Below are 55,272 nucleotides of genomic sequence, written 5' to 3'. Positions count from 1 at the left end.
AGCCATGAGCATTGGGTTAGCGTATTACGACAACTGATCCACCTTGGATTTGTGACACAAAATATTAGCCAGCATTCAGCCTTACAGCTAACAGAAAGCGCCCGGCCGGTGCTACGCAGCGAGTCTACGCTACAACTCGCGGTGCCGCGGGTTATCGTGACAAAACAGCGTCCTGCTACCCATAAATTATTGGGGGGCAATTACGATAAAAAACTGTTCGCTAAATTACGTAAACTACGTAAAGCGATCGCCGATGAGGAAAATATCCCCCCTTATGTGGTCTTTAACGATGCGACCCTCATTGAGCTATCAGAGCTACAACCCATCTCTGCCTCTGAGATGTTGGGGATCAACGGTATCGGGCAACGTAAATTGGAGCGCTTCGGGCGTCCGTTTATGCAGTTGATAAAGCAACACCTAGACGATGAATAATCATCCCTGGCAGTAATGTCATAACAAGGAGTTTCTATGATTTCCCTCTTTCTGACCGTTGCGTTAGTTCAGATCGTCGCGTTAGCGAGCCCCGGGCCTGACTTCTTCTTCATTTCTCAGACTGCCGCGAGTCAATCGCGACGTGATGCGTTTAAGGGCGTTATCGGTATTACGCTTGCCGTTGCCATTTGGGCAGCCGTTGCGTTGCTAGGGCTGAACCTTATCCTGAAACAGATGGCATGGTTACACCAGCTTATTCTGCTGGGCGGGGGGGGCTATCTGATGTGGATGGGAATACAGATGATTCGATCTGCTCGGCAGCCGCACAGTGCGGTCGAAGCGACGAGCTCGTCACTCGGCGGCGGCCGTAAGAAAAATACTTTTTTACGGGGACTACTTACTAATCTCTCCAACCCTAAAGCGATTATCTACTTTGGGAGTATCTTTTCCTTGATCGTTGGTGATGATGTCAGTAGTGCGACACGTACTGCAATCTTTGTCTTGATCGTAGTCGAAACACTGGTCTGGTTCAGCTTAGTCGCGACCTTATTTTCATTGCCTTGGGTGAAAGCGAAATATCAAAAACTTGCAAAATGGATTGATGGAATCGCGGGCACGCTATTCGTCGCATTTGGTCTGCACCTGATCTTCTCTCGCTAACGATGAAAAAGCTGCAGTCGCAATGGACTCACAGGGAGAAAGCGTTCTCTGCGTTCGTCACCGGTCCTTTATTATCGTTTTGGCGTCAGCGACAAGAACGACATTTTTTGGGTAAAGACGGGGTAACTATTCGTTACGTCCGTTTAACATCGCCTTCGCATAAAAAAGCGATAATGATCGTCCCTGGACGTTCAGAAAGCTACGTCAAATACCCTGAGTTAGCGTGGGATCTGTTCAACTGTGGCTACGATATTTTCATCGTCGATCACCGAGGACAAGGGCTATCAGATCGGTTACTTGAGGATTCTCAGTTAGGCCATGTGGTGCAGTTTTCTGATTATGTCGACGACTTAAGCCAATTATGTCAGTTAGAGTTACCTGAGGGGCGCTATCAGCAGAAATTTGCGCTGGCACACTCAATGGGCGGGGCAATAGTGACGCTCCTCTCGCAGCGTCACCCTACACTCTTTACGGCAACCGCCTTAGTCGCCCCAATGTTTGGGATAGTTTTACCGATGCCGGAATGGGTCGTCGAGCGGATACTCAATTGGACGGCGATGCGCCCGCATTTACGGGAAGGTTTCGCATTCGGTACGGGCCGTTGGCATGCTACGCCCTTTGGTATCAATACCTTGACGCACAGCCGCGTTCGCTATCAACGCACTATACGGTTCTACGCCGATCAACCCGAGCTTCAGCTAGGCGGCCCCACGACTCACTGGGTGCGTGAGGCGATGTTTACCGGTCGCTATATCGAGAGCATCGCCTCAGAACTAAAACATCCTGTTTTACTCTTACAGGCGAGCGATGACCAAGTCGTCGATAATCAGGCCCAGAATAGGTTTGCACTCGCGAGAATGCTTTCTGGCTCTCCCTGTTACGGCGATCATCCTCAAGTGATGGAGGGCGCTCGTCATGAGATTTTGTTTGAGAAAGACGAAATCCGTGCTGCAGCGCTACAGATGATCACTGAATATTTTTTAACGTTCCAGTCAAATACACTTTAATTTCCAGGTTTGAAATAGTTTCCAGCCTGTACAGTTGAGAGGTCGTCATGTACCAAATAGTTGCTTCTGATCTCGATGGCACACTGCTTTCGCCAGAGCATTCACTGACCGAGTTTGCTACGCAAACCCTGCAGCGGGTCACAGAAAAAGGGATCTCCTTTGTCTTTGCTACGGGGCGTCACCACGTCGACGTCGGCCAGATCCGTGAAAAACTGGGTATCGATGCCTACATGATTACGTCAAATGGGGCTCGCGTTCATGATATGCAGGGTAATTTGGTCTTTGCCCATAATCTGGATCAGACTATCGCGAAGGAACTGATTGCGTTGAGTTATCAAGATCCCGATATCCTTACGCAAATTTATCGTGACGATGAGTGGTTTATTGCCCGCGAGTGTCAAGATGAAGCTTCGTTCTTCATGGAGTCAGATTTTCGCTATCAGCTCTATCAACCAGCAGATTTCTCCGTCGAAGGCGTGAGTAAAGTCTTCTTTACCTGTAACGATCATCAGCGCCTCGTCGTCCTTGAAGAGGCGCTGGTCGCCCGCTTCGGCGATAGCGTTAACGTCAGCTTTTCGCTGCCCATCTGCTTAGAAGTTATGGCAGGCGGCGTCTCTAAAGGCCACGCATTGGAGAACGTCTCCCGCCGGCTGGGTTATGGATTGCAGGACTGTATCGCCTTTGGCGACGGAATGAACGATAAAGAGATGCTCAGTATGGCGGGAAAGGGATGCATCATGGAGAACGGGCAACAGCGTCTAAAGGATCTATTACCTGAGCTGGCGGTTATCGGTAATAATGGACAAGATGCTGTGCCTCGCTTCCTAAGACAGCTCTATGCCGTTGCCGAGTAAACATGAGTTAAGGCTGCCCTATAAATCAGCAGCCTTTATTACTCAGTGTGAAAGTGGGTGGTTGGCCAGCCATGTAACTGCTTTATCAGGGAAATCGGTAAATAACCCTGCAACATCGGCTTGTTGATAGAGGATTTGATATAACTCGTCGACGTTGGACACGTAACTCGGGAGCTGATCGGCACGAACGGTATAGGGGTGAATAGGTAAATTTGCTCGGTGTGCCGCGGCCACCATTGGTGTTAATTGGATATGGCCGCGAGAAGAACCCTTATCAATTAACATATGGTAATCAGGGCCGATGCCATCGACGGTCTTAGAGAGCTTATCGATGCCTTCAGGCGTCATCATCCATCCGTAATCATAATTACGCCACTCACCGTTCTGCAGTGTCTGCGTCTCTTTGTCCTGCGTATAGGCAATCAATTGTACCCGTTTGAGGTCCATGCCCAACTGCGGCTCCAGCGTTTGTTTTATTCGCTGTAACTCGTCATAGTCAAAACATTGCAGCCAGACATTATCGGTAGTTTTCGTGTAGCCGTATTCTTTGAGCGTGGTGAGTATCGCCTTACTAATGTCTTTACCCTCTTTTCGATGGAACCACGGCGATTTAATTTCGGTATATATCCCGATATTCTTTCCCGTCGAGTGGTTAAGTCCTTGGATAAAGGCTAACTCCTCAGCCAAAGTATGAATGCTAAACGTTGAGTGATTCATCGGGAAACGCCCGGGATAGTTCTGTACCTGTTGCTTACCTTCGAGATGAAATCCCTCGGTAAAGTGTAGCTGTTTGATTTCTGCCAGGGTGAAGTCGATAGCGTAGTAGCGGCCATCTTGACGATGGCGCTGTGGAAACTGCTGTGCAACGTCCGTCACGCGATCCAGATAGTGATCGTGTAGCACAATCAGTTGGTCGTCTCGCGTCATGACAACGTCCTGCTCAAGGAAATCGGCGCCTTGTGCATAAGCCATCGCTTTAGCGGGTAAAGTGTGTTCCGGTAGGTAGCCACTGGCCCCGCGATGGGCGATAACCAGCTTTTCTGCGTCGGCTTGTGCCACTAAGCTACAGGACAGTAGTGCTAGACCGGTAAACAAGTATTTCATTCTGCTCTCCTATCCCTGTTGTTGGAGTTTCGCTTTATGCTTCTTTTCGCTCAATGTCGTCAGCAGCAATAAAAAGACGGCCAACACAGATCCTACAATCATGACTAAGAAGCCACCATCCCAGCCAAAGTAATCGACGGTATAGCCGACGATAGCACTGGCTGCGACAGAGCCACCTAAATAACCAAAGAGTCCGGTAAAGCCAGCGGCGGTACCCGCTGCCTTTTTAGGTGCCAGCTCCAGCGCATGGAGTCCGATCAACATGACGGGTCCGTAAATCAGGAAACCGATGACGGTCATACAGGCCATATCGATACCGGGATGCCCAGCAGGATTTAACCAATACACGATGGTCGCGACGGTAACCAAGCTCATAAAAATAACGCCGGTAATCCCCCGGTTTCCCTTAAAGACTTTATCGGAAACCCATCCGCAGAGTAACGTGCCTGGAATACCGGCATACTCATAGAAGAAATAGGCCCATGACGATTTATCGAGGGTAAAATGTTTAACTTCTTTCAAATAAGTCGGCGACCAGTCGAGGATGCCGTAACGCAGCAAGTAGACAAATACGTTCGCTAAGGCGATATACCAAAGAAGCTTATTAGGCAGAATGTATTGGCTGAAGATCTGCTTAGTGGTGAGTTCGGTCTCACTCTCGGCGCTATAGTTTGGCGGGTAATCATTTTTATAGGCCTCGATGGGCGGAAGGCCACAAGATTGCGGGGTGTCACGCATTAGCGCGAAGGCGATGAGCGCAATGATAATCGCCAAAAATGCAGGCATATAGAAGGCTGCCTTCCAATCTCCGAACCACATCATCCCGAGCAAAAAGAGCAGTGGTGGAATACCCCCTCCTACATTGTGCGCGCAGTTCCATACCGAGACGATTCCGCCACGCTCTTTTTGTGACCACCAGTGAACCATCGTTCTCCCACAAGGCGGCCAACCCATCCCTTGAAACCACCCACATAGAAAGAGTAAGAAGAACATCACCATGATGCTAGAGGTTGCCCAAGGAACGAAGCCCATCATCAACATGACGAGTGCCGCTAAAATAAGTCCTGCGGGTAAAAAATAGCGGGGGTTAGAACGATCCGAGACAGATCCCATAATGAATTTGGAAAATCCATAGGCGATCGAAATGCCTGAGAGGGCAAAGCCAAGATCCCCGCGACTAAAGCCTTGTTCGACCAAGGAAGGGATCGCTAAGGCGAAGTTTTTACGGACTAAGTAGTAAGCGGCATAGCCAAAGAAGATCCCAATGAAGATTTGCCAGCGCATGCGCCGATAAGTGGGATCGATAAGCTTCTCAGCGAGGGGTGGCGCGTGTTGGGCCGGTTTAAATAGAGTGAACATCGTCTTCTCCCTAATCGGATGGACACGAAAGAGACCTTTCGTGTGGGCAAACCGCAAGGGTAGCGATTATTGGGGTAAGGAATGTTGACCGACCCCGCAAATGTTACAAAATATTTAAATTTGTGTGTGCTTAGGCGGTGACTAACGCACCCGATGCATCACGCACGAATGGAAGTTGCCGCGCGTGTTGTTGGGCATGACTAATAAAGGCTTCGATCATCGGCTGACGATTTTCACCTTCGCGAGTTGCCGCATAGAGACGGCTCCATAAGCCGTTATCAAGCGTTCTCGTTACCACTAGCTGTTGTCGTTCAACATTCTCTACTACCCAATGGGGGAGGGCGGAGATCCCCATATTGGCGGAAACCATCTGAATAAGAAGTAAGGTGTTATCGACGGTTTTCAGAGAGGGAACAATGCCTGCCGGCTGTAGAAAATGCCGCCAGATATCCATTCGTTGGCGCTGCACCGGATAGATAAGTAGGGTTTCGTCGTGAAGATCCTCGGGCAGAATAACGGGTTTTGTTGCGAGAGGATGCCCGACCGCTACGACTAACCTGACTTCATAATCGAAGAGGGGCGTATAGTGTAAGTGACTTTTGGGTAAGATGTCCGAGGTTAATACTAGGTCTAACTCGCCTTGCTGTAACGCGGGTTGAGGATCAAACGTCACTCCCGATGCGAATTCAACGGAAACCTGTGGCCATTGTTCACGGAAACTATTTAAGGCTGGGGTCATCCACTGAATACAGCTGTGGCACTCTATCGCAATGCGTAAGGTAGTGCGTTGCGGAGCCTGACAGGCCTGAAGCGCTTGATGGACTTGGGGTAAAACACTATCGGCGAGTTGGAGTAATACCTCGCCTTGACGAGTAAAGCGTAATGGCTGGCTTTTGCGGATAAAAAGCTTGAATCCTAACCGCTGTTCGATATCGCTGAATTGGTGCGATAACGCTGATTGAGTTTGATGCAAATGAGCGGCTGCAGCAGCTAAGGAGCCTGTCTGTTTTAAGGCCTGCAGGGTTTTCAGATGCTTTATCTCGATCATGACTGGGCTATACCTTAGGAAACATTACTCTTCTCATCGTAGCAACTACTGTACTGATTATTATTAGGTGTGTAAACATCTGGATGTCTAAACATCTACGATAAATTATTTCAGTTTGATAAGGAATTTTCCTCAACTTACCGGCTAACCACCGCAGTGAACGCGTCGTTGAGAGCCCTTGTTTTATTCAGGCCCCTGAATCTTGACGTTTAGCCATTGATTACATAGATTTTAGGGAAGGAATCGCTGAGAAAGCGTGAGCGCCAATTTTACCCTTGCGGATGGCTGCACTAATGGACAATCACTGAAATGATTAAGGAAAAACGATAACACTATGGATAACAATCAGTTAATGCTCTGTGAAGCGACCCGGACTCATAATGCAGAGTGGGAAACCTATTTAATGTGGGCGGCGGACAGCTTCCAATTGAGCTTAGGCGGGCTTGCTACTCGCTCCCTGTTAGAAAATAAAAAATTAACTCAGCTCATCCCTACCTCGACATCCGCTGCGGCTCAGCACGATCTCGCTCTGTTAGAATCTTTTGAGGAGTATGAGTATCCTAATGAGATTGGCCCGTGCATCTATGATATCCACGGTGGATGTTTGGCGGAGAACGAGTGGTTCGTACAACGATTAGACAGTGCGCGATAATCCCCTACCTCACCCATCGATTGGGTGCAGGCAGAAGTTCAACGAGGCGTTATTTTTTGATTTGATTGCGGGCGCTGCATCCTACAACGTTACCCTTTTTACAGGCTAAGATCGCGTATTGACGAGCCTTCGCTGGGTCCTTGTCGATACCGCGACCATAGCGGTAAAGATTAGACAGATAGAGGTAAGACGTTGCATCGCCCAACTCGGCGCCTTGCTGATAAAGTTCGCGCGCGCGCGTAAGATCCTGCGGTACGGCGTAACCATTCTCAAACATATGACCGAGTGCGCTGTAAGCGGCCGGTTTTTTTAGCCCGGTTGCTAACTGGTAAAAGCGCAAAGCCTGCGAATAGTAATGACTTCCCCGTAGCTCGTACATCGTTCCCGCCGCAATACACTCTTCCCCCTGTTGCTGTTCACAGGCTTTTATATGTTGGTCCAATTCGGCTTGTTGAGGATAAACCGCAGTGGGGGAGGAGGACGAAAAATAATCCATAAAGTGGTGATAGGTACTACAGCCCGAAAGGGTTAATGCCAATGCTGCCACACTGGCAGGGAGTGAAAATTTCATAGGCCCTCTCATTTATCATTGATCTTGCAGGCGGTCGAGCCCTGCGGTGAATGAGAGGAGTTTACTCCTATACAGCATGAAACGCTTTGCGTAGCTATCTGAAAGCGCTCGATGTGGCTTGAAAATTTTTTATTACGTCAAGTGTCCGCGTATTGTCACTTCACGATCTTCAGGCACCTCATTGTAGGACAACACAAAGAGTTCAGTGGAAAAAGAACGTGCGTAACGTGCCAGTAACGGTCTTAGGGCCGGTGGAACAATAAGTACCGGGGGTAAATTTTCTGCTTTCATTTGTTGGGTAATCAACGGCATATTCGTCTGCAGTTGTGACAGCAAATGGGGATCGAGCGGAATATTATCCAGTTCCTTATTACCGGCTGCTTGTTGCGCTCTTAAGAGTAGATTTTCTAGTTCATCGCTTAACGTAAAGACGGCGAATTGTGGGCGATCTTTATTGATGCCTTGTACGATTTGTCTGCGCAATGCATAGCGGACGTCGGCGGCAAGCAGTAGTGGATCTTTGGTCACCAGGTGGCCCGTCAAGAGTGCGGTCGCGATAGTCACGATATCTTTTAGACTGACTCCGTCGAGGAGTAAGGAGCGGTAAATACGTAATTGCTGCGAATAGTTTAACGCGTGGAGTAAATCCTCGCTTAACTTAGGCGCCTGTGCAGATAAGCGCTTATGCAGCTGGGTAATATCATCGTACTGAAACAGTTCTGGGAGATACAACTTGGCGACTTTGTTTACATGCGTGGCGATAACACTCGCACAATCCACCACTTGATAACCGAAGCGTAAGGCTTGGCTTTTTTGTGACGGCTCGATCCATATTGCGGACATCCCATAGGCTGGATCCGTTCCTAATATTCCATCCAGCTCACCGTAAATTTCGTTACTGGCGAGCGCCATGAGTCTATCAGCATGGACTTCGCCGACGGCGGCTTGAATACCTTGTACGCTGATACTGTATTGCGTGGGTTTTAAACGAAAATTTTCTCTTACCTGTATCTCTGGTAATAAGACGCCGCTATTTTCTGAGAGGATCTGGCGTACGCCACTAATCCGTTGTGAGAGCAATCCACCCTGCGGTTGGTTGATGAGGTTAACTAACTTGTAGCCTAAGTTTAGGCCGAGCGGCTCGGTCTGAGAGAGGTTTTCCCACTCTAAGCGAGGAGCCTGGATGTCGGCCTGTTGCTCAATCTCCATCGGGGCCATCGTGTTTGCCGCGACGACACGTTTCGACTGACGCCAGCCCGCAAAGGCTAGCAATAAGGTGAAACTAAGAAAAGCGATGTGCGGCATACCCGGTACTACCGCCATAGCAAGCATAATGCCTGCGACGGTGTAGAGTACCGTCGGTTGAGCTAGCAGCTGCTCGCGAACCTCGTGACGAATATCCTGTCCATCACTGACTCGCGTCACGATAATGGCTGCGGCGGTAGAGAGTAGTAAAGAGGGCAGTTGTGCCACAAGACCGTCACCAATGGTCAGTAGGACATACTGCTGAAAGGCGTGGCTGGCATCGAGCTGATACTTCACCATTCCGATGGCAATACCGCCTACCATATTGATTACAAGAATTAACATGCCAGCGATAGCATCACCGCGCACAAACTTGGATGCACCATCCATTGAACCATAGAAATCGGCTTCACGAGTCACCTCAGCTCGGCGTTCACGTGCCTGCGCTTGGGTAATTGCCCCTGCATTCAGTTCGGCATCAATGGCCATCTGTTTGCCAGGCATGGCATCAAGGGTAAAACGGGCAGAAACCTCAGAAATACGCTCCGCACCTTTGGTGATAACGACGAAGTTAACAATCATCAAGATGATGAAAACGACTAAGCCAACGACGAAATCCCCCCCGATAACGACTTGGCCGAACGCCTCGATAACCTTACCGGCAGCCCCCTCGCCCTCATGGCCATGGAGCAAGACCACACGGGTGGAGGCGACATTTAAGGATAGGCGAAGCAACGTCGTGATCAGCAGTAGCGTAGGGAAAATACTAAAATCGAGTGGACGCTGAGCATTCACCGAGACGAGAAGTATTAAAATGGCTAATACGATATTAAAGGTAAAGAGGCAGTCGAGGACAATCGGCGCTAGAGGTAAAATGACCATGGATAGGACCGATAGAATGAGAATCGGTAGCCCCACAGGAAATTTCTTAGCGGCACTGAGCCACGGGGTGAGTTGGAATTTATTCACTAAATTGTCCTTCGACGGGTAGCGATAATGATTGATTGATACGTGGTTTTTGTAACGTCTGATCGGCACGCCAGCGCTGAAGCTGCATCACGTAAGTGAGCACATGAGCAATAGCTTGATATAGCTGGTGGGGAATTTGTTGGTTAACCCGTGTTGAGGCATAAACGGCTCTTGCGAGCGGAGGAAACTCAACAACTTCAATCGCATGTTCTTGGCCTAGCTGGCGAATATAGAGCGCGAGGTCGTCAATACCTTTTGCCACGACGTACGGGGCCGAGGCTGCCTGCGGGTCGTATTTGAGTGCCACCGCATAATGTGTTGGGTTTGTGATGATCACATTCGCTTGCGGCACGCTAGTACGCAATTGGCCTTGCGCGATTTGCCGCTGTAATTGCCGTAGGCGCCCTTTTATCTGTGGGTTACCCTCGGTATTTTTAAACTCATCTTTTACTTCTTGCCGGCTCATTCGCATTTTACGCTGAAACTGATAGCGACTTAATGGCCATTCGAGTAAAGCAAAGCCACACATCAGCAGTACAAAATAGCCAAACAGCTTAACCGTCAGTTTCAAACTTACCGCCAGCACTATCGGCCAACTTAATCGTGAAAGAAGCATTATCGCGGAGAGGTTGTGACGAAGTAGTAGCACTAACATCGATAAGATAATAATGCTCTTAACGATCACTTTGCTCAGTTCAACGAGATTATCCACTGCGACAAGACGAGCGAGACCAGAAAGTGGATTGAGTCGCTTCAGATCAGGAAGTAATTTATGGAGACTGAATATCCAGCCGCCGCTCATTAGCGCCACTAGGCTTGCAATGAGCGGAACGCTACAAAAGCTCAGCACGATCAGCAGTATTAGCCGCAATGCGCTCCCAACGATTGAAAGTAGAGTATCGTCAGTATAGGGAGTCGCAAGTTCAAGAGGGAGGCGTCGGAAAAATTCAGCGATCAGATGCCAGTACCACGGGGCCAAAATAACTAGCGTGGCAAAGGCACTGGCTAAAGAGACGGCAGAAGAGAGTTCTTTCGCACGACCGGCGTCACCTTTTTCCCGCGCTTTTTTGAGCTTAGCGGGGGTGGCTTTTTCTGTTTTATCACTGGCCTGAGACATTTGCCCCCCGCAAGAGATCAAATTGATGAATTATCTGGTTGGTGAGGGAGAGGTAGTGTTCGGATAAAGACGGTATGAGCAAGGCTATGCCGACAATCCCAGCAAGGGTCGCTAATGGGAACCCTAATGAGAAGAGATTGAGGGTCGGAGAGACCTTATTTAATAATCCGAAACCCGCCTGAATGAGTAACATAATTACCGTCGAAGGCAGGGCGATGATCACTGCAGCGGAAACAATCCAGCCGAAACTACTGATATACACCTGATACGTCGGCCAGCTAAGCGCAGCGCCAATTGGCCAGTAGATAAAGCCTTTATACAGCACAGTGACCAGAAGCAGGTGTCCATTGGCCGCGAAGAAAATAAGCATCATCGTTAGGTTAAATAGCTGAGAGATCAGAGTATTACTCGTACCATTAACAGGATCGTTTTGAACGGCCATCGATAGTCCCATATTCATGGCAATAATCTGTCCAGCCGTCTGTAATGATGAAAAGGCGAACTGTAGCAGCTGGCCAAAAATGGCTCCCCAACCGATTTGTTCTACGACTAACCAGAGCATGGTACTCGAGAGCAGCGCAGGTAATGGCGGCGGATTGAGCAGGGGGCCGATCAATGCGGTGAGAACGAGCGAAAGAAGTAACCGAATTTTCCGAGAAATCAGCGAACTTTCAGCTAATGGACTGAACTGTAAAAAAGCCAATATCCGTACCCAAGGCAGCAGTAGGGTAAGCAATTGACTATAAAAGCCGGTTAAATCGAGCATGAGTGACTATCCAGTCAGAGAGCCAGCTTGATGAAATAACAGCTCAGTAAAGTCGATCAATTTGATCAATATCCACTTACCTGCCACGATCAAAACCAGTAATGTGACCACTAAGCGTGGGAGAAAACTCAGTGTCTGTTCGTTAATTTGTGTCGCTGCTTGGAAAATACTGACACATAAGCCTACCACTAACCCGGGCAAAATAATTACCGCTGAGATGAGCAATACCAATTGAATAGCGCTTCCCATCTGGTCGCTAATACTGTCCAGCGTAAACATGTCAAAATCCCTGAATACTATGCGTTAACGTACCCGTGATTAACGTCCAGCCATCACACAATACAAATAGCAGGAGTTTGAAAGGAAGAGAGACGACCATCGGCGATAACATCATCATACCCATTGCCATTAAAATACTGGAAACGATCAGGTCGATGACTAAAAACGGAAGATAGATCATAAAGCCGATTTGAAAGGCGGTTTTTAGCTCGCTCAATAGATAGGCGGGAGTGATAACCGTTAGATCTAGGTTCTGTGGGTCGCCACTAACCTTGGCAATACTCATGATTTGTGCGAGAGCCGGCTTGCTGGTTTGGGCCAGCATAAACTTCTTTAGGGGGGAGCTGGCTCGCTGTAAAGCTTCGGTTAAAGAGATTTGTTCAGCCTGGTAGGGCTGAATGGCTTGCTGGTTAATGGTCGTCCAGACCGGGCGCATGACCAATAGCGTGAGGCACAATGCGATACCAGTGAGTACCTTGTTAGGCGGAGTTTGCTGTAAGCCTAAGGCTTGACGTAGTATCGCTAATACGATGATAAAACGCGTAAAACTTGTCATCATCAGTACCATGATCGGTAAGAGTCCCAGCAATGTCATCAACGCCAATATTTCTATATTAACACTATATTGCTGAGTACCGTTGGCACCCTGTGTCGTAAACAGCGGTAACCCCGCATCTGCGGCGAATGCCGGAAATGAAAAGAGTAATGTTAACGCGAGTAATCCACACAGTCCCCGAGTACCGAGATTCATGGTGCTAGGTCACTCAACGATTGTCCGGTGAATTCTATAATTCGTAATCCATACTTATCATTGACGACGACAACTTCGGCTTTACCGAAGAGGACACCGTTGACTTTTAAATCGAGTGGCTCGCCCGCCATCTTATTTAATTCAATCACAGAGCTATTATCGATTGCTAAAAGCTCTGCTAATGAGACATTCACTGACGCAACTTCGAGGGTTAACGTCAAAGGGATACGATTGAATAGCTGTCTTTTTCGTTCTTCGACTTTTCGTTGCGTGTGATCGCTGCTCCCTACGGTATCAGCGGAGGGAGCAGTCAGATCGTCCAAGGTGATGTCGTCCAGAGAAAAAGCGGACGGAGTATTATTATCATCGTAGTTCATGCTTTACCTGGTGTAATGGTCAATAAATTCTGACAAGACAAGCTGTCCTTGATGCTCAGAAACTTTGGCTTGAAATAGGACTTCATCACCAAGGATAACGGGGACTGATTCGGTCAGGAAAATAGGTAATACATCGTCGACCTTCAATGCCAGCAGCCGCTCGAGTGTAATAGGAAGACTCGCGAGTTGAGCATTTAGCGTAAAAGGAACTCGTCGTAATTGCCATTCAAGCTGTCCATCCGAGACAGAAAACTGGGCTGGCGAGTCGCTCTCTGGCCTTAATTGGGCAAGGATTTGATCAATTAGCTGATGATCGAAACGTAGCGTTATCACGCCTTGTGAGTAGCCGCGTAACTGAAAAGAGAGTGACCAAGCCCAGTGACTATGTTGCTGGTTATGCTGGGGCTGTAGAGTTACCGGTAATCCCAAGACTTCGGGTGTTAGAAATATTTGGCTGAGTTCGTCACCTAATCGTTCTTGTAATCGTAACTCAGTCTGGGTGATCTCATTGGCGTTTGAGATATCGAGGCTATCGGCTACCCCATAAAAATCGTGTAATAATTTTAATAGTAAAGGGCGGTCAATTTCGAAGGCTATTTTACCGGCGGAACAAGAATATATCTGATGGCACTTTTTATTTTCTTCTATAGAAAAAATAATATTAGCTAGCGAAGTATTTATTCTAAATTTAGTTAGGAAATATCGGCTCACACTGACATCAAAATTATCGTAGTTCTTATTAATATGTTCCGCGAGCTTATGCCAAGGCTTGCCCAGCTGATTGACGGCGAGGGGCAATACGTTGTCGTCAGCCTGAATATTCAGCTTTTTCAATGTTTGTCTGGCAAAAACCATCATCAGCTCAGCGTTTTTATGCGTATTAGATAAATAATACTTAGCATTTAGTAAAGAATTGTTAAGAATATTATGAGATATAGGTTGCGGCTTGCAAGGGTTTTGTTTAAATTTGTATCGGAAGATTCTGGAAATAGATCTATAAGTGAGCAGGTTTAGCGTAATTTATCAGCACAAACAGGCGTATCGACCTGAAGCTGTGACAATCGTTACCGGCAACGCTTTTATTTCGCATAATAAAATAATTCTTACTCAGATCTGCCCATAAAACGAACAAATAAAATCACTATTGCTAATTTGAATGATTAATAAAAATTAGCAAAAAAACTTACTTTACACTTGGGAAATATCAATGAGTACTTATTCTTCTGGGATAAATACTGCTGATGCCGATCTTATTTCGTGCGCTGCGAAGAGCAACGAAACCTTACGTCTAGCGGAAAAAATCGCCAAAGTTAGTGTTCCCGTCCTAATCTATGGTGAGTCCGGTACTGGCAAAGAGTGTGTTGCTCGGTATATACATCGGCAACAATTTGGCACCCTGACGGCAGCACCTTATATCGGTGTCAACTGTGCCGCGATCCCTGATAGTCTATTGGAAGCGACGCTATTCGGCTATGAAAAGGGCGCCTTCACGGGAGCAGTTCAGGCTATGCCAGGTAAATTCGAGCAAGCGAATGGCGGGACGCTACTCCTCGATGAGATAGGCGATATGCCATTATCTCTACAAGTTAAACTGCTAAGAGTGTTACAAGAGCAAGAAGTGGAAAGGTTAGGCAGCACTCGGCGTATCAAGCTCAACGTTAGAGTGATTGCGGCAACCCATCAAGATATCCCGCTGGCTGTCAAAGAGGGGCGATTTCGACAAGACCTCTATTACCGATTAGCCGTATTACCCATTACTATTGCCCCTCTGCGTGAGCGGCCTGAGGATATTCTGCCGCTGGTCAATCATTTCATGCAGAAATATCGCGCCTTTGCTACCACCCCACTCTCTATCCCTGCGTATGTGAACCATGCACTCGTGAGTTACGAGTGGCCGGGTAATGTTCGAGAACTTGAGAATAAGGTACAGCGCGGGATGATTCTTTGCCAGGGTGACACCCTGACAATTGAAGATCTTGGTTTACCTGCAACCCACATATCCTTCAACACACTGCCTAGACTACCCGATGCGACCTCGGGTATCCGGCAGATGGGGAAACAGGTCGAGCAGCAGTATGTCTTAGACGTACTTAAACAATTTAACGGTAACAAAACGCTGACGGCTGAGAAGCTGGGTATCACCCCGCGAGCTTTACGCTACCGACTAAGCTCAATGCGCCAAGCCGGTTTATATCGTTAATTGGGCAGAGGATGTAATAAATGATTATCGATCCCAAAATGTCACCCTTTTCGCCCGCCATCCCGACGGAGACGCTCAGCGCATCATTGCCGATCATTGCTCCACCGTCTAATGATGGGGTGGGGAGCTTCCAGTCCGTATTCTCGCAGGCAGTCGAAAAGGTCAATCAACTTCAGCTAGAAGCCAGTTCGCAACAGCAGGCGATCAATTCTGGTCAGAGTGATGATTTAGCTGGGGCAATGGTCGCCAGCCAACAGGCTAATATTAGCTTTAGCGCGTTACTGCAAGTTCGAAATAAGTTGAACAGTGCACTCGACGATATTTTAAATACCCCTCTTTAGCGCGGAAACTTGATGTTTGATTCTCTTAAATCGTGGCTGATACAACGTAATTTAACGGTCGAGTTACTGAAAAAACCCTGGGTATTGACGCTCGCTGGTGGACTATTAACGTTACTTATCGTCGCCACCTTGTGGCGTGGGCAGGTCGACTATGTTCCGCTATATGGTGCTCATCAGCATGTCTCTACTGAGGCGGTGACCAGCGCCTTAGCGAGCGAGAAAATTGCTTTTCGGATTAACCCAGATAACGGTCAAGTCTTGGTTGCCGATAATTTACTCCCGCGCGCACGTATGGCACTCGCGGCAAAAAATATTCAGCCGATCGTCGCACCGGGCTTTGAGCTACTTGATAAGGACGAGGTATTAGGCGCAAGCCAGTATATTCAAAACATCCGTTATCAACGCGGCTTAGAGGGCGAGCTCGCCCGCAGCATCATGTCGCTACAAGGGGTAGAGGACGCTCGCGTTCATTTGGGGATTCAAGCCGATAGCGGTTTCGTCCTCTCGAATCAACCGGCAAGTAGCGCGTCGGTTATCATCACGCTGACCCCAGGCATGCGCTTAACTCCGCAGCAAGTCAGAGCGGTGACGCAGCTCGTGGCGGGAAGCGTCCCGGGATTAATCGCGGCAAATGTGCATATTGTTGACCAGACGGGGGCATTACTTGATGCCGCTGCAGACGATACGCCCGCGATGGATGCCGATCTTTTACGTAACCTGAGTCAACCGATCACCCAAAACTTGGTGCAAATTCTCGATTCGGCAGTGGGGCAAAAGAACTATCGCGTTACCGTAATGCCCGATATTGATTTTAGGCATACCGAAGAGACGCAAGAAAGCTATCAAGGCGATCCCAAGGTCTTAGAAGAGCAACTCAGTAACGATACAAGTGGTCAGACTGAGGCATCAGGCGTCCCTGGTACATTAAGTAATCGCCCTACGACGGCGACGGCGAGTACGACTGAAGGGCAAAATTCGCAACGTAATGTTAGCCAAACTCAGCGTAAATACGCCTATGACCATCAAATCAAACACATCAATTACCCTGCACAGCAGCTCGCAAGGCTACAAATTGCCGTGGCGTTGAATACCGGAACAGATATCGTCGCGAAAATGTCTGATAGCCAGCTCACCCAGCTCAAAAGTTTATTAGAAAATGCAGCGGGGATAGATAGCCAGCGCGGCGACAAGCTAACGCTCGATAAACTCGCTTTTGTTGCCCCGCCTTCTGTATCGCTACCTACGCTGTCTTGGTGGCAACAGCCCGATATTCAATTTTGGGCGACCTGGGGAGGCGTCGGTGTATTACTCGTCTTACTGATCCTCGTCGTACTCCGTCCCGGAATCAAGGCGCTTATCGGTAAACGGGTCACTACAGCCTCCGAGGAACAGACGCTCGCCACAGAACAACGTTCGACGTCAGTAGGCGAGAAGCATCAGTTTGAAACTGAATCTGACTTGCCGCCACGAACATCGGGGATTGAAGATAAAGTAAGCTACTTACAACAATTGGCCGCCAATGAGACCGACCGAGTGGCTGATGTAATCAAACAGTGGATAAACAGTAATGACCGACCCCGCGACAATGTCTGACGTTTCACTCCTTACACGGCAACGTAATCGTGTCGAGCAAGCAGCCATTCTTCTGCTGAGCATTGGAGAAGATGCCGCCTCACAGGTTATGCAGAAGCTTTCTCGCGAAGAAGTGATCGTATTGAGTGAGACGATGGCTCGCTTACAAGGGGTAAAAATCTCGCAAGCCCACCAAGCGCTCAACCACTTCTTCGACGATTATCGACAACAAAGCGGGATCCATGGTGGTTCTCGCGCCTATTTACAAAATATTCTACAGAAGTCGCTGGGACAGGAAATTGCCACCAGTGTGATGAACCATATTTACGGTGATGCGATTCGTTACCGGATGGCCCGGTTACAATGGGTCGATACGACTCAACTCTCGGCACTTATTAGTCAAGAGCATGTCCAGCTACAAGCGATATTCCTAGCGTTTCTTCCACCCGATGTGGCGGCAGAGGTCCTCGCTATGCAGCCTATAGACATACAAGATAAGGTCCTGTTTAGGATTGCTCGCCTTGATGATATTAATCGCGATGTTATCGCAGAATTGGATCGTCTTATCGACAGAGGCATCTCCACCATTTCAGAGCATGGCTCGCGTATAACAGGCGCAAAACATGCGGCAAATATTATTAATCGGCTACCTGCACAGCAAGACCAATTACTGGCGCAAATGAAACAACACGATGCAGAGATATTCAAAGCACTTGAAGACCAGATGTATGAATTCTTCATCCTGAGTCGGCAGAGCGAAGAAACATTGCAACGCTTGTTTGATGAAGTCTCCTTAGAAGAGTGGGCCGTTGCGCTAAAAGGCGCTGAACCCGTCTTGCGGGAGGCACTCTTTGGAATTATGCCTAAGCGGCAGGTCGGCCAGCTAGAGCAGGCCTCTACCCGTTTAGGGCCTGTTCCGATCAGTCGGATCGAGCAAGTTAGGCGTGATATTATGACCACGCTACGTCAATTGGCGGAAGAGGGGGAAATTACCCTCCAAATGTACGCTGAACGTACGGTTGAGTAACACATGAAATGAAGAGTGACGAACTAAAACCCTATCGATTTCCACCGTTAACGTCAGCCGATTATCTGGCCGAAGAATACGTTGACCCCCCACTACCTGTCGATAACGATTCGTTACTTGACGAGGCAAAACAGGCTGGATTTCAACAAGGGCTGATAGAGGGCCGAGCGAAAGGCATCGAGCAAGGTTTTGCGGAAGGTCGGCAGCAAGGTTACGACGAAGGGCACGCGACTGGCTTAACGACCAGTAAAGCGCTGTTTGAAGAAGCAAGCTTACCCATTGATACACTCATGCAGACGCTCAACGATTTCTATGCCCGCGCTGAACATCAACAGCGCGAGGCGACATTAGCGCTAGTCACTCGTATCGCAGGGCTGGTTATTCAGCAAGAAATCGCCACACGTCCAGAGCTATTATTGAGCTGGATCGACGATAAATTAGCGCAAGAGCAGCTGCAAGGATCTGCCTTCTCGGTGCGTGTCTGCGAAGCCGACTTTCAAGCAATAGAGACGTTAGCCCCCGAAAAAGTGGCCGAATGGCGATTACTTGCACAAGCCCATCTGACTCGTGGCGAGTGTATTATTGATACGGAACAGCAGCACTTCGACCTTGGGTGCCAACAACGCCTCGATACGTGCCTCTCGACGCTAGCACAGAGTCTGAATACTTCGGATCCCGTGGCATGAAAGGGCTTGAGCAAGCACTTTCCACGCTGGGGACGGTCCCTCTTAGCCAAGATTTCGGTAAATTATGTCGTGTCACCGGGTTATTGCTCGAAGTCAGCGGCTGTCCATTAGCGATTGGTCAACGCTGCGAAGTGGCGACCGCGGATAAAAAAAGTATCCTCGCGGAAGTGGTGGGGTTTAATCGTGAATTAACTTATCTAATGCCTCTCCACAGCCTCGATGGACTGAGAAGTGGCGCCCGTGTCCTTCCCTCTAGCCAACTGTCGAGGTTAACGATCGGCGAGGAATGGCTGGGGAGAGTGTTCAATGGTTTAGGTGAGCCGGTGGATGGGAAAGGGCCGGCGATGGGGAACGTCTCGCTTCCCCTGCGTCTTCCCCGCATATCCGCCCTCGATCGGCGGCCTATTTCTCTGCCCTTGGATGTAGGGGTTCGTGCGATTAACGGTCTACTCACCCTAGGACGTGGTCAGCGGGTAGGCTTGATGGCTGGCAGTGGGGTAGGGAAAAGCGTCCTACTCGGGATGATGGCGCGGGCGACCGATGCACAGATAGTGGTTGTCGGTTTGATTGGCGAGCGCGGAAGAGAAGTTAATGAGTTCTTATTGCATACTCTTGGGGAAGAGGGGTTAAAAAAGGCGATTGTTATCGCCGCACCTGCGGACGAAAGCCCTTTAATGCGCTTAAAAGCCACTGAGCTCTGCCATACGATTGCCGCTTTTTTTCGCGATCAGGGGTTTCATGTTTTATTGATGATCGATTCTCTCACGCGGTATGCGATGGCACAGCGCGAAATCGCACTCTCTCTCGGTGAAGCTCCCGCAACCAAAGGCTATCCAGCGTCGGTATTTTCGTTGATCCCACGCTTAGTGGAAACGGCGGGTAACAGTGCCAGTGCGGGTAGCCTCACTGCCATCTATACAGTATTGGCGGAGGGGGATGATCAGCAGGACCCTATTGTCGATGCGGCGCGCGCCGTATTAGATGGTCATATTGTTCTCTCGCGCACACTCGCGGAGAGGGGCCATTTCCCGGCGATTGATATCGGTCAATCGGTGAGCCGCTGTATGAATTTAGTGACGACGGTAGAACACCGCCAGGCCGCGCGACGCTTGAAGCAACATTACGCGCGCTACCAAGAGATTAAACCGATGATAGCGCTAGGCGGCTATATACCTGGCGCAGATCGCGAAGTCGATCGTGCGGTTGAGCAAGCGCCACAGATTTTGCAATATTTACAGCAGGACGATCGACAATTAAGTCTTTATACGCAAAGTCTCGATGAACTCTTGTCGATGCCGCAGGGCGAATAATGAGTCGTTATCTCACTGAACAACTTAAATCTCTCGAACGCCTAAGGCAGCAACGCCGCCAGCAGTCGCAATACAAAGTGATCGAGCAACAGCAGCGAGTCGAACAGATGCGGAGCAAACTCGATACGCTGCAATACTTCATCGATTCGCCAACCCCCACACTGCTGGGTGGACTCGCGCTAAAAAATCATGAGAATTATACGCAAGATCTGCGTCGCTTGTATCAATGGCAACAGCAGCAGCTTCAGGCTGCTGAACAAGAATTACTGCAACGTAAAGCGCAGCTTAGCCTTAGCCATCTTCAAGAAAAACAGTTAGAACAGCACAGTGACAGGATGAGGAAAGCCGAAGAAGAGAGTCGGCAGAAGTCTGCGCAGAAGCAGAGTGATGAATTGGCTATGCTACGTTTTGGGCGTAAAAACTAGCGCCGCGCTTAAGGCTGGTAAAGCCAAGCTGCGGTATCTGGCTCGGGGAGGCAGTCGACCAAAAGCCCGTGCTGCATATCGAGGAGTTGCTGATTGTAGCGATTAGCTTGTTGGCAACGCTGTAGTTGTGTCGGCAATTCACGCCAAACCTTTAATAAATGTTCCTGCGCGGCGGGGGCTAGCCCAATCAGGAGCTGAGTCATACCCGAGTGATCCGGTGTAAGATCCAACTGTTGTAAGCCACGAAGACGCTGCTGAGCGTGCTGATGTATTTGCCGATAGTGTTGCATTAATGCGTCGGTATGACTTTCTAGTTGCGGTTGGGCAAACCTCAAAATAGCCTGGCGCTGGGCAGACAACAGCGTCTCAATCGTCTCAAAACGCTGATAGTCGTCAAGTAAATCGGCCAGTAACTGCCGGACTAGCTCAAGACGTTTCATTCCGACCTCTGATAAAAGCTAAGGATTGAGTGAGCTAACGCCTCGCCATCGAGACTAATTTCCCCGCGACTTAGCGCCGCTTTTACCTCTGCGACCTTATTCAGATCAACCTCGGGAAGTTGGCCAAGACTCTGGCGAGCATGGGTAAGGACTTGCTCGGTAGAGGGGGAGACGCTCTTCGTGATGCTCTCTTTTTCACTAGGCTCCCTCGTCGCCGGAGCGGTTAGGGGGGTGCTCACTCTATCGTTAGGGGTAGCAGGGGTTAGTTTTATCATAAAAAAATCTCCGTTTATTACCTACAACGACATGGTGGAGTGAAAAATTAAGGCATAACGCTAATTTTATTCAATCGCGCGGATCATTACCTGTTGCGAGTCGATTACCGTTCCACTTAATACTCGACCACTACGACTGTTTTTGACGCGAATCGTCGCCCCTTTTCCCCCATTCTGTAAAGCTATTCCGCTGGTGGCTAGGGCTAGACCTTGTTGTTCAATCACCAGCGTCACCGGCTGATTCCGCGAGATGAGGCGTGGCGTGCTTAACACTAGCGTTGAGAGTGGCTGGTTCTCAGCAATGGTTCGCTTAACGGTCATCTGTAATACATCATTCGGGTCTACGATAACATTCATCCGCATCGCTGGCGTGAGGAGAATGGGTGCGAGTTTACTATTCTCTGCGGTGACCACGGTTCCAGGGGGGAGGAGTTCGGCGGCAACGACTGCGGTTAAGCGTATCTCAACATCCGCCTGTGCCCTGATTACCCACGTAGGATTCGCCGTACCGCACTGAATGGTCAACGGAAATCGCGTTGGCGACTGAGTCAATGAAGGGGCGATGAATTGTAGCGGCGTACCGCAGGTGGAGGCACGCCCCTTCAGGTTAAAGAGTTTTATGTTCGGGGTAACCTGCAGTAACGACCAGGTTTGCTGTTGGCCCAACAGTTCAATCTGCGTTTTCACCCACTGCGATGCCTGCAATTCTATCGGCGAAGCCGCCACCGCATGTTGCTGAAATCCCGCGACCCCTCCCACTAACAGTGAGAGAAGGACTAGGCGCGTAAAGCGGAAGAATACCTTCCTCTTTGCCGGTTTCATAATTTTAACCCCTTGAAGTACAAGACAAAAATAACTTTTATTTATTGGCATGGAAATTGCTTAAAGCTTCTTAGGGACCGGTTAATGTGGGCATTTTAAATGAGCATCTCTTTCAGCCGTGCGTTAGGCAATAGCGTGCAGGCCATCGACTTACGATTACAACGAGCTGAAATACTAAGCAGTAACTTGGCCAATGTCGACACTCCGCATTATCAAGCCAAAGATATTGATTTCTCGGCTGAAATGCAACGCCAGGGTCAAGCGCTGACCTCTCAACCTGCACACGAGCTGTACCGGGTTCCGCAGCAAATTGGCGCGGATGGGAATACGGTCGAACTGCATAACGAACAAGCCGCATTTGCCAGCAATAGTCAGAGTTTTCAGGTCAGTTTATCTTTTCTTTCCATGCAGTTTGCAAGTATGCAAAAAGCGATTGAGGGGAAGAGTTAATGAGTCGAGGTCATGATGGGATTTAATGCTATTTACCAAATCGCGGGCTCTGCGATGAATGCTCAGATGATTCGCTTAAATACGGTTGCCAGTAATCTCGCGAATGCAGATACACCCGCCACCTCTGCAGATGGCGTCTATCAAGCCCGGGTTCCAGTGTTTAGTACGGTATACCACCAAGCGGCACAGGCTGACACGTCATCCGCAGGTGTTGCCGTGACGGCAATAAACCAGCAGCCCGGTTCCGTCGCGCGTTACGAGCCGAATCATCCCTTAGCGGACGCACAAGGTTATGTTTATTATCCGGCCATCAATACCGTCGATCAGATGGCGGACATGATGTCGGCCAGCCGTAGCTTTGAAACTAACGTCGATGTACTGACTAACGTTAAAAGTATGCAGCAGAGCTTATTACGCCTAGGTGAGGCCACTTAATGAATATTAATAACAGCTCGGCAGCGACCGCCACTCAGACAAATAGCGCTACCGCGACTACCAATAACCAAGTTAGCGATATGTTCTTACAGCTGCTGGTTGCACAAATAAAAAACCAAGATCCGACCAATCCTACGGATGGTAAAGAGTATGTCAGTCAACTCGCTCAATTGAGCCAGGTCCAATCGATGGACAGTATTTCGAGTTTGATGACCAGCACCTCTCGCCAAGTCAGCTCGTTACAGAAACAAAGTATTGGCGCGTTGACGGGACAAAAGGTCATGGTTGCCACGGATCAGCTATCGACAGATGGCTCGACGGCCGTTGCGGGGCGCACGACCTTGGCGCACGCCGCCTCTCAGGTCACGGTTACTCTGAAAGATACTGTAGGTAATAGTTACCCGTTCTCGCTTGGCGCAGCTTCCGCTGGCGATGTGAACTTCACCGTCGATCCCAAAACGTTAGGCCTTCCTGCAGGCACTTATAGCCTGAATGTGACGACAGACAATAATCAAAGTGGCTTGACGACCGAATTAATGGGGAAAGTGCAGGCCGTACGCTTTCCGCTGTCAGGGAGTGACCCGGTGTTAAGCCTACAAGGAATTGGCGATGCCAATTATAGCGCCATCACCCAATTTACCATGGCGTAGCCTTCGACAACGATTTGAGGAAATAAAAAAATGAGTTTTACTATCGCGGTTCGTGGGCTAAATGCAGTGAGCGCCCAACTCAATACTATCTCTAACAACATCGCGAATGCGGATACGGTCGGCTATAAATCGGGGCGTGAGAATTTTTCGGCATTGTACGTCGATGGCGTAGGTAACGGTGTTCTCGACCAAGGTGCCCAGCAAAGCCTCGGCACGAATGGTTCGGTCGTTAATGGGTCGAGTAGCTTAGATTTGGCGATTAGCGGAAAAGGCTTTTTCGTCTTACAAGATACAAATGGTAGTCAAAAATTTAGCCGCGCGGGCTACGTCCAAGTTGATAAAGATGGCTATCTGGTCAACAACAATGGGCTGAAATACGAAGGCTATGCAGCAGGCTCGACAGGCGGCGCAGTGTCTCCGTTACTTATCCCACAAACGCAAAATAATGGCACATTGAGTGGCGTCAATCTCGATGAAAAGGGTAATGTGCAAGCGACCTATACTAACGGTGAAACCGTCCCGTCGGGACAAGTCGTCCTCGCGAGTTTTGCCAATATGGATCAACTGCAATCCGAAGATGGTACCGTCTGGCGCGCCACACAATCTTCAGGCGCTCCACAATTCGGCATTGCACAAACCGGCGTATTCGGAAGCTTGCATAACGGCTCTTTAGAATCTTCGAATGTCGATTTAACCAGTGAACTGGTTAATTTGATGAGCGCACAACGCAACTACCAAGCAAACACTAAAGTTATCAGCACTGATAGCAGTATGTTTACTGCGCTGTTCCAAGCGATCTAATGGATAGATTACTCTACACCGCACTGAGCGGGGCCACTGTTGCGCAGCAACAGCAGCAGATCCACGCCAACAACTTGGCTAACGTTAATACGGAAGGATTTCGCGCCGATCTCGCGTTCGCACAGCAGCAAGCTCTGTCACAACGTCAGAATGAAACGCGCATTCTTAGCGCCGAACAGCCTTCGGGCGTCGACCTCTCGGCTGGCGCTATCCAGTCGACCGGAAGAAATCTGGACGTCGCGATTCAGGGTGAAGGCTATCTTACCTTAGTCACGGGGCAAGGGGAGGCCTATACACGGGATGGCCAGTTGACGGTAGATCAGCAAGGGCAGATGTTTGCACACGGCTATCCGGTAGCGGGCGATAATGGCCCGATCGTTTTACCCCCTTTCTCATCGGTGAGTATTGGTGCCGACGGCATTGTGTCGATTGTGCCGCAAGAGAGTGGTAATACGACGCCGATCGAGGTTGACCGCATTAAGTTGGCCAGCCCTCCCGCCGCCAGTCTCTCCAAGAATGAGCAAGGATTACTGGTGAGTAGTAACCGCACTAATCCGGTCGATGAAACGATCAGCCTCGTCTCTGGGCACCTCGAAGGATCGAATGTTTCAGCCATCAGCGAAATGCTTGCCAGTATGTCCATCAATCGACAGTTCGAAGCACAAATCAAAATGATGAAAACGGCTGATGATTTAGCTTCTAGCGGTAATCAGTTACTTAGAAATAGTTAAGCGAGAGTGAATCATGAATCCAGCGTTATGGATCAGTAAAACCGGACTCAGCGCCCAAGATGCTCGGCTGACCTCTATTTCCAACAATCTTGCAAACGTTAATACCACGGCGTTTAAAAAAGATCGGACGTTATTTGCAGATCTTTTCTATCAGAACCAGCGTGCGGCGGGGAGTCCATTAGATCAGCAGGATAATACGCCCACGGGTACGCAGTATGGAACGGGAGTAAAGATTGTCGGCACGCAGAAAGAGTTTAGTGTCGGGAATATCCAAAACACCGGGCAAAAGCTGGATGTTGCCATTACCGGAGACGGCTTCTTCCAAGTCCAGTTGGCAAATGGGGATACGGGATACACTCGCGCCGGCAACTTTCAGCGTAATCAAGATGGTGTGCTCACCACCGCACAAGGCCTGCCACTACAGCCACAAATTGAAATCCCCGCCAATACGACGGACATTCAGATTGGTAAGGATGGCACGGTGCGCGCAACCGTCGCAGGTCAGACCGAGCCCGAAGAGCTAGGGCAGCTGACGCTGGTTAATTTTATGAATCCAGCCGGACTCTCTGCGCAAGGCGATAACCTTTATCAAGAAACGGCAGCCAGCGGTGAACCTACCGAAGGAACCCCGGGAGAAGATGGGCTAGGGCAGCTTGAGCAAGGGGCGCTGGAAGGATCTAATGTGCAAGTCGTTGAAGAAATGGTCGACATGATAACGGTACAGCGTGCGTATGAAATGAACGCCAAAATGGTTTCCGCCGCCGACGATATGCTGAAATTCGTGACGCAGACGCTATAGGAAAGATGATGCGCTACTCAATGCTACTCGCCGCCGCGATGATGTTTTTACTCTCAGGATGTGAAAGCTCCCCTTATCTAGTGAAGAAAGACGATGAGGCTTACGCTCCTCCTGACGAAATTATCGCGCCTGAAACGGTTAATCATGGCGGCGGGGTATTTACAACTGGCTTTAATTGGTCGCTAACTCAAGACCGGCGTGCCTATCGGGTCGGCGATATCCTTACCGTGAAATTGGATGAAGCGACCCAGGCCAGTAAGCAAGCGAAGACAGGGTTCGATAAAAAGAATGATACGACCTTTGGCATTCCTAACATCTTTGGCCATTCCGTTAATGATCTTTCAGCGTCGGTGGATGGCTCCCGTAATTTCAACGGTAATGGCAGTTCACAACAACAAAACAGCCTGAAAGGCTTTATCTCTGTTGCGGTATACCGGGTATTAGCTAATGGCGTATTGGTGATCCGTGGTGAAAAATGGTTAACCCTCAATCAAGGGGATGAATATATCCGGATCACCGGTCTGGTCCGTGCGGACGATATCGACCGAGATAATTCAGTTAATTCACAACGCATTGCGAATGCGCGGATTTCCTATGCGGGACGCGGAGCACTCAGCGATGCTAACAGCGCTGGATGGCTGACTCGCTTCTTTAATCATCCACTTTTCCCAATGTAAGGGGTATTGCGTGCGTGTTGGATTACTCTTATTAACGGTGTTATCGGGGCTGTTCCCCCTCTCACTTTATGCTGCACGTCTCGGCGATCTTGTCGACGTAGAGGGAATTCGTGGTAACCAGCTGATTGGTTACAGCTTAGTGGTTGGTCTTGACGGCACTGGCGATAAAAACCAGGTGCGTTTTACCAACCAATCGGTGACGAATATGTTACGGCAGTTCGGGGTACAGCTACCGGCGAAAATCGATCCTAAGGTCAAAAACGTTGCGGCCGTCGCGGTGAGCGCCATTCTTCCCCCCGGCTATAGCCGTGGACAGGCTATCGATGTGACGGTTTCATCGATAGGTGATGCGAAGAGCTTACGTGGAGGCACGCTACTGTTGGCGCAACTACGGGGTGCAGATGGTGAAATTTATGCGCTCGCGCAAGGAAGCGTGGTGGTGGGGGGGATGCAAGCCCAGGGCAGTAGTGGCTCCAGCATAACCGTTAATACGCCTACGGCAGGGCTTATCCCTAACGGTGCAACCATAGAGCGTGAAATCGCGACTGATTTCCAGAGTAATAATCTCGTCTATCTGAATTTACATCGGCCTGAGTTTAAGACCGCGAATAATATCGCGGCAGCACTAAACCAAAATTTTGGCTATGGCACGGCGACGGCAGAGAGTGCCACACGTATCGCGGTTAAGGCGCCGTTAAGCTCTGGTAGCCGGGTTGCCTTTATGTCGGAACTGGAGGATGTTGAGGTGATCCCCGGTAAAATGTCGCCACGGGTCGTCTTCAATTCTCGTACCGGTACCGTTGTGATTGGCGAAAACGTAGTGGTCCACGCCGCCGCCGTTTCTCAAGGGAATTTAACGGTTACCATTCGCGAAACAGCCAATATTAGCCAACCGGGACCGTTAAGTAATGGCCGCACCGCGGTTACGCCACAAAGCGAGTTACGTGTGAACCAAGGGAATGGACATAGCGTTGTCATCCCAACCTCTACTACGTTACGTAGCATTGTCAACGCGCTGAATAGTCTCGGGGCAACGCCGGAAGATATTATGTCGATTCTGCAGGCACTGCACGAAGCGGGCGCTTTAGACGCTGAGTTGGTCGTGATATGACATCATCAATAACATCCTCAATGGGTATCACCGATGCCCTGTTACCAGGTGATATTGGGGACCAACGAAAACCCCATTCATTGCAACAAGCGGCGGAACAGTTCGAAAACCAGTTTCTTCGGCAGATGATTAAAGAGATGCGGCAAGCAACGGAAGCCTTGGCGAAAGATTCTCCGTTTGATAGCAAACAACAGACCATGTGGCGAGATTTTTACGACGATCAACTCAGCGCAGACTTGGCCGCCACCCATTCAACCGGATTGGCGGAAATGATCGTTAAACAGCTTTCTCCACCCGCTTCCCCTTCAGAATCAGGGCAAGTAGGTCGTTCTTTACCGATAGAACCGAAAAAAACGGATAAAGACCGATGATGAATCTTTTCAACATAGCGGCCCAAGGCGCACAGGCCGCCCAGAATCAGCTTTCTGTGGCGGCAGGAAATATTGCTAATCAGCAAACCGCCGGTTACTCGCGCCAGCAGATCACCCAAAGTGCGACAATGGCCGCTTCTGTGGGGAATGGCGTTAGAACCAGTGACCCTAGCAGGATCACCGACCAAAGCCTTAATCAGGCGTTGTGGCGAACCGAGAGTTCAGTCGGTTACTATCAATCGCTGAATAGCTGGGGGACATCGTTAGAAAAGGTTATCTCGTCAAGCGCCTCACAACCCTCGACGCTATTGACCTCCTTTTTTAATTCGCTCAGCGCCCTCACGAATCAGCCCGATTCCACTGCGTATCGACAACAACTGATGACAAGTGCGACGAGCTTGGCTAATGGGCTCTCGCAAACCAGTGCCACAGTTGCGGACCAACAAACGAGTATTCGTCAGCAACAGGTGTCAACGACTCAGCAAGTGAATCAATTAACGGCGCAGATAGCCGATCTCAATCAGCAGATCGAGCACTTAGGGGCGGGATCGGAAAGTAATAGTTTACAGGACCAACGCGATCAGCAGGTCAAGACCTTAAGTGGACTCATGGCCGTATCGGTAGAGAAGACAGATACCGGTAGCTACACCCTGACAACGCAAGGCCTAAAACTGGTCGAGGGTAAGCAAGCAGCAGTGATTTCTGTGAGTCAGAATTCACAAACAACAGGCCAGTTACAGGTCGATTTTGAGCAAAAGTCCTCCATGCTCTCAACCGCGATCGGCGGCCAGCTGGGCGCCTTGTCTGATTATCAGCAGCAGGTGCTCACTCCCTTGCAGACACAGGTAACAGGCTTAATGAAATCGGTAAGCAGTCAAGTGAATGAAACGCTTGCAAAAGGCTACGATCTTCAGGGGGAAAGTGGTGCCGCACTATTTAGTTTCACTACCGATAACGCTGGCGTCGCACACTTGTCGACCACCGCCTTGACACCTGCGCAGCTGGGGCTGTCGCTGGATAAAAAGAGCCCAGCCAACGGTGATAATCTGGCGGCATTAACCGGGTTACGGGCTAAGAGTGAGATCAACGACTCAGCCTCGGCGATAACGAGCAATTTGGCACTCGCCAATAGCCAAAGCAGCAACCAACTCTCCGTTGCCAGCGCCGTCAACCAGCAGTGGCAACAGCAGCGCGATAACTTAAGCGCAGTCAATAAAGATGAAGAGGCGGTTAATTTGCAGACCTACCTACAATCTTATCAAGCCAACATGAAAGTGATGTCGGTAGGTAACCAGTTATTCAGCGACTTGCTGACTATTTTCAGCTAGTAGGGGGCTCGTCATGCGCATTAGTAGTCTTAGTCAGCCACAAAGAATGTTGACGACATTAGAAACGGGTAATACCCAAATACAGAAGTACCAAGATCAGCTTGCGACGCAGCAAAAGCAGACACTTCCTTCAGAAGACCCGCTAAATGCCAAGCGTGTAGCACTGCTAACACAGCAACAAGCTACCACGAGTCAATACCAGAAAAATATTACTACGGCGAATGACGCACTGACTCAGCAAGACACCTTACTCAGTAGCATGAGTGACCTGGTTCTATCGCTACAAGACCAACTGCGCAGCATGAATACTGCGACAAAATCGTCGACGGACTTCACGACTCAGCTCTCAACCCTAACCGAAGGTATGGTTAACCTCCTGAATAGCCAAGACGCAGAAGGGCATTATATTTTTGCCGGGACGAATCGGGATAATCCTCCTGTAACCAAAGTCGCGGGAAAATATCAATGGCAGGGGAATCAGGAAGGGGTGAGTGTCCAAGTTGGGCAGCAGCAAAGCATCAGTGGGAGTACAGATGTGAGTACGCTGTTTGCCGCCAATGACGATCCATTACGTTTTATCAACAGCCTTAGCCAGCTCGCTCAGTCGACCAGTAGCGCCTCGCCGGATAGCACGACGCTCTCAACCCTACTACAACAGAGTAGCGAGGTATCTGCTAAGGTGGGGAGTGCGAGAGGCTCTATCGGTAGCCGCCAAAATCAACTGACCCAGCTCACGGATATGTATACCGATCTGACGGCGGCGAACAGCGAAGTACTGAACCAATTACAAAGCCCGGATACCGCAGAAACGACACTTCAGCTACAATCTTGGCTAAAGACCGTCGAGTACAGCAGTAAGGCGTATGGCTTAATGAACCAGTTTTCCATGTTTGATGTGATTTAATCATGTTATCACCCCTCTCTTCAGGCACATTCCATCGTCCGCTTAGCGGTGACAGTACGCCGCACTTGCCCGCGGCGTCGACCTCCAATGAGTTACTTGAGCGTGTTGCGGCTCCCCATCGTGCATTGCGGTTTCCCGATGAGTTATTCATTAGCCGCGATCCGCAGCGCTTTAATACCCAGCTTAATCAACAAATCACCGCGGTGCAGCGTGCTGCCGATTACTTGGTAGAAACGGAGTCCTCGTTAAGGGGCTTAGCGCAGCCGATGAGCCGCGATATGCGACACGCCCAATTACGGCGCACTCGGCAACTGTTAGAACGCCGCATACGGCAATCCGGCGGTACGGTGGATCGAAACTTCCACGCGTGCGTCGATAGGCCTGCTCAGATCGTTTTCCATTGCGCAGCATTAGAAGCCTTACTCTTTACCGATCAGCGAGAAATTATCACCTTTGGCTTAGGCGAGGGAACATTTCGACGCTGGGTCTCCTTAGTGATAACTCCCGATATGCCATTGATGCAGCGAATTTTTGCGTTAAATCGAGCGTTAGGTCAGCTATCAATATGGGCGGTCTACGATCTTCCTCAGCAGCGTCTCGTCTTCACCCTACCTGAGAGCCGTTGGCCGCAACTGGCGAGCTGGGTGGTGCGAGGCGGTGGTGGTTGCTTTGCCGCGGATAGTTTAACGTTGCTACAGCCATTACCTATCGCCTGCTTCGAGCAGCAATTACAGCAGCTATTAGACGGAAATACGCGCGTCGCCGGATTGAGCGCCGATCAGGCGCTACGCTATTTACAGCAGGAACGTCAAAAGCTACAACAACAACGCCAGCAGGTTGACCGTCAACTGACGCAACATAACAGTTCGCTGGAGAGCCAGCAGGCATTACGTTTAGCAAAACAGATACGCCAACAGTTGGCGGCAAGCCACGGTAGTTTTCGCGGATTAAATCAAGCCTTGCAGTGCCAAGCTCATTTACCGCAAGCCGTGGTACAGCAGCTGATGGTAGGGAAATAAAATAATTTTACGCTAGCCCTTTATTTTTACCGGACGACAGTCGTTATTAACTTTTGTTATCACTCATCGTCCACTTTTAAAGGAGCCGCTAGATGGCTATTACACTATTTACTAACTCATCCGCGATGTCTGCCAGTAATGCACTACAAAAAGCGAACTCTACGTTATCGAGCGCGATGGAACATCTCGGTACGGGTAAGCGCATCAATAAAGCATCTGACGATGCGGCTGGCTTACAAGTGGCGACCCGTCTACAAGGTCAAACCAATGGTATGGCCGTCGCGCAGCGTAATATCGCGGATGCCTCAACCATGCTGCAGACCGGTGAAGGGGCGATGGATGAAGTGAGTAATATCATGTACCGCATGAAAGACCTAGCGACCCAAGGTGCAACGGATACCAATACCGCGGATAGCCGTAAGGCGATCGATACCGAGTTAACGAGCCTGAATACTGAGTTATCCAGCATTATGGGCAACACGTCCTATGCAGGAAATAAGCTATTTAGTGATACGACTGGCAAGGACGCTAATGGTGCAACTACTACCACCGCTACCGCGAAAATGGGTACAGCGATGACCTTCCAAACCGGCTCTGAAAGTGGTGAAACCACCAAAGTCGATGTTTCAGCTCAACTGAAAAACGTATTCACCAGTATCAATGCATTATCTTCCGCTAGCGTTCAAGATACCGCTGCTGATACCACGAATAACGTTGATGCTGTATCGGGCACGACCAAAGCTAACACCCTAATTGATACTTTGAACACCGCGTTAGATAACGTTTCTAGCCTACGTTCTTCTTTTGGGGCATCCATCAATGGTCTTAGCCATGCCTCGGCTAACCTGACCAATATGAAAGACAATACCGATCAAGCGCTGGGTAACATCCAAGATGCGGACTTCGCGTCGGAAGCGTCGAAAATGACTCGCAGCCAAATGCTAGCACAAACCAGCACCTCGATGCTTAAGCAGTCGAACAGCATGTCGAGCCTAGTAATGAGCATCTTGGGCTAAGTACTCTAGTAAGAGGGAGTGACCCTCGGCTTTCCTCTTCATCAATAAAGCGGAAGATCCTCTTCCGCTTTGTCGTTTCTTATCAACCATAATGCGGCGCTTGATAAGTTGGCACGATTGTTGCTTATCAGAGGCTTGTGAAGCCGATGCCACGGCATGTTGATGAGTCTTACAAGCGGGTATAACCACCATGACCGATATCAGTTCTCTTGATCCGCAAACCCTCGCGACGCAAATGGCCGGATATGATATTCAAGCGTCGCAAAGTGCAGCCACCAAACAGCAAAGCTCACTGACTACGCAGAGCAATAACCTCAACAAATTAAAAACGTCCCTCACTACCTTTCGTAGCAGTCTAGCTAGCCTAAATAGTTCGACGCAAGGGATGTTGGTCAACTCTGCCACCCTAAGTCAATCGACGGTGGCGACAGCGACGACCACTTCGCAAGCCAGTCGCGGGACCTATTCACTCAGCGTCAGCCAGCTCGCCTCGGCCCAGCAGACGGCTTATACCGGTTTGACTGATGATATGGTCAAACAGGCGACGGGGTCGTTGACCTTAGCTATCCAAGATAAAAGCATCTCGATCGATATGAGCAAGCTCAGCTCATTGGCGGACTTAGCAGGCGCCGTCAACCAAGCGACGGGTAACCCCGGCGTCACTGCCTCGTTAATTAAAACCGACGGTAAAGTCCAGCTGATGTTGAGTAGCGACGAAAGCGGTGTTACCAACGCCTTGGCCTTAACGACCAGCCAGTTGGACAGCCAAACTGCGACGGCACTGAACCAAGGCGTAGAGATTTCTGCGGCGAAGGATGCGAAAGTGAGTATTGGCTCTCTGGCGTTCAGCAGCAGCTCTAATAAGTTAGATTCCTTGATTGAAGGGGTTACCATCAATTTACAAACCGTTACCGCGGCAGATACCCCATTAACCCTGACGGTCGGTACAGATACCAGCGGCACCCAGAAAAACCTTCAGAGCTTCGTTGATGCGTATAACAGTTTACGCTCAGTGCTGGATACGCAAGGGTCGGCCACTGGCGGCAACGATGGGTTAGTCTCCTCGCTGAATACTGAGTTAAACAGCGTGATCCGCACAACGGCGAATGGCTTCGATATGACACGCTTTGGCTTGACCTCCGATAAAGACGGTAAACTGACACTGAACAGCGACACCCTGAAAACGCAATTGGGGAAAAATCCACAATCGATTAATCAATTTTTTAATAGCCAAGGGCTGCTCTCAACGATTGATAAATCGATGAATAATTATCTGAGCAGTAGCCATGGCGTACTGCAAAATCGACAAGAGGTGTTAGATCGCCAACAGAGCGATGTTACCGACCGTCAAAGCAAAATCACCACCCGCTACAACGATGCTTATAACCGCTATCTAACGCAGTTTACGAAATTAAAAAGTGCGATGCAGGATATGAACAATACCTTAAGCAGCTTATTAGGTTAATGAACCCGACTATGTACAGTAATGATAATCTTGATGGTTACGACTACCACTCTGCCGATTTAGAGCGCCAAGTCGCCACCGCTACCCCACATCAGTTAGTACTGATCATGTTTGAGGGATTAATGGACGAATTGGTCCGGGCGAAAAGCCATATTCAGGCGAAACGCTACGAACAAAAGGCTCACAGTGTTAATCGCTGTATCGATATTCTTAATGCCTTAAGTAGCGCGTTAAACATAGAGCAGGGGGGGGAGCTAGCCGCTAACCTAGCGAGTCTTTATGACTACGCGGTACGTTGCCTGTATGAGGCGAGTCATCAACTGTCGGTAGATAAAGTCACTGAAGTCGAACGCTTATTGACCGAAATCGAAGCCGGCTGGCGTGAGATGGCGGTATAGGATGGTCGATGAGCAGCGCTTTGAACAGTTACTTTCTGCGGTGAGCGAGGCAATACGCCTGCAAGACTGGGATAAGCTTATTCTTGCGAACCAGCAGCTAACGTTTGCATTACGTGGGCCCGAGCTATCTGAACACCATCGCCTGCAGATACGGGAGTGTTACCAAGCTGGGCTAGCAGAGTGCCAACAGCACGCCGATAGTCTGTGGCTGAAAATTCAGAAAACCCTGTGTGAGCGCGAGGCAATGGCGGCTTATGCCAGCTTCGGCGATGCAGAGAGTTTTTCGGGGTAGCGGTATGACAACGTTGCCGCTAAGCCTATCGATACCGTCTGTGACTCGAGTCACGCTATCGGGTCAATTCGGCTCAACATCGGCGACCGACGAGCCAGTGGCGACTCCTTTTCAGCTAGAGAACAGCGATGCGGCACCTACAACGTCAAGCCAGCCCTCACCGCCTGAACCGTCGCGATTAACCGCTGCAGATGCGCAACCGTTAATCGATAGCTTTCAAGCCCAGTTTGCTTATCAAGGTGATAGCAAGCCGCTGCCGATTAATCATGTATTGCCTCAATCCGTAGGGGAGGGGCAAGCCGTACCGCTATTTGTTCTGCCGGGAACAATGATGCCTATACAAACTCGAGTCACGGCTACCGGACAACAAGAGCCTGTCGCACAGGGCGCTAGCAAATCGGTAGAGAAAAGACAACGCGAGGATACTGATGGGCAGGCATTGGTTAACCTACTCTCCTTCATCCCACCTTTAGACCCTCCGTTGGTAAGCCTTTACGACTCTGCTTCTGGAGCGAGGGGGCAGGCAGAGACTAACCAAACCACCAGCGTAATAACGCTTGACCCGCCGGCCATGATTGATCCGGGGCTGCAGGAGCAACCCTCGATGCTAGTGACGACACCTTCTTTAGCGAGCGTTGACGCTACGCTAAAAGCTAGCCAGCCGCTAGCGCCTACTCTGTCGCTGAGCCTTGAGCATGACCAGCGCGGCTATGCACAGCCGTTGGTCAGCGCATTGAATGGACATGTTACCTGGCAGCTTACACAACAGCTACAAAGTGCTGAATTACACCTACACCCAGCAGAGCTTGGTGCGCTAACTGTCAACATCCATATTAATAACGGTTCTCTACAGCTTCATATCAGCGCAGATACGCCTGAGACACAGCAGTTATTACACCAAACGGCGAATGACTTAAAAGAGAGTTTAACGCTTAGCCAAGGCGGCCAGGTAGAGGTCGATGTCTCTTCTCAAGGCCATCAGCAGCGCCGTCAAGCTGCGCAGCCTGATAATCCCGAGTTACCTTTGGTAAACCACTTTGCCTTCTCCGATACAGAGGCATCGGCGACCGACCACTCAATCTTAATTACGCTATAAGAGTACGTCATGAAAAAAACTTTAATTATTCTATCGGTAGTCCTCCTCCTCATCATAATCGGGGGAGCAAGCTGGTGGTTACTGACCCCACACGGTGACGCTAAAAAAAGTTCACCAAGTACTAGCGGATGGTTTGCCAGCACGCCTGCGCAGGCCAGTTTTGTCGAAGTGAAAGACTTAGTTATCACCCTACAGGCCGAGGAAAATCGTCCCCGTTATCTGTTATTAGATGTGGTACTGGTAGTGAGAGGGGAAGAACAATCGACACAAGCCGAGGCTTTTGAGCCGGCGGTACGCAGTGCGACGGTCGCTCTACTGAATAACCAACCTTTTGATGACGTACGCACGCGCACGACTCAGACGTTACACGACCAATTATTGAAGCGCTATCAAGAGGCGGCAAGCCAGCTCGGCCTGCAAACCGTCCCTTTTGACGACATTATGATTAGCAAAATGGTTTTTCAATAAGTGGACGCCATGTCAGCCACTGAATATATGCAAGCCGCCCCGCTTAGTGCAGAGCAGGAGGCGACTTATATTCAACAGTACCTTCCCTTAGTAAATCGAATCTTACGCCAGCTAAGTTTTCAGGCTAATACAGTGATTGATAGCCACGACTTACAGCAGATTGCATTGATCGGTTTATTAACGGCGTTACGACGCTATGGGGTACCGGATGCGGAATTTCCAGGCTATGCAAAATACCGTATCCGTGGCGCGATTTTGGATGAATTACGGCAAGCGGATTGGCGACCGCGGGGCGTTCGCCAAAAAACGCATCAGCTGTCGCAACATATTCAGCAGATAACCCAGCAGCTGGGCCGGGAGCCTGAACTCGGTGACTTACAACAGCGATTAGGGATCGATGCACAGACTTACCATGACTACCTACAAAACAGCTATCTGGCGAGTGTCGAGAGTCTTGATGCGGTTATGGAAGGCGAGGGTGAGGCGCAGTTTGGGACTCATCGTGACAACCCAGAGCGCTTTTATGCGAGACAACAGCAACTGACGCAGGCGATAGCTATTCTCGACCCTAGGGAACAGCTGATCCTTACGCTCTATTACCACCATGAGATGAACCTAAAAGAAATCGCTTTGGTCCTCGAGGTGAGCGAGGCCCGTGTTTGTCAGTTAAATAAGCGATTAAACGATAAATTAGTCGATCATATAAAAAAAAGTGAGTCAGTATGTTAAAGATAGGCGGGATCCTGATTGTATTTATCTGTTTAATCTGGGGATACCTTCACTCAGGCGGGCGCTTAGTCGCATTTTGGCAGCCGGGAGAAATTGTTATTATTCTAGGATGTGGCATCGGGACGTTAGTCTTAGCGAATGCGGGGACAGTATTGAAACAGATCCTTGCACAGCTCAAAGAGGTCATGCGTAAAACACGCTACAACGGCGAATATTCCCAGCAACTCTTGATGTTAATGTATGAACTCTTAGACAGTGTCCAGAATGGCGGCCTAAGAAGCCTCGATAATCATATTGAGAATCCTAGCGACAGTGAGTTATTTCAGCGTTATCCATTAGTTGCCAGCGATGCCGAACTCTGTACCTTCATCGCCGATAATTTTCGTATGATGGCGATGGGTAAAATTAACGAGCATGAGCTGGAGGGATTGTTAGAACAAGAGCTTAACTCGGTAGAAGAGAACCTCCTTCAGGCTTCACGTTCCTTACAACGTGTGGGTGAGGCCATGCCAGGGTTTGGCATTTGCGCAGCGGTGCTAGGGATTGTTATTACCATGCAGTCTATTGATGGCACTATTGCCGTGATCGGCGTGAAAGTGGCAGCGGCGTTAATCGGCACATTCCTCGGGGTATTTATCAGTTACTGTCTCATCGACCCCTTAGCGAATGCAATGGAACAATTGGTAAAGAAAAAGATGACTTCGTTCGAGTGCTTGCGCACCATCATGGTTAACCAAGTTGCCGGAAAACCGCCGCTACTTGCCGTTGATGCGGGTCGGAAGATGCTACCCGTCGAGAATAAGCCTTCGTTTACTCAACTTGAAAGTTGGGTCGATGCACGTCAGGAAGCCTCCGCAGGATGAGTGGACGTCAAAAGGGCCATACGACTATTATCAAGCGTAGTTCGCGGCGTGCGCATACCGGGGGACATGGCGGAGCATGGAAGGTCGCTTTTGCTGATTTCATGCTCGCACTTATGTCGCTATTTATGGTGATGTGGATCATGGGCCAGGTCTCAGAGAAAGATCGTAAGGCCATCATGTATACCTTAAATAACCAGTCTATTTTTGACAGTCACTCCTATAGTCTAATTTCTTTTGCTGCTCATGGTCCGTTGCCATCAAGCGCCCCCGAAGTAACGCCGAGCGTCGTCGGAAGCACATCGGGTATCACTCAAACCGATGCCTCGACGGCTCATAACGGTAAAAATCCAACAGGTGAAGCGACCGACGCCGACCAAAAGAAATTACAGAGCGCGTTACAAAACCTGATGGTCGGCAAGCAGGCACAAAGTAATATGCGTATCGAACGATTGGCCCAAGGGATTAGAGTTGTGGTGAATGACGATCAACACCGTATGATGTTCGAACGAGGCAGCAGCAAAATGACGCCTTACTTTCAGCAACTTTTATCGAGTCTTGTTCCAGCCTTAAAGCAGAGCGGTTCGCATCTGATGATTATTGGCCATACGGATGCGACGCCTTACCAACAAAACCCGTTTTATGATAACTGGAGCCTGTCGGTTAATCGTGCGCAAGCCGCGCGACAAGTGCTGCTGCATGCAGGCTTTGAAAGCGATAAGGTTGTACAGATTTCGGGGGTGGCGGATCAGAAACTTCTTGACCAACAGCAGCCGACTAACGCGATTAATCGACGTATTGAATTTATCTTGCTCTCAGCGCAAGGATTATCTGCATGGGAGAAGACCTTTTCAACGCCTGCCACCCACTCAGTACTCGCCTCTGCGGCTAACCAATAACTTGATGTAGAGCGGGGAACAGCGTGCAGAAGAAAGTTGTCGCTCTATGTTTGTTACTGTCACTCTCTGCTCAGGGAGTCAATGCCACAGCGAAGAGTGACACCCCCAGCACTAAGCTTCAACGTGAGCATAATCGCTTACGATTATGGCAGCAGGTACCGCACCGGGAACTCCCAACAAAGAGTACCTCTTTATCCCTCGCGGCTACCGTTAAGAAACACCAGCGACAAGCCTCGCTCGCGTTGCTGAATAGAGGGATTATTCCAGGAAGTCATGAGTTAAGCTGGGCACTTTTGTCGCCTGATGAGTTAGTACGCGAAACCGGCTCGCCCCAATTACTGGCCACGCTTGAGAAAGTCATCGAGACATTGCAGGCCCAGATTGGCCTACCATACCGCTGGGGCGGGCAAACCCCGAATCAAGGCTTTGATTGCAGTGGCTTGGTCTGGTTTGCGTTCCGTCACTATGTTAATTGGCCCCTGCCACGGACGGCGAGTACGCTTTTCAACGATAAACGGATGTCGGTGGTTACCGCTGGGCGGCTGCGTCGTGGCGATCTTATTTTCTTTACTATCCATCGGCAAAATACGCCGGATCACGTTGGCGTCTACCTCGGTAACCAACAATTTATTGAGGCACCACGTACCGGACTCGCCATTCGTATAAGCCAGCTCGATGCTCCCTTCTGGCAGCAGCATTTTGCGGGTGCTCGACGTGTTTTAACCGAGACAACGTTACGCGATTAATGGTGTATGCAGGAGTGGTTGATGACTAATTTTGAGAACGTAATCGATTTTTCTGGCAACAGATGTTGGCCTTCGGCTAGGGTAGCTTAAGATAGGTTCCTATAATTCTCAGTATAAGCGAGGGCAGTATGTCGAAAGCAGAAGTATTTCACCTTGGTTTAACGCAGGCCGATTTACAAGGGGCGACCTTAGCCATTGTCCCGGGTGCACCGGAGCGAGTCCGTAAAATTGCTGAGCTGATGGATAATCCGCAGCCACTGGCTTCACATCGTGAATTCACTTCATGGCGTGCCGAAATCGATGGGCAGACGGTTATTGTCTGTTCCACGGGGATCGGCGGACCTTCTACTTCTATCGCTGTTGAAGAGCTGGCGCAATTGGGGATTCGTACATTTTTGCGTATCGGTACCACCGGTGCTATTCAACCGGAAATACAGGTTGGCGACGTTCTTGTCACCACGGGCGCGGTGCGTTTAGATGGGGCAAGTCGTCATTTCGCGCCGATCGAATTCCCAGCCGTCGCCGATTTTGCTTGTACCACTGCGCTGGTTGAAGCGGCAAAAGCACTAGGGGCATCGACCCATGTTGGGATCACTGCGTCTTCCGATACGTTCTATTCAGGTCAGGAACGTTACGACACCTATTCAGGTCGTGTCGTGAGTGCGTTTCAGGGGAGTCTACAAGAGTGGCAACTGATGGGCGTCCTTAACTATGAAATGGAATCCGCGACATTGTTTACCCAGTGTGCTAGCCAAGGATTACGGGCGGGGATGATCGCCGGGGTAATCGTTAATCGTACCCAGCAAGAGATCCCAGACGAAAGCACGATGCAGAATACAGAAAGTATGGCCGTGCGCATCGTGGTTGAGGCCGCCCGTCGGTTGTTATAAACCGCTCTCGCTTTATTAACTAGAAAACGTATAGTGTTGCTATTAGCCTCTTTAACCTGAAGGTAAAAAGTGATAGCGACACTCTTAGCGTTTAGCCTTGCGGCAATGCTTCTAACCTTAACGCCTGGGCTCGATACCGCGCTCATTTTACGTACTTCAATTGCCGAAGGCCGCAAAAATGGCTTTAACGCAGCCCTGGGTATCAATGCAGGATGTTATTTGTGGGGAACTGTTGTCGCCTTTGGGCTAGGCGCGCTACTCGCCGCTTCACAGGTTGCCTACGACTGTTTAAAATGGATCGGTGCCGCCTATCTACTCTGGTTAGCTATCCAATTGCTACTTGCACGTCCGCAACCCCTTACATTGAACGCATCGACAGCTCATTCCGCCAAGTCCACGAATTGGTTTCTGCGCGGGTGCTTAGGAAATGTTTTAAACCCTAAAATCGGTATATTCTATGTGAGTTTTCTTCCGCAATTTATCCCTGCAGGCCACTCACCTGTAATCTGGACGTTCCTCCTCGTGTCGATCCACGTCTTGATCGGCACGCTATGGTCTTGTGTATTGATTAACCTAGCCGCTAAAGCCTCCGGCTATCTACAGCAACCGAAAATTATTCGCTGGATGAATCGCGTCACAGCAGGAGTATTTGTGTTGTTTGCTGCAAAACTCGCTTTTAGTTCTCGCTAAAGCCTACAGAAATTACGAGGGTTATCTTGGATTTTCAAAGTGTCATAGATGTCGCCTTGGTACTGAGTGGCATAGTACTGGGGTGGATAATTGCCGTTTTACGTTTAGGACGTTCTAATGCCGTAAAAGAGGTGGAATACACGCACCTTCTCGAAAATTTTCAGCACAGCGAGCAGCGCGGCGCTGTCGCACAGCAACAGCTTCAACAGTTACAGTTGCGGCAAAGTGAGTGGCAAGCAAAGGCTGCGGCGGCACAAGAAAAGCTTCAGCAGCTCGACTATTGGCGTCAGCAAACAGAACAGCTTAACCAAGAATTACGTCATCAATTTGAACTTAACCGTACGCAAGAAGCAGAGCTACGTGAAGTTACGACGCGTTGGCAAGAGTCACAACGGGCGATGGAAGAGAAACATCAACTCTTAACCGATAGTGAAAAGCGTCTTACCACTCAATTTGAAAACTTAGCGAGCCGTATTTTTGAGCAGACTCACCGCCGTGTAGATGAGCAAAATAAGCAAAGCCTTCATGGTTTATTGACGCCTTTACGTGACCAGTTGGAGGGTTTTCGACGCCACGTCAGCGATAGTTTTAGCCAAGAAGCACGTGAGAGACATACGCTTACCCACGAAATAAAACAGTTACAACAATTGAATAGTCAGATGGCTCAAGAGGCGCTTAATCTTACCAACGCCCTAAAAGGCGACAACAAAATCCAGGGTAACTGGGGAGAGGTTGTCTTAGCGCGGGTGTTAGAGGCTTCTGGATTACGTGAGGGCTACGAATATCATACGCAAGTCAATATCCAAAACGAGCAACGGCGTTATCAACCGGACATTATTGTGCGCTTACCTCAAGGAAAAGACGTCGTAATCGATGCGAAAATGACCTTGGTCGCCTACGAGCGTTACTTTAATGCTACGGACGACACCGTGCGCAAACAAGCCGCTCAAGAGCATATCTTGGCTGTACGTCAACATATCCGTGGACTTGGACGAAAGGACTACCAGGGGTTACCCGGCTTGCGAAGCCTCGATTATGTCCTAATGTTTATTCCCGTTGAACCTGCTTTTCTGTTGGCGCTTGACCGTGAACCGGAACTGATCAACGAAGCGCTCTCTCATAATATTATGTTGGTCAGTCCGACGACACTGCTGGTCGCCTTACGCACCATTAATAATTTGTGGCGCTACGAACACCAAAGCCAGAATGCACAAAAAATCGCAGATCGTGCGGCAAAACTCTACGATAAAATGCGTCTATTCGTCGAAGATATGACGGCGTTAGGCGGCACGTTAGATAAGGCCCAATTTAGTTATCATCAGGCGATGAAAAAGCTGACTCACGGGCGCGGAAATATGTTGGCGCAAACAGAGGCCTTCCGCCAATTAGGGGTTGAAGTGAAACGCCCCATCGATAAGCAATTAACCGAACAAGCCATGTCAGATGAGCCGGACTCTGATACACTTGATACAGACGCATTGACTAAGCAGGTAAATACAGATGGCAGATAATTCCAAGGATACTACCCACTTTGGCTTCCAGACAGTTGCTAAAGATGAAAAGGCCGGCAAAGTAGCCGATGTATTCCATTCCGTTGCGGCAAAATATGACCTAATGAATGACTTAATGTCGATGGGTATCCACCGCATTTGGAAACGCTTTACGATCGACTGCAGCGGCGTGCGTCGTGGTCAACGTGTGCTCGACCTTGCCGGCGGAACCGGCGACTTAACCGCTAAGTTTTCTCGGTTGGTAGGGGAGACGGGCGAGGTGGTCCTCGCGGACATCAATAGCTCAATGTTGAAAATGGGTCGTGAAAAACTCCGCAATCTCGGCGTTGCAGGGAATGTCAGTTATGTGCAAGCTAATGCAGAAGCGCTGCCTTTTCCTGATAACTACTTCGACTGTATTACCATCTCATTTGGTTTAAGAAACGTTACCGACAAAGATAAAGCCCTAGCCTCGATGTTTCGTGTCTTAAAACCGGGTGGTCGCCTGCTAGTTCTAGAGTTTTCTAAGCCTCTATTAGAACCCTTAAGTAAAGTCTACGATGCATACTCTTTCCATATTCTGCCACGTATCGGGCAACTGGTCGCCAATGATGCAGAGAGTTATCGCTATCTTGCTGAGTCGATTCGCATGCATCCTGATCAAGAAACCTTAAAGCAGATGATGGAAGACGTCGGGTTCGAAAATAGCACTTATTACAACCTTACTGGCGGGATTGTCGCGCTACATCGTGGGTATAAATTTTAATGCCAACCATGCCAATGATCACCGCGCTACTTGAGCAAGGACTTAATCGCACGCTCTGGCAGGATCGTGGGGCTAAAAGTACTCGACAGCGCTTAAAGGGAAAAGTACTGACGTTTGTTATTCGTGAACTTAGTCAGCCAATTGTGCTGCATTTCAGCGAACAGCAAATAGATGTGTTAAGTACAATCACGTCGGACAGTGATTGTACGGTTTCTCTGAGTGTTCAGGTGCTTCCTAAGCTTCAGGACCGCAAAAACCTGACGACCCTAATTAAAAGTGGTCAGGTTGAGGTCGAAGGTGATCTGCAGGTCATTCAGCTATTTTCGACACTTATCGACTTAGCAGAATTTGATCCTGCGGAATACCTCGCCCCGTGGGTCGGTGATTTATTGGCGCACTCTGTCGCGCAGACAGGTAAAAACATCACTAACTTTCTACAGCGCACCTTCATTCGGCGACAATCGCAAGTGAGTGACACGCTTATTGAGGAGTGGCGAGTGGTACCGGGTGCTCTTGAACAAGCGTGGTTTTGTGAAGAAGTTCAGGCTGTCGAGCGGCAGCATACTGCACTAGAAGAACGTTTATCGAAATTGGAGTCACTATGACGTTTGGTGAATTGCGCCGTCTTTATTTTATTATTCGCGTGTTTTTAACTTACGGATTAGACGAGCTCATCCCACGGACTCGTTTGACACTCCCACTGAGATTATGGCGTAGGGGATTTTTTTGGATACCCAATAAGCATCAAGATAAAGCGGTAGGGTTACGCCTTCGTCTTGCGCTCGAACAGCTAGGCCCAGTGTGGATTAAACTCGGACAGATGCTCTCGACGCGACGCGACTTGTTCCCGCCGGAAATCGCCGACCAATTAGCTTCTCTTCAGGACCGTGTTCCCCCTTTCGATGGTGTTCGTGCCAAGGCCCAAATCGAAAAGTCGTTAGGTGGTCCAGTAGAACAGTACTTCGATGACTTCGATATCAACCCATTAGCGTCGGCGTCAATCGCCCAAGTGCATACCGCTATCTTGAAAGAGAATCAGAAGCACATTGTAATAAAGGTTATCCGTCCCGATATCTTACCGGTCATCAAAGCCGATATGCGGTTAGTGTATCGCTTGGCGAGCTGGTTGCCGAGGATCTTGCCGGATGGTCGCCGTTTACGTCCTCTCGAAGTCGTCAAAGATTATGAAAAAACGCTGATCGATGAGCTGAATCTATTGCGCGAAGGAGCCAACGCGATTCAACTGCGCCGTAATTTTGAGGGGAATAACCTACTGTATGTTCCAGAGGTCTACTCTGACTACGGTAGTGAAACCATGCTGGTTATGGAGCGTATTTATGGGATTCCAATCTCCGATACTCAGACCCTAATCGAACGCGGAATTAATATGCAACTTCTCGCTGAGCGAGGAGTACAAGTCTTTTTTACGCAGGTCTTTCGCGATAGTTTTTTCCACGCGGATATGCATCCCGGTAATATTTTCGTTAGTCATGACCATCCTGACGATCCGCAATATATTGCCATCGACTGCGGAATTGTTGGTTCATTAAATAAAAACGATAAGCGCTATTTAGCGGAAAACTTTATCGCGTTCTTCAATCGTGACTATCGTCGCGTGGCTGAGCTACACGTCGATTCTGGCTGGGTACCGCCTGATACGAATGTAGAGGATTTCGAGTTTTCCATCCGAACTGTCTGCGAGCCGATCTTTGAGAAACCCTTGGCAGAGATTTCCTTTGGTCACGTATTACTTAACTTATTTAATACGGCACGTCGTTTCAATATGGAAGTGCAGCCGCAGCTCGTTCTATTGCAAAAAACCTTGCTCTATATCGAAGGTATTGGCCGTCAACTTTACCCACAACTGGATCTTTGGAAAACAGCAAAGCCTTTTCTTGAGGAGTGGATCAAGGATCAAGTGGGACTTCCTGCATTATGGCGTACAGTGAAAACTAAAGCGCCAATGTGGGCTGAGCGACTACCAGAACTTCCAGAGCTCGTGTTCGACACTCTCCATCATCATAAATTACTGAAACATAGCGTTGATAGGCTGGCCGAGCAGGTCAACCAACAACATAACCGGCATACCCAAGTACGTTATTTATGGGGAATGGGGGCGATATGTTTACTCAGTAGCACGGCAGTAATGCTGGTGCACCCAGAACTCAAATGGATGTCTGGTGGGCTACTTGTTGGCGCAGTGGTGAGTTGGCTAGCGGGTTGGCGAAAAACTACGTAAAGACTGATTGCCGGGCAAAGTATTGATGCCCGACATCTGGTATGATTGATTTTAATTAACAAGCTATTATCATTCTGAGGTTACTATGGCCGGGATTAGTATTACCAAACTCCTCATCATTGCCGTTATCGTCATCCTATTTTTCGGTACCAAAAAGTTACGTAACTTAGGGTCAGATTTAGGGTCATCGATCAAAGGCTTTAAAAAAGCAATGAGTGACGACGACGCGAAAAAAGATCAGGATGCCGATTTTTCACCAAAATCCCTCTCTGAATCTGAACAGACTTCGCAACCTGAAGTTAAGCACAAAGATAAAGATCAGGTATAAATCGTGTTTGATATTGGATTTAGCGAATTACTCTTAGTTTTCGTGATAGGACTTGTCGTGCTTGGTCCTGAACGGCTTCCCGTTGCCGTTAAAACGGTGGTGGGGTGGATCCGAGCTATCCGTTCTTTGGCGGCGAATGTTCAGCACGAGCTTGCGCAAGAACTCAAGCTTCAAGAGCTGCAAGATAGCGTAAAAAAAGTCGAAGAGGCGGGTAAAGGCGCGCTTTCGCCCGAACTCAAAGAGTCGATAGAAGAGCTACGTAAAACGGCAGAATCAGTAAAACGCAGCTACCACGAGTCTATCGAGACCGAGCGCGACGAGGATCTTGCGTCCCACGCCGCAACAACGGATAGCGGTAAGCCAGTACCAACTTCTCAGCCTAGCGTAGTCGATAAGCCAGTTACACAGACCTCACGTTTGGTGACTCCTGAAGACGAAAAGGCGGCGCAGGCTAAAAGGTCAGAACCTGTTGCTGAAGTGCCTCAGCGGGTCACCGATGAAACCAACCCCTCTACTCGTGAAGATAAAAGTTAATGGAAGTCGAAGATACTCAACCGCTAATTAGTCATTTAATCGAACTACGTAAGCGACTACTTAACTGTATTATTGCTGTGCTGATCATTTTTTTAGCCTTGATCTACTTTGCTAACGATATCTATCAAATGATTGCCGCACCCCTGATCAAGCAAATGCCGGTAGGCGCGAGCATGATCGCAACGGATGTTGCCTCGCCGTTTTTTACGCCGATTAAGCTGACGATTATCGTCTCAGTATTTTTAGCCGTACCGGTGATCCTGTATCAGGTTTGGGCATTTATTGCCCCTGCGCTCTATCGCCATGAACGTAAGCTCGTCATGCCACTGCTCTTCTCAAGTAGCTTACTTTTTTACGTTGGTGTGGCATTTGCTTACTTCATCGTATTTCCACTCGCTTTCGGTTTTTTTGCTAAAACAGCACCTCAAGGCGTACAAATCGCGACGGATATCAGTAACTATCTCGATTTCGTAATGGCGATTTTCATGGCGTTTGGCGTGGCTTTTGAGGTACCAATTGCCATCGTCCTACTCTGCTGGACTGGCCTGACTACCCCTGATGATTTGCGTAAGAAACGCCCCTATATTCTAGTTGGGGCATTCGTGGTAGGGATGCTGTTAACACCTCCTGACGTTTTTTCTCAAACTTTACTCGCTATTCCGATGTACTGCCTATTCGAAGTCGGCGTATTCTTCTCTCGTTATTATGTAGGAAAAGGACGTTGGGATAAGGAGCAGGATAGCGAATCCTGAGGTCCCGCTCTCAGGTTCTGCGGAATACACTGCGGAACAACGTTGAACCAGGCCACTATCGAGTGGCCTCGCGTTGGAAAATAAGATGTTTGATATTGGTGTTAACCTTACAAGTACACAGTTTGCGAAAGATCGAAAACAAATCGTCTCCCGTGCTCAACAATCGGGAATTACCGGCATCCTTATTACCGGAACGAATGCATTAGAAAGCCAGCAAGCACAATTCCTTGCTGCACAACACCCAGGCTATTGTTGGTCCACTGCCGGTGTGCATCCGCATCATGCCAGTGAATGGTCCCAAGAAACGGCGAGTACCTTGCGTCGTCTTGTCAATCAGCCGCAGGTTGTGGCTATCGGCGAGTGCGGTCTGGACTACAACCGGAATATATCGGCCCCAGAACAGCAGGAATATGCCTTTAACGCGCAGCTTGAACTTGCCGCTGAATTATCAATGCCGGTTTTTCTCCACTGCCGTGAAGCCCATGACCGTTTTATGGCTATCCTTACCCCGTGGTTACCCAAACTTCCTGCCGCAGTGGTGCATTGTTTTACGGGCACGCAACGAGAGCTCGAGGACTATCTATCTCACGGACTAATGATTGGTATTACAGGATGGGTATGCGATGAGCGCCGGGGATTAGGGGTTCGCGAGTTACTCCCTACGATCCCTGCCGACAGATTGTTACTTGAAACTGATGCACCTTATCTATTACCTCGCGACATGCGACCACGACCGCCATCACGGCGTAATGAGCCTTGCTACCTTCCGCATATTGTTCAGCAAGTCGCGATGTGGCGGGGCGAGGATGCACAAACCTTAGCGGTACAAACTGATAGTAATGCCCGTCGTTTATTCGGGTTGAGCGGGTTGTGATGAGGCTTTGCTAAATGCATCGTTTTCGATGCTGCGCGCAACAGTCTTGTTCAATAAGTTGAGCAGTAAAATTGAGCGTGTTTCACCATCAGTCTCTTGGTAGATAGCGCTCATCCCCTCGAAAATACCTTCGGTAATCACGACGCTCTCGCCTACCTGCAGCAATGCCGGAGAGTGTTCAGGTATCGCGGGGCTGTTTTGCAGTGCAGTCACGACTTGTTCGGGAACGCGTGCTAAGGTTGAACCGAAGCGAACAAAATGGCTAACTCCGCGTGTGGCGCTAATAGTGGTCGTGTGGATGATTTCCGGATCGAACTTTAAAAAGAGATAGTTCGGGAATAGGGGCTCTGCAACGCGTTTAACTTTCGCGCGTACTAACTTTTCAGTCTCGATCAGGGGTACGAAGCAAGTAACGTTTTGCCTCTGCAAGTGTTCTTGTGCTCGAGCGATCTGCCCACGTTTGCAATACAGTAAGTACCAGCCAGCCATAGTCTCTCCAAAGATAATCGCGCATGATAACAAACCACTATTTATTGGTATAGTTTACTTAATTGTTGAGTTCTGAATACCTCGGTTAATTCTGGAATTAACTAAATAAATCTCAGCGCCAGCCGCTATTCACACATATAATGGCAGTATTGCTAATAATAATCGTAGATATCACCCCTTATGAAATATCAGGATTTAAGAGACTTTATTCAGCAGCTAGAAGCGATCGGCGAATTAAAACGTATTACATTACCGATCGATCCTAATCTTGAAATGACTGAAATTGCCGATCGGACGTTACGAGCGGGTGGGCCGGCATTGTTGTTTGAAAACCCGAAGGGTTACGACATGCCTGTACTGTGCAACCTCTTTGGTACGCCGAAACGCGTCGCGTTAGGAATGGGGCGTGAAGAAGTCAGCGCATTACGTGAAGTCGGTGAGCTTCTCGCTTTTTTAAAAGAGCCTGAGCCACCTCGTGGCTTTCGCGATCTGTTCGACAAACTGCCGCGTTTCAAAAATGTCCTCAACATGCCGACTAAACGGTTACGCTCTGCGCCGTGCCAACATCACGTAGATCAAGGCGATAGCGTCGATCTGGGTAAGATCCCCGTAATGCGCTGTTGGCCAGAGGATGCGGCACCACTGATAACTTGGGGGCTAGTGGTGACCAGAGGCCCGCATAAAGAGCGGCAGAATCTGGGTATCTATCGCCTACAAGTTATCGGTAAAAATAGGCTCATCATGCGCTGGTTGTCCCATCGTGGTGGCGCACTCGATTTTCAAGAGTGGTGTAAAGCTCATCCCGGAGAACGCTTTCCGGTAAGTGTCGCCTTGGGCGCAGATCCTGCGACGATCCTAGGCGCAGTTACTCCGGTGCCAGATGGGTTATCCGAGTACGCTTTTGCTGGGCTATTGCGCGGTAACAAAACGGAAGTCGTTAAATGCTTGTCCTCGGATCTAGAAGTGCCAGCAAGTGCCGAGATTGTGCTAGAAGGCTATATCGAACCTGGCGATCTCGCACCGGAAGGTCCTTATGGCGACCACACGGGCTATTATAATGAAGTCGATGATTTCCCAGTCTTTACCGTGACACATGTGACTCACCGAGATAAGCCCATTTACCATTCGACCTATACCGGTCGTCCGCCGGATGAACCTGCAGTCCTGGGTGTTGCCCTGAATGAGGTGTTAGTTCCTATTCTGATTAAGCAATTCCCAGAGATCGTCGATTTTTATCTTCCTCCAGAAGGGTGTTCGTATCGTTTAGCGGTAGTCACCATCAAGAAACAGTATGCAGGCCATGCAAAGCGCGTTATGTTTGGCGTCTGGTCTTTCTTACGGCAATTCATGTACACCAAATTCGTTATAGTCTGTGATGATGATGTGAACGCGCGCGATTGGAACGATGTAATTTGGGCGATTACAACGCGTATGGATCCTGCGCGCGATACCGTATTGGTTGAAAATACGCCGATCGATTATCTTGATTTTGCCTCACCTGTTTCAGGTTTAGGGTCGAAAATGGGAATGGATGCAACGAATAAATGGCCGGGCGAGACCGATCGCGAGTGGGGACGTCCGATTGTGAAAGATCCACAGGTGACGGCGCGCATCGATGCCCTCTGGGATGATCTCGCTATCTTCTCATCGAACGATAAGCCAACTCATCAATAAACTTGTCTACGCCTGACAGAGGTAACGAATGACTATTTTAAGCTGTAATGTAATTTCTGTAGAAGCTATCACTGAGACCGTTTACCGCGTCAGGATTGTTCCTGAAACCGAATTTACCTTCCATGCTGGCCAATACTTAATGGTAGTCATGGATGAACAAGATAAACGACCCTTCTCGGTAGCCTCAACACCGATGGAGAAAGATATCATCGAGTTACACATCGGCGCCTCCGATATGAATCTCTATGCTATGGCTGTGATGGACAAGATCCGCCAACAGAAGACGATCCAAGTCGATATGCCACACGGTAATGCGTGGTTACGTGAAGGGGGCGATCGCCCGATAATCCTGATTGCCGGAGGCACGGGGTTCTCTTATGCCCGTTCGATTTTATTGACAGCGCTAGCCGAAAACCCCGAACGTGAAATTGAGCTGTATTGGGGGGGGCGCGAACCTCATCACCTCTACGACCTCACTGAACTGGAGGCGTTAGCGGTGCGTCATCCTACGCTAAAAATTATTCCGGTCGTTGAACAGCCTGATAGTCAATGGCCAGGGCGTACGGGCACCGTACTCCCTGCGGTACTCAACGACCACGTCTCGCTCGCGGAGCACGATATCTATATCGCGGGTCGTTTTGAAATGGCGAAAATAGCGCGTGAACGTTTCTGTGCTGAAGCGGGGGCGAAAGTAGAGAATATTTATGGCGATGCTTTCGCTTTCCTTTAACGAGGTAACCGCGTCAGAGAGTAGATAAAAAACAAAGAAGCCGATACCTGTTTATCGGCTTCTTTGTTTCATAGCCACAATAAGAAGTACGAGGTATCAGCGACCAGCTTCAGACAAAAGTCGCCTTTGCGCAATCCAGTAAAAAGCTGTGCTACCATAAGCGTTGATTTTGAACCGTTTGGAGAAGGCAGAATGAATTCGTTACCGGCACTCTATCGCGCTCATCTTGATAGTTTGATTGACCACGCGCGTATTATCTTGGCGCGATCTCAGCGCGATGCATTATTAATTCATTCTGGAGAGCTTATTACCGCGTTCCAAGATGACCATGCTTACCCCTTTAAAGTGAATCCCTTATTTAAAGCTTGGCTACCGATTACTGAGACAGCCAACTGCTGGCTTTGGGTTGACGGTCGGACGCGTCCCACCCTCTATTTCTATTCGCCTACCGACTACTGGCATAAAGTCGATCCACTCCCGGATACTTATTGGAGTCGTGAATTCGATGTGGTTGCGCTTAAACAAGCCAACGATATTGCATCACTGCTACCGAGTCAGCGGAGTAATGTGGCTTATCTCGGCTCTGCTACGCAACGAGCCATTGAGCTGGGTATTCCTGCCGCGCAGCATAATCCGCAGGATATTCTTAACTACCTCCATTACTACCGTAGTTTTAAAACCGATTACGAGCTGTACTGCATGCGAGAAGCGCAGCGCAGTGCTGTGAAGGGGCACTTAGCAGCACGGGACAGTTTCTTTGCGGGCGCGAGCGAATTCGAGATTAATAATCACTATCTTGCGGCGACAGGACAACGAGATACCAATGTGCCGTATGGTAATATCGTCGCGCTTAATGAACATGCTTCGGTGCTGCACTATACCCATCTGGACCATGATCGTCCGCTAACGCCGCGAAGTTTCCTGCTCGATGCAGGCAGTGAATTTAATGGCTATGCCGCAGATCTCACCCGTTCTTATGCGGCGTCCCCTACAACGTTATATGCAGAATTAGTGGAGGCGGTGAACCAGCATGAATTGGCGCTTATTGCTTCTTTAAAAGTGGGGGAGCGCTACAGCGACTATCATCGACAAATGAATCAGCGTATCGCCTCGATTCTTTGTGAAACCGGGATTATGAAAGGAATTAGTGAGGACGCTTTAGTCAGCGAGAACATCACTTCTATCTTTATGCCGCACGGTGTCGGTCATTCACTGGGATTACAAGTCCACGATGTCGCCGGGTTTATGCAGGACGATCAAGGGACTCATCTCGCCGCGCCCGCGGAATATCCTTGGCTACGTTGTACGCGCGTTATTGAGCCGCGTATGGTGCTGACGATTGAACCGGGATTATACTTTATTGAGTCACTCCTCGCACCTTGGCGCAACAGTGCTTATAGTCAGCACTTTAATTGGAACGCGATTGAAGAGCTGAAAGGTTATGGCGGGATCCGTATTGAGGATAATGTCATCATTTGGGCTGAACATATTGAAAACATGACCCGGGATCTGCAGCTACCCTAATGCACAGTTACCCGATCCCTGCACAGCCACAACTCCTCGTAGAAGAGACGATAAAAAAAAGTCGTTTCCTCACTTATATTGTACACACTGAGGGGACTGCGGCGGCGAAGCTGGCCGTACAAACTCTGCGTGAGCAACACCCAATGGCTCGCCATCACTGCTGGGCCTTTGTTGCGGGTGCCCCGAATGACTCACAACAGTTAGGATTCTCTGATGATGGTGAGCCTTCGGGAACGGCAGGGAAGCCTATGTTGGCACAATTGATGGGCAGTGGGCTGGGTGAGGTAACCGCAGTAGTTGTGCGCTACTATGGTGGCGTGATGCTCGGAACCGGCGGGCTAGTAAAGGCTTATGGGGGAGGGGTGCAGCTAGCGCTCACTCAACTTGAACGCCAACTTAAGATCCCAAAACAGTCTTATCGACTTGACTGCCATTATGCACAGCTGGCAGAGGTTGAACGTATCGTTCAGCGTTTCCAAGGCGATATCCTTGATACTCACTTCACCGAACGGGTCACTGCCGTTATCGCTCTACCTGAGCGGTACCTGGCAGAGTGCAATGAAGCACTTAGTCAGTTCAGTCGCGGTGAACTACATTTACAGCAGCAATAGATAATCCTGAATCAGGTCGAATAGGACAGGCAGCATGCAATTCCGAGCCCTTACCCGTATTGTAGGTCTTTTAATTATTATTTTCTCTGGCACCATGATGTTGCCGGGTCTCGTCGCATTGATCTATCGAGATGGGGCAGGAAGGGCATTCAGCCAGACCTTTCTGACGGCATTAGTGATAGGTTCGCTATTATGGTGGCCTAATCGTAAACATCGCCGTGAGCTAAAACCCCGAGAGGGTTTTTTTATCGTTGTACTATTCTGGATAGTACTAGGTAGCGTCGGGGCATTACCCTTTATGTTTGCCGAACGTCCACACCTCTCGGTGACTGATGCCTTTTTCGAATCTTTTTCAGGTCTCACCACTACCGGTGCCACCACGCTGATTGGTTTAGATACACTACCGAAAGCGATTCTTTTCTATCGGCAAATGCTGCAATGGTTAGGAGGGATGGGGATCATCGTTCTCGCCGTGGCAATCCTACCAATATTAGGGGTGGGGGGGATGCAGCTCTATCGCGCTGAGATGCCGGGACCGCTTAAAGATAATAAAATGCGCCCGCGTATTGCTGAGACCGCTAAGACGTTGTGGCTCATCTATGTATTATTGACCGTAGCGTGCGCCTTGGCGCTGTGGTTTGCGGGTATGCCGCTCTTCGATGCGATTGGGCATAGTTTTTCAACCATCTCGATTGGTGGATTTTCCACTCATGACTCGAGTGTCGGTTATTTTAATAGCCCATTGATCAACACTATCATCGCTATCTTCCTGTTAATTTCAGGGTGTAATTACGGTCTACACTTCTCTTTACTCTCTGGACGTAGCTTGAAGGTCTATTGGCGTGACCCAGAATTCCGCGTCTTCATCGGCGTACAATTAAGCTTAGTTATCGTCGCTACCCTGATCTTAATGACGCACCACGTCTACCAAGGTTTCTGGGCGACGCTCGACCAAGCTTTTTTCCAGGTCGTATCAATGGCCACAACGGCAGGATTTACCTCCGACAGTATCGCCCATTGGCCGCTATTTCTCCCCGTCCTTCTATTATGTACTGCCTTTATTGGAGGCTGTGCCGGTTCAACGGGGGGAGGATTAAAAGTAATTCGTATTCTATTACTCTTTAAGCAGGGGAACCGAGAACTGAAACGCCTAGTACATCCTAACGCGGTGTATACGATTAAATTAGGCGATCGTCCTCTCCCTGAACGTATCATTGAGGCGGTGTGGGGATTCTTCTCGGCATACGCACTAGTCTTCTTGGTAAGTATGATGGCGATCATTGCGACGGGGGTAGATAATTTCTCAGCTTTCGCCGCGGTCGCGGCTACCTTGAATAACCTAGGCCCAGGCTTAGGGGTCGTCGCAGACAACTTTGCCTCTATGAACGATACGGCGAAATGGATACTGATCTCCACAATGCTCTTCGGTCGTTTAGAGGTCTTTACTTTACTGGTTCTTTTCACACCCACTTTTTGGCGTCAATAGGTATCTGAATGAAAACACTGCTTCTCTACTCAACCCGTGATGGCCAGACTCATAAAATTGCGCAAGCAATCCAACTGGAGATGGTTCCGCAACAGGTCGATCTCTACGATTTAAGCGCCTCGCCAGTTATCGACTGGTCGCTTTACGATAAAGTGATTATTGGTGCCTCTATTCGTTATGGGCGTTTCGCGCCGCAGTTGGCCGAATTCGTCAATGCTCACACTCAAGAGTTGGCTCAACGTGTCTCAGCTTTTTACTCGGTCAACCTCACCGCGCGTAAGCCAGAGAAAGCATCCCCCGAAACCAACGTCTACACGCAGAAGTTTCTAAGCAGCTCACCATGGGCGCCCGATGAGGTAGTCGTCTTTGCGGGTGCGCTGCGTTACCCCCGTTATCGGTGGTTTGATCGTTTTATGATTGGCCTCATTATGAAGATGACCGGAGGAGAAACCGACAAGAGTAAAGAAGTGGAATACACCCAATGGGATAAAGTACGGGAATTTAGTCGAAAAATTGCCGATAAAAAGAGCAAATCGCTGGCTATTTGAGTGGTTCGATTAGAAAAGAATCGAACGAGTAATTTTTTTAAATAATCCCTTGCGCTCTCAGCGGAACTCCCTATAATGCGCATCCACTGACACGGCAAAGCACGATACGCAGC

At 49.3% G+C, this 55,272-nt stretch carries 65 protein-coding genes (1 of these 65 only partly in view); 50 read left to right on the top strand and 15 right to left on the bottom strand.

Translation table 11 applies throughout. From position 1 onward, the window contains the following. The 4 genes in view from recQ to yigL are tightly spaced (at most 47 nt apart) and all read left to right on the top strand, a layout consistent with a single transcriptional unit that may run on beyond the window. On the top strand, positions 1 to 432 hold the 3' end of the coding sequence (gene recQ / locus HGT70_RS11580; protein WP_214195917.1) for an ATP-dependent DNA helicase RecQ. Its footprint begins 1,392 nt before the window's first position; the window shows 432 of its 1,824 coding nt (coding positions 1,393-1,824); its start codon lies off the left edge, out of view; it ends in the stop codon at positions 430 to 432. Positions 433 to 468: 36 nt separating this feature from the next. After that, the gene (gene rhtC / locus HGT70_RS11575; protein ID WP_214195915.1) at positions 469 to 1,092 is read left to right on the top strand and encodes a threonine export protein RhtC; all 624 of its coding nucleotides are present in this window, start codon (positions 469 to 471) and stop codon (positions 1,090 to 1,092) included. Between the two features lie 2 nt (positions 1,093 to 1,094). After that, a complete protein-coding gene (gene pldB, locus HGT70_RS11570; RefSeq protein ID WP_214195914.1) occupies positions 1,095 to 2,099 on the top strand; it encodes a lysophospholipase L2 in 1,005 nt (334 codons plus the stop codon). Positions 2,100 to 2,146: 47 nt separating this feature from the next. Next, the gene (gene yigL / locus HGT70_RS11565) at positions 2,147 to 2,953 is read left to right on the top strand and encodes a sugar/pyridoxal phosphate phosphatase YigL (protein ID WP_071432537.1); all 807 of its coding nucleotides are present in this window, start codon (positions 2,147 to 2,149) and stop codon (positions 2,951 to 2,953) included. A gap of 42 nt (positions 2,954 to 2,995) precedes the next feature. On the opposite strand, the gene glpQ is transcribed toward yigL, so the two are convergent. From glpQ to metR, 3 genes are all read right to left on the bottom strand, one after another. After that, complete coding sequence (glpQ, locus tag HGT70_RS11560) at positions 2,996 to 4,057, bottom strand: glycerophosphodiester phosphodiesterase (RefSeq protein ID WP_071432535.1); 1,062 nt, start codon at positions 4,055 to 4,057, stop codon at positions 2,996 to 2,998. Positions 4,058 to 4,066: 9 nt separating this feature from the next. Continuing rightward, entirely contained in the window at positions 4,067 to 5,416 is a 1,350-nt protein-coding gene (glpT, locus tag HGT70_RS11555; RefSeq protein WP_214195913.1) for a glycerol-3-phosphate transporter, read from the bottom strand. Positions 5,417 to 5,546: 130 nt separating this feature from the next. Further along, positions 5,547 to 6,464, bottom strand: a complete 918-nt coding sequence (metR, locus tag HGT70_RS11550) for an HTH-type transcriptional regulator MetR (protein ID WP_071432531.1) — start codon at positions 6,462 to 6,464, stop codon at positions 5,547 to 5,549. Between the two features lie 334 nt (positions 6,465 to 6,798). Between metR and HGT70_RS11545 the strand changes: the two genes are divergently transcribed. Then, complete coding sequence (locus HGT70_RS11545; RefSeq protein ID WP_071432529.1) at positions 6,799 to 7,116, top strand: hypothetical protein; 318 nt, start codon at positions 6,799 to 6,801, stop codon at positions 7,114 to 7,116. Between the two features lie 49 nt (positions 7,117 to 7,165). Here HGT70_RS11545 and HGT70_RS11540 read toward each other — a convergent pair whose 3' ends face one another. From HGT70_RS11540 to HGT70_RS11505, 8 genes are all read right to left on the bottom strand, one after another. Then, positions 7,166 to 7,687, bottom strand: a complete 522-nt coding sequence (locus HGT70_RS11540; protein WP_214195911.1) for a tetratricopeptide repeat protein — start codon at positions 7,685 to 7,687, stop codon at positions 7,166 to 7,168. A gap of 132 nt (positions 7,688 to 7,819) precedes the next feature. Beyond that, a complete protein-coding gene (locus HGT70_RS11535; RefSeq protein ID WP_071432525.1) occupies positions 7,820 to 9,901 on the bottom strand; it encodes a flagellar biosynthesis protein FlhA in 2,082 nt (693 codons plus the stop codon). Further along, on the bottom strand, positions 9,894 to 11,018 hold the full coding sequence (gene flhB, locus HGT70_RS11530; RefSeq protein WP_071432523.1) for a flagellar biosynthesis protein FlhB: 1,125 nt from the start codon (positions 11,016 to 11,018) through the stop codon (positions 9,894 to 9,896). Before flhB ends, HGT70_RS11535 begins: the two co-directional genes overlap by 8 nt. Continuing rightward, complete coding sequence (locus HGT70_RS11525; RefSeq protein WP_071432521.1) at positions 11,002 to 11,784, bottom strand: flagellar biosynthetic protein FliR; 783 nt, start codon at positions 11,782 to 11,784, stop codon at positions 11,002 to 11,004. Before HGT70_RS11525 ends, flhB begins: the two co-directional genes overlap by 17 nt. A gap of 6 nt (positions 11,785 to 11,790) precedes the next feature. Beyond that, positions 11,791 to 12,063, bottom strand: a complete 273-nt coding sequence (gene fliQ / locus HGT70_RS11520) for a flagellar biosynthesis protein FliQ (protein WP_071432519.1) — start codon at positions 12,061 to 12,063, stop codon at positions 11,791 to 11,793. A gap of 1 nt (position 12,064) precedes the next feature. Beyond that, entirely contained in the window at positions 12,065 to 12,814 is a 750-nt protein-coding gene (gene fliP / locus HGT70_RS11515) for a flagellar type III secretion system pore protein FliP (protein WP_071432517.1), read from the bottom strand. Beyond that, the gene (locus tag HGT70_RS11510; RefSeq protein WP_071432515.1) at positions 12,811 to 13,191 is read right to left on the bottom strand and encodes a FliM/FliN family flagellar motor switch protein; all 381 of its coding nucleotides are present in this window, start codon (positions 13,189 to 13,191) and stop codon (positions 12,811 to 12,813) included. The genes fliP and HGT70_RS11510 overlap by 4 nt, the downstream gene beginning before the upstream one ends. A gap of 3 nt (positions 13,192 to 13,194) precedes the next feature. Further along, positions 13,195 to 14,049, bottom strand: coding sequence for a FliM/FliN family flagellar motor switch protein (locus HGT70_RS11505; protein ID WP_214195910.1), 855 nt, complete (start codon positions 14,047 to 14,049; stop codon positions 13,195 to 13,197). Positions 14,050 to 14,398: 349 nt separating this feature from the next. Here HGT70_RS11505 and HGT70_RS11500 point away from each other — a divergent pair, with 349 nt between their 5' ends. The 7 genes from HGT70_RS11500 to HGT70_RS11470 are packed head-to-tail and all read left to right on the top strand — an operon-like array spanning position 14,399 to position 20,752. Next, positions 14,399 to 15,391, top strand: a complete 993-nt coding sequence (locus tag HGT70_RS11500; RefSeq protein ID WP_214195909.1) for a sigma-54 interaction domain-containing protein — start codon at positions 14,399 to 14,401, stop codon at positions 15,389 to 15,391. Between the two features lie 20 nt (positions 15,392 to 15,411). After that, positions 15,412 to 15,732: a flagellar hook-basal body complex protein FliE gene (fliE, locus tag HGT70_RS11495; protein WP_071432509.1), complete on the top strand. Its 321-nt coding sequence runs from the start codon at positions 15,412 to 15,414 to the stop codon at positions 15,730 to 15,732. A gap of 12 nt (positions 15,733 to 15,744) precedes the next feature. Further along, a complete protein-coding gene (fliF, locus tag HGT70_RS11490; RefSeq protein ID WP_214195908.1) occupies positions 15,745 to 17,325 on the top strand; it encodes a flagellar basal-body MS-ring/collar protein FliF in 1,581 nt (526 codons plus the stop codon). Next, positions 17,300 to 18,331, top strand: coding sequence for a FliG C-terminal domain-containing protein (locus HGT70_RS11485; protein WP_241569682.1), 1,032 nt, complete (start codon positions 17,300 to 17,302; stop codon positions 18,329 to 18,331). Before fliF ends, HGT70_RS11485 begins: the two co-directional genes overlap by 26 nt. Positions 18,332 to 18,339: 8 nt before the next feature. Then, positions 18,340 to 19,017 (top strand): FliH/SctL family protein, encoded by a 678-nt coding sequence (locus HGT70_RS11480; protein ID WP_214195907.1) that lies wholly within the window; start codon positions 18,340 to 18,342, stop codon positions 19,015 to 19,017. Then, a complete protein-coding gene (locus HGT70_RS11475) occupies positions 19,014 to 20,327 on the top strand; it encodes a FliI/YscN family ATPase (RefSeq protein WP_214195906.1) in 1,314 nt (437 codons plus the stop codon). The genes HGT70_RS11480 and HGT70_RS11475 overlap by 4 nt, the downstream gene beginning before the upstream one ends. Beyond that, complete coding sequence (locus HGT70_RS11470) at positions 20,327 to 20,752, top strand: hypothetical protein (protein WP_071432499.1); 426 nt, start codon at positions 20,327 to 20,329, stop codon at positions 20,750 to 20,752. Before HGT70_RS11475 ends, HGT70_RS11470 begins: the two co-directional genes overlap by 1 nt. Positions 20,753 to 20,760: 8 nt before the next feature. Here HGT70_RS11470 and flgN read toward each other — a convergent pair whose 3' ends face one another. The 3 genes from flgN to flgA form a co-directional block, all read right to left on the bottom strand. Further along, positions 20,761 to 21,192, bottom strand: a complete 432-nt coding sequence (gene flgN, locus HGT70_RS11465) for a flagellar export chaperone FlgN (RefSeq protein ID WP_214195905.1) — start codon at positions 21,190 to 21,192, stop codon at positions 20,761 to 20,763. After that, positions 21,189 to 21,467 (bottom strand): flagellar biosynthesis anti-sigma factor FlgM, encoded by a 279-nt coding sequence (gene flgM / locus HGT70_RS11460; RefSeq protein WP_071432495.1) that lies wholly within the window; start codon positions 21,465 to 21,467, stop codon positions 21,189 to 21,191. The genes flgN and flgM overlap by 4 nt, the downstream gene beginning before the upstream one ends. A 66-nt stretch (positions 21,468 to 21,533) precedes the next feature. After that, positions 21,534 to 22,289 carry a flagellar basal body P-ring formation chaperone FlgA gene (gene flgA / locus HGT70_RS11455; RefSeq protein ID WP_214195904.1) on the bottom strand — a complete coding sequence of 252 codons (756 nt, stop codon included), beginning with the start codon at positions 22,287 to 22,289 and terminating at the stop codon, positions 21,534 to 21,536. A gap of 99 nt (positions 22,290 to 22,388) precedes the next feature. Between flgA and HGT70_RS11450 the strand changes: the two genes are divergently transcribed. The 32 genes from HGT70_RS11450 (at position 22,389) to tatD (ending at position 48,097) form a co-directional block, all read left to right on the top strand. Next, the gene (locus HGT70_RS11450) at positions 22,389 to 22,739 is read left to right on the top strand and encodes a flagellar basal body protein (RefSeq protein ID WP_214195903.1); all 351 of its coding nucleotides are present in this window, start codon (positions 22,389 to 22,391) and stop codon (positions 22,737 to 22,739) included. A 15-nt stretch (positions 22,740 to 22,754) separates the two neighbouring features. After that, positions 22,755 to 23,174, top strand: coding sequence for a flagellar basal body rod protein FlgC (flgC, locus tag HGT70_RS11445; RefSeq protein ID WP_071435143.1), 420 nt, complete (start codon positions 22,755 to 22,757; stop codon positions 23,172 to 23,174). Then, complete coding sequence (locus tag HGT70_RS11440) at positions 23,174 to 23,824, top strand: flagellar hook capping FlgD N-terminal domain-containing protein (protein WP_071432489.1); 651 nt, start codon at positions 23,174 to 23,176, stop codon at positions 23,822 to 23,824. The genes flgC and HGT70_RS11440 overlap by 1 nt, the downstream gene beginning before the upstream one ends. 30 nt (positions 23,825 to 23,854) lie before the next feature. Further along, positions 23,855 to 24,625 (top strand): flagellar hook-basal body complex protein, encoded by a 771-nt coding sequence (locus HGT70_RS11435; RefSeq protein WP_071432487.1) that lies wholly within the window; start codon positions 23,855 to 23,857, stop codon positions 24,623 to 24,625. Beyond that, on the top strand, positions 24,625 to 25,356 hold the full coding sequence (gene flgF, locus HGT70_RS11430; RefSeq protein WP_214195902.1) for a flagellar basal-body rod protein FlgF: 732 nt from the start codon (positions 24,625 to 24,627) through the stop codon (positions 25,354 to 25,356). The genes HGT70_RS11435 and flgF overlap by 1 nt, the downstream gene beginning before the upstream one ends. 13 nt (positions 25,357 to 25,369) lie before the next feature. Next, positions 25,370 to 26,155: a flagellar basal-body rod protein FlgG gene (gene flgG / locus HGT70_RS11425; protein ID WP_214195901.1), complete on the top strand. Its 786-nt coding sequence runs from the start codon at positions 25,370 to 25,372 to the stop codon at positions 26,153 to 26,155. Between the two features lie 8 nt (positions 26,156 to 26,163). After that, a complete protein-coding gene (gene flgH / locus HGT70_RS11420) occupies positions 26,164 to 26,832 on the top strand; it encodes a flagellar basal body L-ring protein FlgH (protein ID WP_425328686.1) in 669 nt (222 codons plus the stop codon). 10 nt (positions 26,833 to 26,842) lie between these two features. Continuing rightward, the gene (locus tag HGT70_RS11415; protein ID WP_214195899.1) at positions 26,843 to 27,943 is read left to right on the top strand and encodes a flagellar basal body P-ring protein FlgI; all 1,101 of its coding nucleotides are present in this window, start codon (positions 26,843 to 26,845) and stop codon (positions 27,941 to 27,943) included. Further along, positions 27,940 to 28,314: a rod-binding protein gene (locus HGT70_RS11410; RefSeq protein ID WP_241569683.1), complete on the top strand. Its 375-nt coding sequence runs from the start codon at positions 27,940 to 27,942 to the stop codon at positions 28,312 to 28,314. Before HGT70_RS11415 ends, HGT70_RS11410 begins: the two co-directional genes overlap by 4 nt. Then, on the top strand, positions 28,311 to 29,642 hold the full coding sequence (gene flgK, locus HGT70_RS11405; protein WP_214195898.1) for a flagellar hook-associated protein FlgK: 1,332 nt from the start codon (positions 28,311 to 28,313) through the stop codon (positions 29,640 to 29,642). Before HGT70_RS11410 ends, flgK begins: the two co-directional genes overlap by 4 nt. 13 nt (positions 29,643 to 29,655) lie before the next feature. Further along, positions 29,656 to 30,546: a hypothetical protein gene (locus HGT70_RS11400; RefSeq protein WP_071432481.1), complete on the top strand. Its 891-nt coding sequence runs from the start codon at positions 29,656 to 29,658 to the stop codon at positions 30,544 to 30,546. Between the two features lie 2 nt (positions 30,547 to 30,548). After that, on the top strand, positions 30,549 to 31,565 hold the full coding sequence (locus tag HGT70_RS11395) for a hypothetical protein (protein ID WP_071432479.1): 1,017 nt from the start codon (positions 30,549 to 30,551) through the stop codon (positions 31,563 to 31,565). A gap of 92 nt (positions 31,566 to 31,657) precedes the next feature. Next, on the top strand, positions 31,658 to 32,581 hold the full coding sequence (locus tag HGT70_RS11390) for a flagellin N-terminal helical domain-containing protein (RefSeq protein ID WP_214195897.1): 924 nt from the start codon (positions 31,658 to 31,660) through the stop codon (positions 32,579 to 32,581). 190 nt (positions 32,582 to 32,771) lie between these two features. Beyond that, entirely contained in the window at positions 32,772 to 34,046 is a 1,275-nt protein-coding gene (gene fliD, locus HGT70_RS11385) for a flagellar filament capping protein FliD (RefSeq protein WP_214195896.1), read from the top strand. 11 nt (positions 34,047 to 34,057) lie between these two features. Continuing rightward, entirely contained in the window at positions 34,058 to 34,444 is a 387-nt protein-coding gene (gene fliS / locus HGT70_RS11380) for a flagellar export chaperone FliS (protein ID WP_214195895.1), read from the top strand. A 1-nt stretch (position 34,445) separates the two neighbouring features. Beyond that, a complete protein-coding gene (locus tag HGT70_RS11375; protein ID WP_071432475.1) occupies positions 34,446 to 34,736 on the top strand; it encodes a hypothetical protein in 291 nt (96 codons plus the stop codon). A 4-nt stretch (positions 34,737 to 34,740) separates the two neighbouring features. Next, positions 34,741 to 35,832 carry a flagellar hook-length control protein FliK gene (locus tag HGT70_RS11370; RefSeq protein WP_071432473.1) on the top strand — a complete coding sequence of 364 codons (1,092 nt, stop codon included), beginning with the start codon at positions 34,741 to 34,743 and terminating at the stop codon, positions 35,830 to 35,832. A 9-nt stretch (positions 35,833 to 35,841) separates the two neighbouring features. Continuing rightward, entirely contained in the window at positions 35,842 to 36,300 is a 459-nt protein-coding gene (locus HGT70_RS11365; protein WP_214195894.1) for a flagellar basal body-associated FliL family protein, read from the top strand. Positions 36,301 to 36,309: 9 nt separating this feature from the next. Beyond that, on the top strand, positions 36,310 to 37,029 hold the full coding sequence (locus tag HGT70_RS11360; protein ID WP_214195893.1) for a FliA/WhiG family RNA polymerase sigma factor: 720 nt from the start codon (positions 36,310 to 36,312) through the stop codon (positions 37,027 to 37,029). Further along, positions 37,023 to 37,892, top strand: coding sequence for a flagellar motor stator protein MotA (motA, locus tag HGT70_RS11355; protein WP_071432467.1), 870 nt, complete (start codon positions 37,023 to 37,025; stop codon positions 37,890 to 37,892). Before HGT70_RS11360 ends, motA begins: the two co-directional genes overlap by 7 nt. Continuing rightward, positions 37,889 to 38,788, top strand: a complete 900-nt coding sequence (locus HGT70_RS11350; RefSeq protein ID WP_214195892.1) for a flagellar motor protein MotB — start codon at positions 37,889 to 37,891, stop codon at positions 38,786 to 38,788. The genes motA and HGT70_RS11350 overlap by 4 nt, the downstream gene beginning before the upstream one ends. Before the next feature lie 23 nt (positions 38,789 to 38,811). Then, positions 38,812 to 39,534, top strand: a complete 723-nt coding sequence (locus HGT70_RS16785) for a C40 family peptidase (RefSeq protein WP_214195891.1) — start codon at positions 38,812 to 38,814, stop codon at positions 39,532 to 39,534. Positions 39,535 to 39,662: 128 nt separating this feature from the next. Next, the gene (udp, locus tag HGT70_RS11340; RefSeq protein ID WP_071432460.1) at positions 39,663 to 40,424 is read left to right on the top strand and encodes a uridine phosphorylase; all 762 of its coding nucleotides are present in this window, start codon (positions 39,663 to 39,665) and stop codon (positions 40,422 to 40,424) included. Positions 40,425 to 40,529: 105 nt separating this feature from the next. After that, positions 40,530 to 41,114, top strand: coding sequence for a LysE family translocator (locus HGT70_RS11335; protein ID WP_214195997.1), 585 nt, complete (start codon positions 40,530 to 40,532; stop codon positions 41,112 to 41,114). A 26-nt stretch (positions 41,115 to 41,140) separates the two neighbouring features. Then, positions 41,141 to 42,625, top strand: a complete 1,485-nt coding sequence (rmuC, locus tag HGT70_RS11330) for a DNA recombination protein RmuC (RefSeq protein ID WP_214195890.1) — start codon at positions 41,141 to 41,143, stop codon at positions 42,623 to 42,625. Next, a complete protein-coding gene (gene ubiE / locus HGT70_RS11325) occupies positions 42,615 to 43,370 on the top strand; it encodes a bifunctional demethylmenaquinone methyltransferase/2-methoxy-6-polyprenyl-1,4-benzoquinol methylase UbiE (protein ID WP_071432456.1) in 756 nt (251 codons plus the stop codon). The genes rmuC and ubiE overlap by 11 nt, the downstream gene beginning before the upstream one ends. Next, positions 43,370 to 43,975, top strand: a complete 606-nt coding sequence (gene ubiJ / locus HGT70_RS11320; protein WP_071432454.1) for a ubiquinone biosynthesis protein UbiJ — start codon at positions 43,370 to 43,372, stop codon at positions 43,973 to 43,975. The genes ubiE and ubiJ overlap by 1 nt, the downstream gene beginning before the upstream one ends. Then, a complete protein-coding gene (gene ubiB, locus HGT70_RS11315) occupies positions 43,972 to 45,609 on the top strand; it encodes a ubiquinone biosynthesis regulatory protein kinase UbiB (RefSeq protein WP_071432452.1) in 1,638 nt (545 codons plus the stop codon). The genes ubiJ and ubiB overlap by 4 nt, the downstream gene beginning before the upstream one ends. 85 nt (positions 45,610 to 45,694) lie before the next feature. Beyond that, positions 45,695 to 45,937, top strand: coding sequence for a twin-arginine translocase subunit TatE (gene tatE, locus HGT70_RS11310; RefSeq protein ID WP_071432450.1), 243 nt, complete (start codon positions 45,695 to 45,697; stop codon positions 45,935 to 45,937). Between the two features lie 3 nt (positions 45,938 to 45,940). Further along, positions 45,941 to 46,471, top strand: coding sequence for a Sec-independent protein translocase protein TatB (tatB, locus tag HGT70_RS11305; RefSeq protein WP_071432448.1), 531 nt, complete (start codon positions 45,941 to 45,943; stop codon positions 46,469 to 46,471). Continuing rightward, a complete protein-coding gene (tatC, locus tag HGT70_RS11300; protein WP_071432446.1) occupies positions 46,471 to 47,223 on the top strand; it encodes a Sec-independent protein translocase subunit TatC in 753 nt (250 codons plus the stop codon). The genes tatB and tatC overlap by 1 nt, the downstream gene beginning before the upstream one ends. An 85-nt stretch (positions 47,224 to 47,308) precedes the next feature. Then, a complete protein-coding gene (gene tatD / locus HGT70_RS11295; RefSeq protein WP_071432444.1) occupies positions 47,309 to 48,097 on the top strand; it encodes a 3'-5' ssDNA/RNA exonuclease TatD in 789 nt (262 codons plus the stop codon). Here the strand turns inward: tatD and rfaH are convergent. Further along, on the bottom strand, positions 48,074 to 48,586 hold the full coding sequence (gene rfaH / locus HGT70_RS11290; protein WP_214195889.1) for a transcription/translation regulatory transformer protein RfaH: 513 nt from the start codon (positions 48,584 to 48,586) through the stop codon (positions 48,074 to 48,076). The two genes, tatD and rfaH, sit on opposite strands and share 24 nt — an antisense overlap. A gap of 180 nt (positions 48,587 to 48,766) precedes the next feature. On the opposite strand from rfaH, the gene ubiD reads away from it, so the two are divergent. The 6 genes from ubiD to hemG all read left to right on the top strand — a co-directional run bounded on the left by ubiD (position 48,767) and on the right by hemG (position 55,159). Continuing rightward, positions 48,767 to 50,260, top strand: a complete 1,494-nt coding sequence (gene ubiD / locus HGT70_RS11285; protein WP_071432440.1) for a 4-hydroxy-3-polyprenylbenzoate decarboxylase — start codon at positions 48,767 to 48,769, stop codon at positions 50,258 to 50,260. 28 nt (positions 50,261 to 50,288) lie between these two features. Continuing rightward, positions 50,289 to 50,990 (top strand): NAD(P)H-flavin reductase, encoded by a 702-nt coding sequence (gene fre / locus HGT70_RS11280; protein ID WP_214195888.1) that lies wholly within the window; start codon positions 50,289 to 50,291, stop codon positions 50,988 to 50,990. 192 nt (positions 50,991 to 51,182) lie between these two features. After that, positions 51,183 to 52,514, top strand: a complete 1,332-nt coding sequence (gene pepQ, locus HGT70_RS11275; protein WP_214195887.1) for a Xaa-Pro dipeptidase — start codon at positions 51,183 to 51,185, stop codon at positions 52,512 to 52,514. Next, the gene (locus tag HGT70_RS11270) at positions 52,514 to 53,125 is read left to right on the top strand and encodes an IMPACT family protein (RefSeq protein ID WP_214195886.1); all 612 of its coding nucleotides are present in this window, start codon (positions 52,514 to 52,516) and stop codon (positions 53,123 to 53,125) included. The genes pepQ and HGT70_RS11270 overlap by 1 nt, the downstream gene beginning before the upstream one ends. Positions 53,126 to 53,159: 34 nt before the next feature. Next, positions 53,160 to 54,611 carry a Trk system potassium transporter TrkH gene (gene trkH, locus HGT70_RS11265; protein ID WP_071432433.1) on the top strand — a complete coding sequence of 484 codons (1,452 nt, stop codon included), beginning with the start codon at positions 53,160 to 53,162 and terminating at the stop codon, positions 54,609 to 54,611. A gap of 8 nt (positions 54,612 to 54,619) precedes the next feature. Beyond that, positions 54,620 to 55,159, top strand: coding sequence for a menaquinone-dependent protoporphyrinogen IX dehydrogenase (gene hemG, locus HGT70_RS11260; protein ID WP_071432430.1), 540 nt, complete (start codon positions 54,620 to 54,622; stop codon positions 55,157 to 55,159). Positions 55,160 to 55,272 lie beyond the last annotated feature (113 nt).

It is taken from the genome of Rosenbergiella collisarenosi (assembly GCF_018494085.1).
GTDB classification, from domain to species: domain Bacteria; phylum Pseudomonadota; class Gammaproteobacteria; order Enterobacterales; family Enterobacteriaceae; genus Rosenbergiella; species Rosenbergiella collisarenosi.
The sequence above is the reverse complement of the archived record's forward strand: the minus strand, read 5'-3'. Positions and strand labels throughout refer to the sequence as shown.

What these genes read in the sequence shown, in the direction of transcription:
- rhtC (WP_214195915.1), top strand. Translation starts at nt 469, where the DNA reads ATGATTTCCCTCTTTCTGACCGTTGCGTTAGTTCAGATCGTCGCGTTA.
- pldB (WP_214195914.1), top strand. Translation starts at nt 1,095, where the DNA reads ATGAAAAAGCTGCAGTCGCAATGGACTCACAGGGAGAAAGCGTTCTCT.
- yigL (WP_071432537.1), top strand. Translation starts at nt 2,147, where the DNA reads ATGTACCAAATAGTTGCTTCTGATCTCGATGGCACACTGCTTTCGCCA.
- glpQ (WP_071432535.1), bottom strand. Translation starts at nt 4,057, where the DNA reads ATGAAATACTTGTTTACCGGTCTAGCACTACTGTCCTGTAGCTTAGTG.
- glpT (WP_214195913.1), bottom strand. Translation starts at nt 5,416, where the DNA reads ATGTTCACTCTATTTAAACCGGCCCAACACGCGCCACCCCTCGCTGAG.
- metR (WP_071432531.1), bottom strand. Translation starts at nt 6,464, where the DNA reads ATGATCGAGATAAAGCATCTGAAAACCCTGCAGGCCTTAAAACAGACA.
- HGT70_RS11545 (WP_071432529.1), top strand. Translation starts at nt 6,799, where the DNA reads ATGGATAACAATCAGTTAATGCTCTGTGAAGCGACCCGGACTCATAAT.
- HGT70_RS11540 (WP_214195911.1), bottom strand. Translation starts at nt 7,687, where the DNA reads ATGAAATTTTCACTCCCTGCCAGTGTGGCAGCATTGGCATTAACCCTT.
- flhB (WP_071432523.1), bottom strand. Translation starts at nt 11,018, where the DNA reads ATGTCTCAGGCCAGTGATAAAACAGAAAAAGCCACCCCCGCTAAGCTC.
- HGT70_RS11525 (WP_071432521.1), bottom strand. Translation starts at nt 11,784, where the DNA reads ATGCTCGATTTAACCGGCTTTTATAGTCAATTGCTTACCCTACTGCTG.
- fliQ (WP_071432519.1), bottom strand. Translation starts at nt 12,063, where the DNA reads ATGTTTACGCTGGACAGTATTAGCGACCAGATGGGAAGCGCTATTCAA.
- fliP (WP_071432517.1), bottom strand. Translation starts at nt 12,814, where the DNA reads ATGAATCTCGGTACTCGGGGACTGTGTGGATTACTCGCGTTAACATTA.
- HGT70_RS11510 (WP_071432515.1), bottom strand. Translation starts at nt 13,191, where the DNA reads ATGAACTACGATGATAATAATACTCCGTCCGCTTTTTCTCTGGACGAC.
- HGT70_RS11505 (WP_214195910.1), bottom strand. Translation starts at nt 14,049, where the DNA reads ATGATGGTTTTTGCCAGACAAACATTGAAAAAGCTGAATATTCAGGCT.
- HGT70_RS11500 (WP_214195909.1), top strand. Translation starts at nt 14,399, where the DNA reads ATGAGTACTTATTCTTCTGGGATAAATACTGCTGATGCCGATCTTATT.
- fliE (WP_071432509.1), top strand. Translation starts at nt 15,412, where the DNA reads ATGATTATCGATCCCAAAATGTCACCCTTTTCGCCCGCCATCCCGACG.
- fliF (WP_214195908.1), top strand. Translation starts at nt 15,745, where the DNA reads ATGTTTGATTCTCTTAAATCGTGGCTGATACAACGTAATTTAACGGTC.
- HGT70_RS11485 (WP_241569682.1), top strand. Translation starts at nt 17,300, where the DNA reads ATGACCGACCCCGCGACAATGTCTGACGTTTCACTCCTTACACGGCAA.
- HGT70_RS11480 (WP_214195907.1), top strand. Translation starts at nt 18,340, where the DNA reads ATGAAGAGTGACGAACTAAAACCCTATCGATTTCCACCGTTAACGTCA.
- HGT70_RS11475 (WP_214195906.1), top strand. Translation starts at nt 19,014, where the DNA reads ATGAAAGGGCTTGAGCAAGCACTTTCCACGCTGGGGACGGTCCCTCTT.
- HGT70_RS11470 (WP_071432499.1), top strand. Translation starts at nt 20,327, where the DNA reads ATGAGTCGTTATCTCACTGAACAACTTAAATCTCTCGAACGCCTAAGG.
- flgN (WP_214195905.1), bottom strand. Translation starts at nt 21,192, where the DNA reads ATGAAACGTCTTGAGCTAGTCCGGCAGTTACTGGCCGATTTACTTGAC.
- flgM (WP_071432495.1), bottom strand. Translation starts at nt 21,467, where the DNA reads ATGATAAAACTAACCCCTGCTACCCCTAACGATAGAGTGAGCACCCCC.
- flgA (WP_214195904.1), bottom strand. Translation starts at nt 22,289, where the DNA reads ATGAAACCGGCAAAGAGGAAGGTATTCTTCCGCTTTACGCGCCTAGTC.
- HGT70_RS11450 (WP_214195903.1), top strand. Translation starts at nt 22,389, where the DNA reads ATGAGCATCTCTTTCAGCCGTGCGTTAGGCAATAGCGTGCAGGCCATC.
- flgC (WP_071435143.1), top strand. Translation starts at nt 22,755, where the DNA reads ATGGGATTTAATGCTATTTACCAAATCGCGGGCTCTGCGATGAATGCT.
- HGT70_RS11440 (WP_071432489.1), top strand. Translation starts at nt 23,174, where the DNA reads ATGAATATTAATAACAGCTCGGCAGCGACCGCCACTCAGACAAATAGC.
- HGT70_RS11435 (WP_071432487.1), top strand. Translation starts at nt 23,855, where the DNA reads ATGAGTTTTACTATCGCGGTTCGTGGGCTAAATGCAGTGAGCGCCCAA.
- flgF (WP_214195902.1), top strand. Translation starts at nt 24,625, where the DNA reads ATGGATAGATTACTCTACACCGCACTGAGCGGGGCCACTGTTGCGCAG.
- flgG (WP_214195901.1), top strand. Translation starts at nt 25,370, where the DNA reads ATGAATCCAGCGTTATGGATCAGTAAAACCGGACTCAGCGCCCAAGAT.
- flgH (WP_425328686.1), top strand. Translation starts at nt 26,164, where the DNA reads ATGCGCTACTCAATGCTACTCGCCGCCGCGATGATGTTTTTACTCTCA.
- HGT70_RS11410 (WP_241569683.1), top strand. Translation starts at nt 27,940, where the DNA reads ATGACATCATCAATAACATCCTCAATGGGTATCACCGATGCCCTGTTA.
- flgK (WP_214195898.1), top strand. Translation starts at nt 28,311, where the DNA reads ATGATGAATCTTTTCAACATAGCGGCCCAAGGCGCACAGGCCGCCCAG.
- HGT70_RS11400 (WP_071432481.1), top strand. Translation starts at nt 29,656, where the DNA reads ATGCGCATTAGTAGTCTTAGTCAGCCACAAAGAATGTTGACGACATTA.
- HGT70_RS11395 (WP_071432479.1), top strand. Translation starts at nt 30,549, where the DNA reads ATGTTATCACCCCTCTCTTCAGGCACATTCCATCGTCCGCTTAGCGGT.
- HGT70_RS11390 (WP_214195897.1), top strand. Translation starts at nt 31,658, where the DNA reads ATGGCTATTACACTATTTACTAACTCATCCGCGATGTCTGCCAGTAAT.
- fliD (WP_214195896.1), top strand. Translation starts at nt 32,772, where the DNA reads ATGACCGATATCAGTTCTCTTGATCCGCAAACCCTCGCGACGCAAATG.
- fliS (WP_214195895.1), top strand. Translation starts at nt 34,058, where the DNA reads ATGTACAGTAATGATAATCTTGATGGTTACGACTACCACTCTGCCGAT.
- HGT70_RS11375 (WP_071432475.1), top strand. Translation starts at nt 34,446, where the DNA reads ATGGTCGATGAGCAGCGCTTTGAACAGTTACTTTCTGCGGTGAGCGAG.
- HGT70_RS11370 (WP_071432473.1), top strand. Translation starts at nt 34,741, where the DNA reads ATGACAACGTTGCCGCTAAGCCTATCGATACCGTCTGTGACTCGAGTC.
- HGT70_RS11365 (WP_214195894.1), top strand. Translation starts at nt 35,842, where the DNA reads ATGAAAAAAACTTTAATTATTCTATCGGTAGTCCTCCTCCTCATCATA.
- HGT70_RS11360 (WP_214195893.1), top strand. Translation starts at nt 36,310, where the DNA reads ATGTCAGCCACTGAATATATGCAAGCCGCCCCGCTTAGTGCAGAGCAG.
- motA (WP_071432467.1), top strand. Translation starts at nt 37,023, where the DNA reads ATGTTAAAGATAGGCGGGATCCTGATTGTATTTATCTGTTTAATCTGG.
- HGT70_RS11350 (WP_214195892.1), top strand. Translation starts at nt 37,889, where the DNA reads ATGAGTGGACGTCAAAAGGGCCATACGACTATTATCAAGCGTAGTTCG.
- udp (WP_071432460.1), top strand. Translation starts at nt 39,663, where the DNA reads ATGTCGAAAGCAGAAGTATTTCACCTTGGTTTAACGCAGGCCGATTTA.
- HGT70_RS11335 (WP_214195997.1), top strand. Translation starts at nt 40,530, where the DNA reads ATGCTTCTAACCTTAACGCCTGGGCTCGATACCGCGCTCATTTTACGT.
- ubiE (WP_071432456.1), top strand. Translation starts at nt 42,615, where the DNA reads ATGGCAGATAATTCCAAGGATACTACCCACTTTGGCTTCCAGACAGTT.
- ubiJ (WP_071432454.1), top strand. Translation starts at nt 43,370, where the DNA reads ATGCCAACCATGCCAATGATCACCGCGCTACTTGAGCAAGGACTTAAT.
- ubiB (WP_071432452.1), top strand. Translation starts at nt 43,972, where the DNA reads ATGACGTTTGGTGAATTGCGCCGTCTTTATTTTATTATTCGCGTGTTT.
- tatE (WP_071432450.1), top strand. Translation starts at nt 45,695, where the DNA reads ATGGCCGGGATTAGTATTACCAAACTCCTCATCATTGCCGTTATCGTC.
- tatC (WP_071432446.1), top strand. Translation starts at nt 46,471, where the DNA reads ATGGAAGTCGAAGATACTCAACCGCTAATTAGTCATTTAATCGAACTA.
- tatD (WP_071432444.1), top strand. Translation starts at nt 47,309, where the DNA reads ATGTTTGATATTGGTGTTAACCTTACAAGTACACAGTTTGCGAAAGAT.
- rfaH (WP_214195889.1), bottom strand. Translation starts at nt 48,586, where the DNA reads ATGGCTGGCTGGTACTTACTGTATTGCAAACGTGGGCAGATCGCTCGA.
- ubiD (WP_071432440.1), top strand. Translation starts at nt 48,767, where the DNA reads ATGAAATATCAGGATTTAAGAGACTTTATTCAGCAGCTAGAAGCGATC.
- fre (WP_214195888.1), top strand. Translation starts at nt 50,289, where the DNA reads ATGACTATTTTAAGCTGTAATGTAATTTCTGTAGAAGCTATCACTGAG.
- pepQ (WP_214195887.1), top strand. Translation starts at nt 51,183, where the DNA reads ATGAATTCGTTACCGGCACTCTATCGCGCTCATCTTGATAGTTTGATT.
- HGT70_RS11270 (WP_214195886.1), top strand. Translation starts at nt 52,514, where the DNA reads ATGCACAGTTACCCGATCCCTGCACAGCCACAACTCCTCGTAGAAGAG.
- trkH (WP_071432433.1), top strand. Translation starts at nt 53,160, where the DNA reads ATGCAATTCCGAGCCCTTACCCGTATTGTAGGTCTTTTAATTATTATT.
- hemG (WP_071432430.1), top strand. Translation starts at nt 54,620, where the DNA reads ATGAAAACACTGCTTCTCTACTCAACCCGTGATGGCCAGACTCATAAA.